Here is a 57,312-nt window from a genome sequence, read left to right as displayed (position 1 = left end):
GCGGTCACCCTGTGGCCAGAACATGCCGAAGGGTCACCGCCTCCGCCCTTCCCGCCGCCCGATCGTCCGGTCGCCCCACCAGCGCGCATGGACGTCCGGCTAGGCCATCCCGCCCCGTAAGGCTAGGTTCCGTTTCGGTCAACTCCGTTCCGCCGCCCGGCACTTCACCGATGTGATCAACAAATCCGTGTACAGTGCTTCGAAGACGACGACCATCGGCCAATTCCCCCCACCTCACCGATTCCGCAGCCGTCGGCGCGCAGAATGCGCCGATTGAATTCCCCTGCCGCGCGCAGTGCGCGCACGTCTTTCGTCCGGAGCCCTGCGCCCAGGAAGTTGGCTCATGAACTCCTCGTACAGTGCGATGCTTCTCGACCTCGACGGGACACTCGTCGATTCGTATCCCGACGCCGAGCAGTGCTGGGGCGAATGGGCCGAGTCCGTGGGGGTCGGCGACCGTTTCGACCTCGCCCGCTACTACGGCCAGAAGCGCCACGACATCGTGCGCGACCTGCTGCCCCACCTCAGCGAGGAGGAGATCGCCGCGCACGCCGAGCACGTGCGGCTGGCCGAGCGGGAGTACACCTCCCGCGTCGTCGCCCTGCCCGGGGCGCTGCGCCTGCTGTCGGCGCTGCCGCCCACCCGCTGGGCCATCGTGACCTCCAATGACACCGAGGTGGCGAAGGCCCGCCTGACCAGCGCCGGGCTGCCCGTTCCCGAGGTGCTCGTCAGCGCCGACGACGTCGGGCACCCCAAGCCGCACCCCGAGGGCTTCCTGCTGGCCGCACGGCGGCTCGGCGTCGCCCCGTCCACCGCGCTCGGGGTCGACGACTCACCCATCGGGCTCGCCGCCGCACGAGCCGCCGGCATGACGGCGCTCGCCGTCCGCTTCCGGCACGACGACGCCTCCCTGCGGGACGCCGACGCCATCGCGGACAACGTCGGAGACATCTCGGTGCACCTTGCTGACGACGAAATCGTCGTGGAAATCACCGGAGGAGATCTTGGCCATTCGAATAGCCCCCAGTATTCTCGCCGCTGACTTCACCCGCCTGGCCGAAGAGGCCGACGCGGTCGCCGACGCGGCTGACATGCTGCACGTCGATGTCATGGACAACCACTTCGTCCCGAACCTCACGGTCGGACTTCCGGTGGTCGAGTCCCTGGTCAAGAACGTGCGCTTACCGCTCGACCTCCATCTCGGAATTGCCGCACCGGATCTGCACGCCCCGCGTTATGCGGAAGCCGGCGCGGGCAGCGTGACGATCCACGCCGAGGCGACCATCACCCCGGTGCGGACCCTGCGGGCGATCCGGGCCGCCGGGGCGCAGGCGGGCCTCGCGCTCAACCCGGCGACCCCCCTGGAGCCCTACGCCGAGCTGCTCGGCGAGGTCGACACCCTTTTGATCATGACCGTCGAGCCGGGATTCGGCAGCCAGGAGCTGCTCGACTACGTCCTCGCCAAGGTCCGGCGGGCCCGGGCCGCCGTCGACCGGCACCGCGGTTTCGGCCGGGACGTGCCCCTGTGGCTGCAGGTCGACGGGGGCGTCAACGAGCGCACCATCGCCCGTTGCGCCGAGGCCGGGGCGGACGCCTTCGTGGCCGGTTCCGCCGTGTACGCCGCCGCCGATCCCGGCGAGGCCGTGCGGGCGCTGCGCGCCACGGCCGAGGCCGCCCGCTGCCGGCCGGCCGCGGTCTGACCCGGCGCCGGCGCACCCCGGCCCCCTCTCCGGGCCGCTGCCGGACCTTCACTTTGTCTGCAGCACTCCAGCACCACACGCCGTGCGTACCACCTTTGCCGTACACACTGACGAAAGGGCTGTTCATGGGCCGCGTAGCAGGAAAGGTCGTCTTCATCACGGGGGCCGCCCGCGGGCAGGGCCGCTCCCATGCCGTCCGGCTGGCGGAGGAGGGCGCGCACATCGTGGCCTCCGACATCTGCGAAGAGGTCGGCTCCACCCATTACACGCTGGCGACCTCCGACGACCTCAAGGAGACGGCCAGGCTCGTCGAGGCCCGCGGCGGGCAGATCCTCACCTGCAGTGCCGACGTGCGGGAGCCCGCACAGCTGGACGCCGTCGTCTCCGAGGCCCTCGGCCGGTTCGGGCACATCGACGTGGTCTGCGCCAATGCGGGCATCGGCTCGCTCGGCCGGGCCTGGGAGCTGTCCGACAAGCAGTGGCACGACATGATCGACGTCAATCTGACCGGCGCCTGGAACACGGTGAAGGCCGTGATCCCGCACATGATCGAGGCCGGTCGCGGCGGCTCGATCATCTTCACCAACTCGGTCGCCGGCTTCCTCGGCCGCCCCAACATGGCCCACTACGCCGCCTCCAAGCACGGCCTCGTCGGCCTCATGCGCTCCCTCGCCAACGAGCTGGCCCCCCACTACATCCGCGTCAACAGCATCCACCCCGGCAACGTCGACACCGACATGGTGCAGAACGTCACCGGACGCCGCCTGCTCCTGCCGGACGTGGCCGACCCCACCCGCGAGGAGTTCGCCGCGGCGGCCGCCGAGCTGAGCGTCATACCCGTGCCCTGGGTGGAGTCCGTCGACGTCAGCAACGCCGTGCTGTGGCTGGCGTCCGACGAGGCCCGCTACGTCACGGGCGCGACCCTGCCCGTCGACGCCGGCGCCTCCATCAAGGCATGACCATGACCGGAGCACCGACTTCCGAAGCCCTGCGCCGGCTCTCCGGGCACGGCGTCTCGATCTGGCTGGACGACCTCAGCCGGGCACGCATCACCTCGGGAAACCTGGCCGAGGCGGTGCGCGACCGGTACGTCGTGGGCGTCACCACCAACCCGACCATCTTCCAGAAGGCCATCGCCGCCGGCCTCGACAGCGGCTACGAGGCCCAGCTGCGCGACCTCGCCCTGCGCGGGGTGAGCGCCGAGGAGGCCGTGCGCGCCCTCACCACGGCCGACGTACGGGACGCCGCCGACGTGCTGCGCCCGGTGTACGAGCGGTCCGGCGGGCACGACGGGCGGATCTCCATCGAGGTGGACCCCCGGCTGGCGCACCGCACGGCGGCGACGGTGGCCGAGGCCCGGCAGCTGTGGTGGATGGTGGACCGGCCCAACGTCCTCATCAAGATCCCCGCCACCCGTGCCGGGCTCCCCGCCATCACCCGGGCCGTGGCGGAGGGCATCAGCGTCAACGTCACCCTGATCTTCTCCCTGGACCGCTACCGGGCCGTCATGGACGCCTGGATGACCGGGCTGGAGCAGGCCCGCGACGCCGGCCGGGACCTGTCGGCGATCGAGTCGGTGGCCTCGTTCTTCGTCTCCCGGCTCGACACGGAGACCGACGACCGGCTCACGGCCCTGGGCACCGACCGGGCGGCGGCCCTGCGCGGCCGGGCGGCCCTGGCCAACGCCCGGCTGGCGTACCGGGCGTACGAGGAGGCCGTGGCGGGCCCCCGCTGGCGGGCCCTGGAGGCGGCGGGCGCCAACCCGCAGCGCCCCCTGTGGACGTCCACCAGCACCAAGAACCCCGCCTATCCCGACACCTACTACACGGCCGGTCTCATCACGGCCGGCACGGTGAACACCCTGCCCGAGGACGCGCTCGACGCGTTCGCCGACCACGGCGAGGTCCCCGGCGACACCGTCCGCGGCGGCTACGAGCAGGCCGAGGAGGACTTCAGGGCGCTGGCCAAGGAGGGCATCGACTACGACGACGTCGTGCAGGTGCTGGAGGACCAGGGCGTGGCGAAGTTCGAGGAGTCCTGGCGGATCCTGCTCGACAGCGTCGCCGCGGCGCTGGACCGGCTCGGCAGGTCGGGCGAGGAGCCGCTGCCCGGATGACCTCGCTCGTCCCGACCGCCCGGGCGCAGGGCAGGGCCTCGCGGGGCTTCGTCCTGCGCATCGGGCTGGCCTACCTGGGGCTGTACAGCACCGTGCTGGCGGCCGCGCTGGTCACGCTGGCCCTGCGCATCGGGGAGGTCGACCCCGCGCACAAGGAGGTCGGCCTCGCCGTGGTGTCCAGCCTCGGTGCGCTGGTCGCCCTCTTCGCCAACCCGCTGTTCGGACGGCTGTCCGACCGGACGACCTCCCGGTTCGGGCGGCGGCGGCCGTGGCTGGTCGGCGGCGTGCTGGGCGGGGCCGCCGGGCTGGCGGTGGTGGCCCTCGTGCCCTCGCTGCCCGCCATCGCCGTCGGCTGGTGCTTCGCCCAGCTGTCGTTCAACGCGACCATCGCCGCGCTGGCCGCGACCATCCCCGAGCAGGTGCCGGTCGAGCAGCGCGGCCTGGTCTCGGGCGTGGCCGGCTTCAGCCAGCGCCTGGCGGTACCGGTCGGGTCCGCGGCGGCCGCCCTGCTGGCGGGCAGCGCGGCGGTGTTCCTGCTGCCCGCGGCGGTGGCGGTGGCGGTCGTGGTGCTCTTCGCCGTCACCTTGCAGGACCGCCCGGCGCCTGCCGGGCAGCCGCCGTTCACGGCACGAGAGTTCTGGGGCAGCTTCTGGACCGATCCGCGCAGTCACCCCGACTTCGGCTGGGTGTGGGTGACCCGCTTCCTCACCTACTTCGCGGCCGTGGCCCCCGCCCCGTACCTCGCCTTCTACCTCTCCGACCGGCTCGGCACGAGCAAAGCCGCACTGGCCGCCACCGTGGCCCTGCTGACCACCATGAACTACGGCCTGAGCGCCCTGACCTCGGCGCTGGGCGGCTGGTACTCCGACCGCATCGGCCGTCGCAAGCCCTTCGTCACCGGCGCCGCGCTGCTGCTGACCGCCGGCCTGGGCGTCCTCGCCGCGGCCGACGGCCTGCCCCTGGTCTACGTCGCCCAGGCCCTGCTCGGCATCGGCTCCGGGCTGTACTTCGCCGTCGACATGGCCCTGTCGACGCAGGTGCTGCCCGACTCCACGACGGTCGCCAAGGACCTGGGCGTCATCAACAGCGCCGACGTGCTCCCCCAGGTCGTCGGCCCCGCCCTCGCCCCGCTCCTGCTGGGCGTCGGCGGCGGCTCGAACTACACCGCTCTGTACGTGTTCACCATGGTCTTCGGCGTGGCCGGGGCCATGACGGTCACCCGCGTCAGAGGCGTCCGCTGACGCCCCTCCCCCAGGAGAACGACATGATCTACGAGTACGCCTACCTCGATGTGGCCCCCGGCCGGGAGAAGGAGTTCGAGCAGGCCGTGCTGGCCGGCCGCCCCATCCTGGCCTCGGCCGACGGCTGCACGTCCGTCGATCTGTACCCGGACGTGGAGACGCCCGGCTCCTACCTGCTGCGGATCGGCTGGGAGACGCTGGAGAAGCACCTCGTGGACTTCCCCGCGAGCAAGCAGGCGCCCGAGTGGGCCGCCGCGATCGAGCACTTCATCGTCGGGCAGCCCGTCCTGCGGCACTTCGACGCCACGGCCCTCGCCTAGGAGGGGGCGCCGGAGCTGAAGCGGCGCAGCAGGGGCGAGAGGACCAGCACCGACTTGGTGCGCTCGACGAACGGCTCGCCGGCGATGCGCTCCAGGACGCGCTCGAAGTGGCGCATGTCCGAGGCGAAGATCTGCACGATGGCGTCGGCCTCACCGGTGACGGTGGAGGCCGAGGCCACCTCCGGGTAGCGCGACAGGCCCCGGTGGATGGCCTCGGGCGAGGTGTTGCGGCGGCAGTAGAGCTCGATGAACCCCTCCGTCTCCCAGCCGAGCGCCGCCGGGTCCACGCGGACGGTGAAGCCGGTGATGGCGCCCTCGGCGCGGAGCCTGTCCACACGCCGTTTCACGGCGGGTGCGGACAGGCCGATCTCCGCGCCGATGTCGGCGTAGGAGCGCCTGGCGTCCTCGGCCAGGGCGTGCACGATGCGTTCGTCGAGCTCATTCAATCGCACGGCGGGTGGATCACTTTTCTACGGGTAACCAGCTGCTGCCACCAGCAGTAGATCACGCCACCGGCCGTGTCCCCGACCCGAACGCCCGTGCACCGCCCTCAGCTGCCGAGGGCGGTGCACATGGCGGGGGGCCCGGGAAAGTCCTCGGGGAGCGCGTCCATCAGGACCTCGTCGACGTACTGGCCGAGCCAGTGACCGGACTTGCGGAAGCGTCCGGTGGGCCGGAACCCGGCCTTCTCGAAGGCGGTGATGCCGGCCCGGTTGGGTTCCAGGACCCGCAGCCACACCGCCCGGAGGGCTCCCAGGTGGAAGGCCCAGTCCAGGGTCAGGCGGGTGGCCTCCTCGGCGAAGCGCTTGCCGCGCTGGGCGGGGGCGACGACGATGCCGAACTCGGCCCGGCGCTCGCCGGGGTCGATGTGCAGCGTGGTCAGGGCGATGGACTGCTTGTCCTTGAGGCGGACGACCTCGAACCGCACGTGGTCGCGGTCGTCGAGCTGCCGGTCCCACTCGTCGGCCCGGGCCTCCCACGGCCGGGGAAAGCGACTCCCGGCACCGAGGACGGTGCCGGGGTCGCACTCCCATCTGTGGTACTCGGTCAGCAGCTCGTCCCGGGGCATGCCCAGGGCGAGCCGGTCGCCGGTCAGCAGGAGGTGGGGACTGCTCATCCGATGTGATCCCTTCCCGTCTGCCGGGTCCCCGGACGGCGGACCCGGCAGGCAGGGATCATAGGGGCGGCGGGAAGAAGATCACTTCTTCTCACCGGCGTCGGCGGCCCCGGCGGCCTCCGTCGCGGGCTTCTCCTCCGTGGTGGCAGCGGCCTCGGCGGCGGGCTTCGCCTCCGCCTTCTCCGCCGCCGCGGCGCCGGCCGTCTCCTCGGCCTGCGCACCCGCTCCGGCGTCGGCGGCGGTGGCCGGTGCGGCCTCCGCCGGCGTGGCGGTCACGGACTCCGCGGGGGCGGCGGCCTGGTCCGCATCCTTCTCGGCGGTCTTCCCGGCGGGCTTCTCCGCGGCCTTCTCACCGGCCTGCGCCGTGGGCGCGGCGGCGTCCTTCGCCTCTGCCGGGGCGGCGGACTTCGCGGTGGCCTTCTTGCCGCGTGCCTTCTTCTGCGGCTTCGGCCGGCCCTTGCCGGCGGCCTTCGTACCGGGCGTGACCTCGGCCTCGGCCGCGTTCCCGGCCTTCTCGGCCTTCTCCGCGGGGGTGGCGGCCTTCTTGGCCCCCGCCTTCGCACGGGGCTTGGCGGCGGTCTTCACGCCGGCCTTGGTCCCGGCCTTCGCGCCGGCCTTCGCCGCCGCCTTCGCGCCCGCCGGCTCCGTCACGGCGACGGCCCCGGCCGCGCCCTCGGTGGCCAGACGCGAGCTGCGCATGCCGTAGGCGAAGTAGATCAGCAGGCCCAGGAGCATCCAGCCGCCGAAGACCTCCCAGGTGATGGCGTCCAGGCTGAGCATCATGTAGACGCACATCGCGAAGCCCAGGACCGGGAAGACCAGGCCGAGCGGAACCTGCGCCGAACCGACCCGAATGCGCACACCCGAAAGCGGTACCCGGAAGCTGCGGTGCATGTCGGGACGGGTGAAGCGCAGCACGATGACGGCGATGTTCACCAGGGCGAAGGCGAAGAGCGTGCCGATGCTGGTGGCGTCGGCGAGCTGGCCGAGCGGGACGGCGGCGGCCAGGATGCCGCAGAACAGCGAGACGATCACGGTGTTCGCCATCGGCACGCCCTTGCGGTTGACCTTGGCGAAGGTCTTGGGGACCAGACCGTCGCGGGACATCGCGAAGAGGATGCGGGTCTGGCCGTAGAGGACGGTCAGCACGACGCTGGCGATGGCGATGACGGCGCCGGCGGCGAGGAGCACGGCCCAGAAGCTCTGGCCGGTGACGTCCTTCATGATGCCGGCGAGCGCGGCCTCGGAGCCCTCGAAGTCGCCCCACGGCATGGCGCCGACGGCCACGGCCGCCACCAGCACGTACAGCACCGTGACGATCAGCAGCGACAGCATGATCGCCTTGGGCAGGTCCTTCTTCGGGTTCTTGGCCTCCTCACCGGCGGTGGAGGCGGCGTCGAAGCCGATGTACGAGAAGAACAGCGTGGCGCCCGCGGCGCTGACGCCGCCGAGGCCGAGCGGCATGAACGGGGCGTAGTTGCCGGCACGGATGCCGGTGAAGGCCACGGCGCAGAAGAGCAGCAGGGCCACGATCTTCACGCCGACCATGATCGTGTTGGCGCGGGCGCTCTCCTTGGCGCCGCCGATCAGGAAGGCCATGCACAGCAGCACGACGAGCAGGGCGGGCAGGTTGAAGATGCCGCCGTCGGTGCCCGGCGGGTTGGCCAGGGCGTCCGGGATGGTGACGCCGATGGTGCCGTCGAGCAGTTCGTTGAGGTACTGGCCCCAGCCGACGGCCACGGCCGCGACGGAGACGCCGTACTCCAGGATCAGGCACCAGCCGCAGACCCAGGCGATGATCTCGCCGAGGGTGGCGTAGGCGTACGAGTACGAGGAGCCGGAGACCGGGATGGTGCCGGCGAGCTCGGCGTAGGAGAGGGCCGAGAACAGCGCGGTGACGCCGGCGAGCACGAAGGAGATCACGACGGCCGGGCCGGCGCTGGGGACGGCCTCGCCGAGCACGACGAAGATGCCCGTACCGAGCGTGGCGCCGATGCTGATCATGGTCAGCTGCCACATGCCGAGCGAGCGGCGCAGGCTGCCGCCCTCGCCCTGGCCGCCCTCGGCGACCAGACGCTCGACGGGCTTGCGGCGCATCAGGCGGGCGCCGAAGCCGGTGGCGGGCAGCCGGGAGGGCTGCTTGTCACCGGTGACTGGGGGCGCAGTGCCTTGGTCCAACACGGGGTTGCTCCGTTCATGACTGCCGGTCGGGGGTACCGGTCCGGAGGCGGCGGTCCGCGACGGTACCCGGGGCGCGCCGACATGGCAGAGCAAACCCGTAGCGAGGGGTACCGCCGAGCAAGCGGTACCCGCCACTCCACGTTCTGCGCAGACCCTACGAGGTCAGGGCCCACGCTCGTAATGCACCATTCTTGCGTATGACCGGTGGATCATTGCGTCCGGGGGACCAGAACGGGCGATCGTTGCACGTCGCGTTATGAATCGGTACAGGGGGAGCAAAAAAGGGGCGCGACCCGGCGAACCGGATCGCGCCCCTGGGGGTCGGTGCGGGCTACTGCCAGCTGGCGTGCAGCGGCTTGCCCTCGGCGTAGCCGGCGGCGCTCTGGACGCCGATCACGGCACGCTCGGCGAACTCCTCGAGGGAGCCGGCGCCGGCGTAGGTGCAGGAGGAACGGACGCCCGCGATGATCGAGTCGATCAGGTCCTCGACGCCCGGACGGGACGGGTCGAGGAACATGCGGGAGGTGGAGATGCCCTCCTCGAACAGGCCCTTGCGGGCACGGTCGTAGGCCGACTCCTCGCTGGTGCGGTTGCGCACGGCGCGGGCGGAGGCCATGCCGAAGCTCTCCTTGTACAGACGCCCGTCGGCGGTCTGCTGGAGGTCGCCCGGGGACTCGTAGGTACCGGCGAACCAGGAACCGATCATGACGTTGGACGCGCCGGCCGCCAGGGCCATGGCGACGTCACGGGGGTGACGGACGCCACCGTCGGCCCAGACGTGCTTGCCGTACTTCTTCGCCTCGGCGGCGCACTCCAGCACCGCGGAGAACTGCGGGCGGCCCACGCCGGTCATCATGCGGGTGGTGCACATGGCGCCCGGGCCCACACCGACCTTGATGATGTCCGCGCCGGCCTCGATGAGGTCGCGCACGCCCTCGGCTGCGACGATGTTGCCCGCGACGATCGGGACCTGCGGGTCGAGCGCCCGGACGGCCTTGACCGCGGCGATCATCGACTCCTGGTGGCCGTGCGCGGTGTCCACGACGATGGTGTCCGCACCGGCCGCGAGCAGGGCCTTGGCCTTGCCGGACACGTCGCCGTTGATGCCCACGGCGGCGGCGATGCGCAGCTTGCCGTTCGCGTCGGTGGCGGGGGTGTAGAGCGTCGCGCGCAGGGCGCCCTTGCGGGTCAGGATGCCGGCCAGCTTGCCGTCCTTGTCGACGGCGGGCGCCAGCTTGCGGTGGGCGGCGTCGAGCGTGTTGAACGCCTCGCGCGGGTCGATGTCGGCGTCGAGGAGCAGCAGCTCGGTGGACATGACCTCGGACAGCTGGGTGAAGCGGTCCACGCCGGTCAGGTCGTGCTCGGTGACGACGCCGACGGGGCGGTGCTCGTCGTCGACGACGACGCCGGCGCCGTGGGCCCGCTTGGGCAGCAGGGACAGCGCGTCGGCCACGGTCTGGGTGGGGGCCAGCACGATCGGGGTGTCGAGCACCAGGTGGCGGCTCTTGACCCAGGAGATGACGTCGGTGACGACCTCGATCGGGATGTCCTGCGGGATGACGACGAGGCCACCGCGGCGGGCGACGGTCTCGGCCATGCGGCGGCCGGCGATGGCGGTCATGTTGGCGACCACGAGCGGAACGGTCGTGCCCGTGCCGTCGGGAGCGGAAAGGTCCACTCCCTGGCGGGAGCCGACCGCGGAACGGCTCGGCACCATGAACACATCGTCGTACGTCAGGTCGTACGAGGGCTTCTGGTCGTTAAGGAATCGCATACTGGCTCTCTCACCTGCGGTTTTGCGTACAGAGCGGGTGGGGAGTCAGCACCGAACCAGCGCCGGATCGGGCTGAGGTTCCTGGACCCATCATCCACGATCCGACGCTCGGATGGCGAACCTGATTCATATTCTGTGATTTCGGCCAGCGGCGGGCGGCCCGCCCTTGTGCCATCGCCCAAGACCTTCGTCCCGGGACGCAGGACCTGTGCACGGGTGCGGATACGACGGCGCCGGCCCCCGGGAGAGGGGGCCGGCGCCGTGCGCGCAGGGGGTTACGAGCCGTCCGGGTCCGCCCGGTCCAGGGCCGGGCGGGGGCCGGGGCCGGTCTCCAGCAGCAGGTGGTCGGCGGCGGCGGTGTCCGTGACCAGGCTGGTGACCAGGCCCGAGCGCAGCACCGCGCCGATGGCGGCGGCCTTGCGCTGACCGCCGGCGATGGCGACGACCTCGGGGATGCGGCGCAGCCGGTCGGCCTCCACGGTGATGCAGCGCTCGCCCAGGTCGCGGCCGATGCGGCGGCCCTCGGCGTCGAAGAGGTGCGCGGACATCTCGGCGGCGGCGCCCAGGGAGGCGTAGTGGGCGCGCTCCTCCTCGGTGAGCATGTCGTAGACGGTGGAGATGCCCGGCGCCCAGGAGCCGATGGAGACGGCGGCGACCGTGACCTTGTCGAAGTAGTCGAAGGCCCGGGCGATGCCCGTCTGGCCGCGCAGCGCGGCGGCCGTCGCCGAGTCGGGCAGCAGCATCGGGGCGTAGATCGGGTGGGCCTCGCCGCCGGAGACCTGGGCGGCCCGGCGGACGGCCTCGACCGAGCCGCGCTCAGCGGTGCCCGCGTCGTAGACGCCGGTGAGCTGGACGACCGTGCAGGGCGGCAGCCGGTGCAGGGCCGCGGCCATGTGGATGGTGGACCGGCCCCAGGCGAGGCCGAGCACATCGCCCTCGTGGACCAGCTCGCCGAGCAGGTCAGCTGCCACCTCGCCGAGGTTCTCGGGGTCGGGCGCGTCATCGGCGGCGTCGGCCGGGGACTCCACGACCACCGCGTGGCGCAGGCCGTAGCGGGCGCGCAGCGCGTCCGAGCGCTCCGCGTCCAGCTCGGCCGGCACCCGGATCTCGATCCGCACCAGGTCGCGCTCCAGTGCCGTCTCCAGCACCCGGGCGACCTTGAAGCGGCTCACGCCGAATTCCTCGGCGATCTGGATCTTCGACTTGCCCTCAAGGTAGAAGCGGCGGGCCATCGCCGCCGCCTGCACCAGCTCGGCGGGCCCCATAGGCGTGGCTGAACGGCCCGTCGACACCCTGGTCTCCTCACTATCGTCTTCAAGCTTGTGTGCAAGCTGTGGAGCTGTGGACACGACGTCATCCTGTCAGATGTGCGGGTCCTTGATCAGCCCTTGACCTTCGCCCTCAGCAATTCGGGCGAGCACCACGGGACGCTCAGTGCGCACAGGCCCAGGGCGCACGGGCGGTCGTCGCCTCCGCCTGGGCGCGCAGGGAACGTACGGCGGCCGCGGGGTCGTCCGTACCGTAGACGGCCGATCCGGCGACGAAGACGTCCGCGCCGGCCTCGGCGCAGCGCTCGATGGTCTCGGCCGACACCCCGCCGTCGACCTGCAGCCACAGCGGCAGGTTGTGCCGGGAGATCAGCTCCCGGGTGCGGCGGATCTTGGGCAGCATGATGTCGAGGAACGACTGGCCGCCGAAGCCGGGCTCGACGGTCATGATGAGCAGCATGTCCAGCTCGGGCAGCAGGTCCTCGAAGGGCTCGATGGGCGTGGCCGGCTTGAGGGCCATCGACGCGCGGGCGCCCTTGGCCCGGATCTCCCGGGCCAGCCGCACGGGGGCGTGGGCGGCCTCCGCGTGGAAGGTCACCGAACCGGCGCCCACCTCGGCGTACTGCGGCGCCCAGCGGTCGGGGTCCTCGATCATCAGGTGGCAGTCCAGCGGGGTGTCCGTGGCCTTGATCAGCGACTCGACGATGGGTACGCCGAGCGTGAGGTTGGGGACGAAGTGATTGTCCATCACATCGACGTGGAGCCAGTCGGCGCCCTTCACCGCCTGCGCTTCGTCGGCGAGGCGGGCGAAGTCCGCGGACAGGATGCTGGGGTTGATCTGCACGGCCATACCCCAAGCCTGCCATGCCCCGGGGGCGGCCTTGACACGGAGGGGCCCTTGGCGGGCCCCCCGTCGCCGAGGGGCCCGTGCGTCAGGCGGTGCGGCGCAGCAGGGCCAGGTACATGGCGTCCGTGCCGTGCAGGTGGGGCCAGAGCTGGACGTCGGGGCCGTCGCCCAGGGCGGGGACGCCCTGCATGTGGGGACGGGCGTCGATCCACTCGGCGCTCACGCCCTCGCGCTTGAGCACGTCGTCCACGACGGCCTTGGTCTCCGCGGGGTGCGGCGAGCACGTCGCGTAGCCCACGACGCCGCCGACGCGGACGGCGCGCAGCGCCTCGCGCAGCAGGTCGCGCTGGAGCGGCGCGAAGCCGGGCACGTCCTCGGGGCGGCGGCGCCAGCGGGCCTCGGGGCGGCGGCGCAGGGCGCCCAGGCCGGTGCAGGGCACGTCGACCAGGACCCGGTCGAAGGAGCCCTCGCGCCACGGCGGGCGGGTGCCGTCGGCGGCGATGACCTGGTACGGGCCGGGGTTGCCGGCCAGGGCGCGCTCGACGAGGCGGGCGCGGTGCGGCTGCTTCTCGGAGGCCAGCAGCGCGGCGCCGCGCTCCGCGGCGAGCGCGCCGAGCAGGGCCGCCTTGCCGCCGGGGCCGGCGCAGCCGTCCAGCCAGCGGGTGTCCGGACCGTCCAGCGGGACGTCGGCGAGGGCGAGGGCGACGAGCTGACTGCCCTCGTCCTGCACGCCGGCCCGGCCCTCGCGCACGGCCTCCAGGGCGCCGGGCTCGCCGCCCTCGGCGAGCCGCACGGCGTGCGGCGACCAGCGGCCGGGCAGCGCGGAGTCCTCGCCGAGCACCGCCATCAGCTCGTCGGTGGTGGCCCGGCCGGGGCGGGCGACCAGGGTGACCTCGGGGCGCTCGTTGTCCGCCTCCAGCAGGTCCTCGATGCCGGCCCGGCCGCCGCCGAGGGCGTCCCACAGGGCGGAGACGATCCACCGCGGGTGGGAGTGGACGACGGCGAGGTGTGCCTCGGGGTCGTCCTCGTAGGGCGGTGCGACCTTCTCCAGCCAGCCGTCCAGGTCGTGGGCGGTGATCCGGCGCAGGACGGCGTTGACGAACTTCGCCCGCCCGTCGCCGAGGACGACACGGGCCAGTTCGACGGTGGCCGAGACCGCGGCGTGCGGCGGGATGCGCGTGCCGAGCAGCTGGTGCGCGCCCAGGCTGAGCACGTCGAGCACCGGCGGATCGACCTCGCGCAGCGGCCGGTCGACGCAGGACGCGATGATCGCGTCGTAGGTGCCCTGGCGGCGGAGGGTGCCGTAGACCAGCTCGGTGGCGAGGGCGGCGTCGCGCGGCTCGAAGCCCTCCTTCTCGCGGGCCTTGCGCAGCAGCGGGGGCAGCACGAGGTTCGCGTACGCGTCCCGCTCGTCCACGGCCCGCAGCGCCTCGAAGGCGAGGATCCGTACCGGGTCCTTCTTGGGCCTGCGGTAGGGCTTGGCGGGTCGCTTGCGAGGGGACTGTTCGTTCACGAAAGGTGCTCCGGAGCTGGTGTGATGAAGGGCTCCAGCCTACGCCCGTTACCGGGCGCCCTCCTGCTCGCCCAGTCCCTCGCCTGCGGCGATGCGGACGCCGCGGGCCCAGTCGGCGGCCTGCATCGGCTTCTTGCCCTGCGGCTGGACCCACTGCAGCTGCACGGCGTGGGAGCCGGTGCCGACGTGCACGGAGTTCTTGGCGGCCGCGATGGCGCCGGGGGCGAGGTCGGTGCGGTCGACGGCGGGCAGCACGGACATCACCTTCAGGCGCTCGCCGCGGAAGGTCGTCCAGGCGCCCGGCGCGGGGGCGCAGCCGCGCACGACGCGGTCGACGCGCAGGGCGGGCGCGCTCCAGTCGATGCGGGCGTCCTCGACGTTGATCTTGGGTGCGAGGGAGACGCCGTCGGCGGGCTGGGGCACGGCCTTCAGGGTGCCGTCCTCGATGCCGTCCATCGTCGCGGCCAGCAGCCCGGAGCCGGCGAAGGCGAGCCGGGTGAGGAGGTCGCCGCTGGTGTCGGTGGGGCGGACCTGCTCGGTCAGGACGCCGAAGACCGGCCCGGAGTCCAGGCCCTCCTCGATGAGGAAGGTGGAGGCGCCGGTGACCTCGTCGCCGGCCAGGATCGCGTGCTGCACGGGGGCGGCTCCGCGCCAGGCGGGCAGCAGGGAGAAGTGGAGGTTCACCCACCCGTGGGTGGGAATCTCCAGCGCGGCCTTGGGCAGCAGGGCGCCGTAGGCGACGACCGGGCAGCAGTCGGGGGCGATCTCCCGCAGCCGGGCGAGGAAGTCCTCGTCGCGCGGCCTGGCGGGCTTGAGCACCTCGATGCCGGCTTCCTCGGCGCGCTCGGCGACGGGGCTGGCGACCAGGCGGCGGCCGCGGCCCGCGGGCGCGTCGGGGCGGGTGACGACGGCGACGACCTCGTGGCGGTCCGAGGCGATCAGGGCGTCGAGGGCGGGTACGGCGACCTCGGGGGTACCGGCGAAGACGAGCCTCATGGGTGGCGGACTACCTCTCTCATAGCGTCCCGTGGCGCCGCGGCGGCGGCCCCGTGGGCGCCGGACCGAACGGCGCTCCAGTCTAGAGGCGCCCCTGCCACAGGGGGCGTGCGGGCTGGCGCGCGCCCCATTCCGGCGGATGTACGCCCCCATACCGTGACCCAGCGGCCCGTGGCGCGTTGGGTCAAGAGAGATTGACCGAAACGGACTGCAACCACGGTCCGCTTCCCTTGCGTTGTTTACCGACCAGCCGTCAACTCTCGTCCACATCCACGTCCCTTTAACCGCCGGTCCGAGAGGCTTGTTCATGCCCGACCACGCAACCCACGACGCCCAGGCACGGGCCAGCCTGCATCTTCTGGTCCGGGACATCGAGAGGGTCCGCCGCCAGGTCGACGCCCTGCGCACCCTCACCGCCCAGCTGGGCAACGTCTACCGCCCGCGTCGCACCGGCCCCTCGGCGGGCTTCGTCGTCTACGGGCGCGCCCCCGCTCCGACGGTCCGCCTGGCCCAGGAGCTGCGGGACAGCGTCGAGACGCTGGTCACGGCGGCCGTGGACTTCGACCGTTCGCTGGGCTTCTCGTGGGACGCGGTGGGTTCGGCGCTCGGCGTCACCAAGCAGGCGGTCCACCGCCGCTACGGCGCACGGCGCGCCGGGGCCCAGGGGACGGCCGAGACCGCGGAGTCGGCGGTGCGCACCGCCGAGCCGGCGCCGGCGCCCATGCCGGTCGTCCCCGCGGCCCGCACCGTCCCCGGCCAGCCGGCCCCCCACCGCGAGGAACCCCGCGCCTCCGCCTTCCCCGGCCCCCGCAACGGCTAGCCCGCCCCGGCGGGGCGTGCGGCCCGGGCCGCGCCGGGGCCACTGCTGCGCCGCAGCGGCGATCAGCCCCACCACACGGTGACCGGCGGTGCCAAAGCCGCCCCGAGCGGCGCACCGCCCGCTGCCCGAGCCGCCCCGGCCGGGAGGGCACGGTCACCCGATGTCCGGCGGATCCATCCGCAGCCGTACGGGGTCGCCCTCGCGGCGGGCCAGTCGTACCGCCTGGGCCGATTTGAGCGCGGCGGCCAGCGCCGCGCCGCGGCCCGGGCGGACCCGGACCAGTGCCCGCTCCCAGTGCTCGCCGGGGGGCGGATCCCCTGCCCGGCGCGGACGGCCCGGCAAGGGCGGGGGCAGCAGGACGGGCCCCAGCACCTCCGCCCCCTCCGGCAGCTCGGCCATCGCGAGCAGTTCCGCCACCGCCTCCGGCGGCCCGCTGACGGCCGCCATGCGCGACACCGGCGGGAAGCCCAGCTCGGCGCGGTCCGCGAGCTCCCGCATCGCGTGTCCGGCGGGATCCCACCGGACCAGCGCCTGCACGGGCCGCAGCGTCGGCTCGGCGACGACCACCACCGTGCCGCCCGCCTCCCGCCCCCGCACCAGGGCGGCCGCGCCCAGCCAGCGGCGCAACGCCTCCTCGCCCGCCCGCAGGTCCGGCCGGCCCAGCAGCGCCCAGCCGTCCAGCAGCAGCGCCGCGGCGTAGCCGCCCTCGGCGACCGGCTCGGCGCCGGGCGTGGACACGATGAGGGCCGGCCGGTCGGGGACCGTGTCCAGGACGTGGTCACGCCCCGACGTGCGCACCGGTACCGCCGGAAACGCCCGCCCCAGCTCCTCCGCCGTGCGCCGCGCCCCCACGACCTGGGCGCGCAGCCGGAAGCCCCCGCACTCGCCGCAGTGCCAGTCCCGGGCCTCCTCCCCGCACCAGCCGCAGTGCAGCAGCTCACCGCCACCCGCACCCCGGGCCTCCAGCGGGCCCGCGCAGTGCGTGCAGCGGGCGGGCTCGCGGCACCGCTCACAGGCCAGGCGCGGCACGTAGCCGCGACGCGGGACCTGCACCAGCACCGGCCCGTGCCGCAGCCCCTCGCGGGCGGCCTGCCAGGCGACGGTGGGCAGCCGGGCGGCCCGCGCGGCGGCGTCCCGCGCCTCGTCGCCCTCGCCCACCGTCCGGATCCGCGGCGCCACCGCCCGCAGCCGCTCCCGGTCGGCGGCCAGCGGCAGCGCCCAGCCGGTGTCCAGCAGCTGCGCCGCCTCCACCGTGCAGCCGAAGCCGCCGAGCAGGAAGGCCGCCTTCTCGTGGGCGGCGCGCAGCAGCAGCACCTCGCGGGCGTGCGGCTGCGGCGCGTGCGGCTCGCTGTGGCTGGAGTCGCCGTCGTCCCAGAGGGCGGCGAGGCCCAGGTCCCGCACGGGGGCGAACATCGCGGCGCGCGTGCCGACCACGGCCCGCACGGAGCCGCGGCTGACCGCCAGCCAGCGGCGGTAGCGCTCCTCCGGGCCGGTGTCCGCGGTCAGCAGCACGTGCCGGCCCGGCCCGAGCAGCGTGCCGAGCGCGGCGTCGACCCGGGCCGCGGCCCGGCCGTCCGGCACGACGATCAGCGCACCGCGCCCCGAGGCGAGGGCGGCCGCTGCGGCGCGGGCCAGCTCGTCCGCCCACTGCGGGCCGGGCAGCGCGCTCCACACCGCCCGCGGGGCGTCCCCCCGGGCCACCGCGTCGAGGTAGGCGGGGCCGGTGGGGTAGCGGGCCCAGCCGCCCGGCCCGGGCGGCGGGGGCGGCGGCAGCGGCTCGGGCGACGGCTCGGCCTCGATGCGGGCGTGCCGGGGCGGCACCGCCAGCTGCAGGACGTCGGCGAGGGAGCCGGCGTAGCGGTCGGCCACGGACCGGCACAGCCCCAGCAGGGCCGGGGAGAGCACCGGCTCGGGCGAGAGGACCTGGGCGAGGGCGGCCAGCGGCCCGCGGTAGTCGGACTCTGCGATGCGCTCGACGATGAAGCCGTCGAGCAGCCCGCCCCCCTCGCGCCGCCCGCCCCGGACGTTGCGCGTGCCGGCGCCGAAGCGCACCCGTACACGCGCCCCCGGCCGGGCGTCGGCGTCGAGCTCGGCGGGCACGGCGTAGTCCCACAGCCGGTCCAGGTGGACCGGGCCCTTGTCGACCAGCACCCGGGCGACGGGGAGCTCCTTGGCCAGCGCGGCCCCCCGCCACGTCCGCGGCTTGGCCCGCGGCACCTTGGCCTTGCGCACGCTCTCCCGGATGAGCGCGAGCTGCTCCGCCTCGGGAGCCTCCCGCTCCGACCGCCCGTTCTCGCTGCTCACGGCTCCAGTCCTATCAGAGGGCACTGACAACGAAAGGCGCCCCCGCCACAAGGGCGGGGGCGCCTCACACGGGCCGGAGGTCCGGGCCGGCCGGGGGCTTACAGCCCGGCGGCCTTCTTCAGGGCGTCCACGCGGTCGGTGCGCTCCCACGTGAAGTCGGGCAGCTCACGGCCGAAGTGACCGTAGGCGGCCGTCTGGGAGTAGATCGGGCGCAGCAGGTCGAGGTCGCGGATGATCGCGGCCGGGCGGAGGTCGAAGACCTCGGCGATGGCGGTCTCGATCTTCTCGACGTCGACGGTGTTGGTGCCGAAGGTCTCGACGAAGAGACCGACGGGCTCGGCCTTGCCGATCGCGTAGGCGACCTGGACCTCGCAGCGGGCAGCCAGCCCCGCCGCGACGACGTTCTTGGCGACCCAGCGCATCGCGTACGCGGCCGAGCGGTCGACCTTGGACGGGTCCTTGCCGGAGAAGGCGCCGCCACCGTGGCGGGCCATGCCGCCGTAGGTGTCGATGATGATCTTGCGACCGGTGAGGCCGGCGTCACCCATGGGGCCACCGATCTCGAAGCGGCCGGTGGGGTTCACCAGGAGGCGGTAGCCCTCGGTGTCCAGCTTGATGCCGTCCTCGACGAGCTGCTTGAGGACGTGCTCGACGACGAACTCGCGGACGTCGGGTGCCAGCAGCGAGTCGAGGTCGATGTCGCTCGCGTGCTGCGAGGAGACGACCACCGTGTCGAGGCGGACGGCCTTGTTGCCGTCGTACTCGATGGTGACCTGCGTCTTGCCGTCGGGGCGCAGGTAGGGGATGGTGCCGTTCTTCCGGACCTCGGTCAGGCGGCGGGAGAGCCGGTGCGCGAGCTCGATCGGCAGCGGCATCAGGTTCGGCGTCTCGTCGCAGGCGAAGCCGAACATCAGGCCCTGGTCGCCGGCGCCCTGCTTGTCGAGCTCGTCGTCGTCGCCCTCGACGCGGTTCTCGTAGGCGGTGTCGACGCCCTGGGCGATGTCGGGGGACTGCGCGCCGATGGACACCGAGACGCCGCAGGAGGCGCCGTCGAAGCCCTTCTTGGACGAGTCGTAACCGATTTCGAGGATCTTGTTGCGGACGAGCGACGCGATCGGCGCGTACGCCTTGGTCGTCACCTCGCCGGCGACGTGCACGAGGCCGGTGGTGATCAGGGTCTCGACGGCGACCCGGGAGGTCGGGTCCTCCTTGAGGAGGGCGTCGAGAATGGAATCGCTGATCTGGTCAGCGATCTTGTCGGGGTGACCCTCGGTCACGGACTCCGAGGTGAACAGGCGGCGGGACACATCGCTCCCTGGGGTTGCAGCGGCTGCTGGCTGATCATTGACGGACCCGGTCGAGAGCTGCGCTCGACGCGAGTCCGGTGCCAGTTTATCCGGCCTTCTCGCACTCCGGACATCCCGGTCCCGCACCGTTCTCGCATCCTGGACATCCGGGGCCCTCGCGGCCTGCGGAAACTGCCGTGGCAGCGGCCCCGGGAACCCCGGCAGGCCCCCTGGGCCCTCCCGTCCCGGCGCCTGGCCTCAGGCCAGGCGTCCGGCCACCAGGTCCCAGACGACGTCCGCGAGGGCCTCCTTGGGGCCGTGGGGCACGGGGGTCTCGGTGCCGTCGGGCGCGAGGACGACGGCCTCGTTCTCCTCCGAGCCGAAGGTCCTGCGCTCCCCCACCTCGTTGACGACCAGCAGGTCACAGCCCTTGCGGGCGAGCTTGGCGCGGCCGTTGGCCAGCACGTCGTCGGTCTCCGCGGCGAAGCCCACCACGACCTGGCCGGGGCGGGCGCGGTCGGCGGAGAGCTCGGCGAGGACGTCGGGGTTGCGGACGAGCGCGACCGGCTCCGGCTCCTGGCCGTCCCGCTTCTTGATCTTGCCTTCGGCGTAGTGGGCGGGCCGGAAGTCGGCCACGGCCGCGGCCATCACCACGGCGTCGGCGTCCGCGGCGGCCTTGAGCACGGCCTCCCGCAGCTGTACGGCCGTCCCCACGTGCACCACGTCGGCGCCCGCGGGGTCCGGCAGCTCGCTGTTGGCGGAGACGAGGGTCACACGGGCACCCCGGGCGACGGCGGTGCGGGCCAGCGCGTAGCCCTGCTTGCCGGAGGAGCGGTTTCCGAGGTAGCGCACGGGGTCCAGCGGCTCGCGGGTGCCGCCGGCGCTGATCACGACGTGCCGGCCGGCCAGGTCGGCGCGCGCGTCGCCGCCGCGCGCCAGCACCCGGCGGACGACCTCGAAGACCTCCGCGGGCTCCGGGAAGCGGCCCTTGCCGGTGTCGACGCCGGTCAGCCGGCCGACGGCGGGCTCGATGACGATCGCGCCGCGGCGGCGCAGGGTCGCCACGTTCTCCTGGGTGGCGGCGTGCTCCCACATCTCGGTGTGCATGGCCGGGGCGAAGACGACCGGGCAGCGGGCGGTGAGCAGCGTGTTGGTCAGCAGGTCGTCGGCCAGGCCGTGGGCGGCCTTGGCCAGCATGTCGGCGGTGGCGGGGGCCACGACCACGAGATCGGCCTGCTGGCCGATCCGGACGTGCGGCACCTCGTGGACGCTCTCCCACACCTGGGTCGCGGCCGGGTGGCCGGAGAGCGCGGACCAGGTCGCCTCACCGACGAAGTGCAGGGCCGACGCCGTCGGCACGACGCGCACGTCGTGCCCCGACTCGGTGAGCCTGCGCAGCAGCTCGCACGCCTTGTAGGCGGCGATGCCGCCGCTGACCCCCAGGACGATCTTGGGCTTGTCCATCGTTCGCTTCTCCCCGCGCTCTCGTCCGCACATTCGTTCTCGTCCGTACGTACGGACCGTACAGACCCCATGACACACCAAGGGCCCGGCAGTCGCGCTGCCGGGCCCTCGGTGATGAAGCGTGAAACTGACGCAATCAGCGCTTACTGCGCCGGGGCCTCGACGGCCTCGGAGGTCAGCAGGCCCGCGTTGATCTCACGGAGCGCGATGGAGAGCGGCTTCTCGTGGACGTGGGTGTCCACCAGCGGGCCGACGTACTCCAGCAGGCCCTCGCCGAGCTGCGAGTAGTACGCGTTGATCTGGCGCGCGCGCTTGGCGGCGTAGATCACGAGGCTGTACTTCGAGTCGGTCGCCTCAAGCAGCTCATCAATCGGCGGGTTGATGATGCCCTCGGGCGCGGTGATGGAAGAGGACACTCTCTGCCTTCCGATGGGGGTGAAGAAAGGTGTTCAGCGCAGCAAGGCTAGCAGCTCACGCGCAACGTCCTCGACGGAGGTGTTGACCAGCGTGGTGTCGAACTCCGTCTCGGCCGCCAGCTCGACCTTGGCGGCCTCCAGCCGGCGCTCGATGACCTCGGCCGACTCCGTCCCGCGGCCGGTGAGGCGGCGGACCAGCTCGTCCCAGCTGGGCGGGGCGAGGAAGACCAGCCGGGCGTCCGGCATGGTCTCGCGGACCTGCCGGGCGCCCTGGAGGTCGATCTCCAGCAGGACCGGCTCGCCCGCCTCCAGGCGGTCGAGCACGGCCTGCCGCGGCGTGCCGTAGCGGTTGCCCGCGAATTCGGCCCACTCCAGCAGCTCTCCGTTGGCGATGAGCTTGTCGAACTGCTCGTCGTCGACGAAGAAGTACTGGACGCCCTCCTGCTCGCCGGGTCGCGGCTTGCGGGTGGTGGCGGAGACCGAGAGCCACACCTCGGGGTGGGCCTTGCGCATGTGGGCGACGACCGTGCTCTTACCGACCCCGGAGGGGCCGGAGAGCACGGTCAGCCGCGGTTGTCCGGCCGGAGGGACGGGGGACGTCCCCCGGGAGACTGCAGTACTCATGCAGCGATTATCCCGGTTCCTGGGAGTGCCTGGGAACGCAGGGCCTCGCGGCGGGTGGCCGTCAGGCGGCCTTGCCGCCGAACTCTCGCTCCAGAGAGGCGATCTGGTTGGAGCCGAGGCCGCGCACCCGGCGGCTCTCGGAGATCCCGAGCCGCTCCATGATCTGCTTGGCGCGGACCTTGCCCACACCGGGCAGGCTCTCCAGGAGGGCGCTGACCTTCATCTTGCCGATGACATCGTTCTTCTGGCCCTGCTGGATCACGTCGTGCAGCGAGGCGCCGGAGTGCTTGAGCCGATTCTTGACCTCGGCGCGCTCCCGGCGAGCCGCGGCGGCCTTTTCGAGCGCGGCTGCGCGCTGTTCAGGGGTAAGGGGCGGAAGAGCCACGCCTACGTCACCTCGGATGTCGAACTGTCGGATACGGACCGGTGAGGAACCTAGTCGGCCCACACCTGGGGAGCAACGAGCAACGCGCTTGCTCGTTCGCTCTCGTCGGAGACTAGCGGCCGATGCCGCTCCAGTCAGCGAGAACAGACGAAAAGTCCTGGTCAGCCTCGCTCGACCAGGACTTTTCCGGACATAAAGACCGACAATTTTCTCTGCCGGCTGGCGCTAACCCGACCCTGTGGCGCGGACGCGACGCGCTAGCCGGCCACCGCCGCGCGCACCTCGTCCGAAAAACGCCCGGCACTGGCGCGCAATGCCGTCACGTCCGGGCCGCTGCGCAGCACCCCGCGGCTGACGTTCGGGACGACGTTGCCCACCGCGGCGCCGAAGACCGCGGGCAGGTCGGCGGCGGTGGCGCCCTGGGCGCCGATGCCGGGGGCGAGCAGGGGGCCGTTGATGGCCAGGTCCGCGCCCGCCGCGCCGAGGGACTCCCCCAGCGTCGCGCCCACGACCGCGCCGAACGAGCCCAGGGGGGCCGCTCCGGCGTTCTCGGCACGCAGGTGGCCGAGCATCGTCGCCGCGACGCTCGCGCCGTCGGCGCGCACCGCGTGCTGCACCTCGGCGCCCTCCGGGTTGGACGTCAGGGCCAGCACGAACACGCCCGTGCCGCTCTCGCGGGCCAGGTCCAGGGCCGGGCGCAGGGAGCCGTAGCCGAGGTAGGGGCTGACGGTGACGGCGTCCGAGAAGAGCGGCGAGGACGGGTCGAGGTAGGTCGCGGCGTAGGCGGCCATGGTCGAGCCGATGTCGCCGCGCTTGGCGTCCATGAGCACCAGCGCGCCGGCGGCTCGGGAGTCCGCGACGGCCCGCTCCAGGACGGCGATCCCGCGCGAGCCGAACCGCTCGAAGAACGCGGACTGCGGCTTGAGCACGGCGACCCGGTCGGCCAGCGCCTCCACGACGGTGTGCGTGAAGCGCTCCAGGCCCGCGATGTCGTCGGAGAGGCCCCAGTCGGCCAGCAGCGAGGCGTGCGGGTCGATGCCGACGCACAGCGGCCCGCGCTCGTCCATGGCGCGGCGCAGCCGGGCGCCGAAGGGCTCGGGGGTCTGCTGGGCCTGCTGCGTCTGCTGGGCGGTCATCACTTGGCCTCTCCGGAGGTACGGGCACGGGTGGCGGCGCCGACCGCTTCGGCGAGGGTGGTGTAGGGGCTGGCGGCGAGGCGCTCGGCGAGGCCCTTGTGGATCGCGCGGCACCAGAACGGGCCCTCGTAGATGAAGGCGCTGTAGCCCTGGACCAGCGTGGCGCCCGCCAGGATGCGCTCCCAGGCGTCGTCGGCGGTCTCGATGCCGCCGACGCCGACCAGCGTGATCTCGTCGCCCACGCGGGCGTACAGCCGGCCGAGGACCTCCAGGGAACGCTCCTTGAGGGGCGCTCCGGACAGGCCGCCGGCGCCGATGGCCTCGACGGTCCGCCGGGGGGTGGTGAGGCCCAGGCCGTCGCGGGCGATGGTGGTGTTGGTGGCGATGATGCCGTCCAGGCCCAGCTCGACGGCGAGGTCGGCGACGGCGTCGATGTCCTCGTTGGCCAGGTCGGGGGCGATCTTCACCAGCAGCGGCACGCGGCGCGAGGTGACCGTGCGGTCGGCGGCCTCGCGGACGGCGCTCAGCAGCGGGCGCAGCGCCTCGGTGGCCTGGAGGTTGCGCAGGCCGGGCGTGTTCGGGGAGGAGACGTTGACGACGAGGTAGTCGGCGTGGGCGGCCAGGCGCTCGGTGGAGGTGACGTAGTCGGCGACGGCCTCCTCCTCCGGCACGACCTTGGTCTTGCCGATGTTGACGCCGACGGTGGTGCGGAAGACCGCCTTGCGGGCCGCCAGGCGCTCCGCGACGGCCGCGGAGCCGTCGTTGTTGAAGCCCATGCGGTTGATCAGCGCGCGGTCCGCGACGAGGCGGAAGAGGCGCTTCTTGGGGTTGCCGGGCTGGGGCTGCGCGGTGACGGTGCCGATCTCGACGTGGTCGAAGCCGAGCATGGCCATGCCGTCGATGGCGGCGGCGTTCTTGTCGAAGCCGGCGGCGAGGCCGAAGGGGCCGTGCATGCGCAGGCCCAGGGCCTCGGTGCGCAGCGCGGTGTGGCGGGGGGCGAGGACGGCCGCGACGAAGGTGCGCAGCACGGGGATGCGTGCGGCGGCGCGGATCCAGGCGAAGGCCAGGTGGTGGGCCTTCTCGGGGTCCATGCGCTTGAAGATCAGGTCGAAGAAGAGACGGTACATTTCCAGCCTTCTGAGCGAGGGGCGGGCGCGGGGGGCTTCATGAAGAGGGGGACACCTTCCGGTGTCCCCCTCCTGCGCCCTACGCCTCGCGGGCGGCGGTCAGATGTTCCGCGTGCTCCTGCAGCGAGCGCACGCCCACGTCACCGCGGGTGAGCGCGTCGATGCCCTGCACGGCGGCGGCGAGCGCCTGGACCGTGGTCAGGCACGGGACCGCCCGGGCGACGGCGGCGGTGCGGATCTCGTACCCGTCCAGGCGGCCGCCGGTGCCGTACGGGGTGTTGACGATCAGGTCGACCTGGCCGTCGTGGATGAGCTGGACGATCGTCTTCTCGCCGTTCGGCCCCTCGCCCTCGCTCTGCTTGCGCACGACGGTGGCGTTGATGCCGTTGCGGCGCAGGACCTCGGCGGTGCCGGAGGTGGCCAGCAGCTCGAAGCCGTGGGCGACCAGCTCGCGGGCCGGGAAGATCATCGAGCGCTTGTCGCGGTTGGCGACGGAGACGAACGCACGGCCCTTGGTGGGCAGCGCACCGTACGCGCCGGCCTGCGACTTGGCGTAGGCCGTGCCGAAGACCGTGTCGATGCCCATGACCTCGCCGGTGGAGCGCATCTCCGGGCCGAGGACGGTGTCCACGCCGCGGCCGGAGGCGTCGCGGAAGCGGCTCCACGGCATCACGGCCTCCTTGACGGAGATCGGCGCGTCCAGCGGCAGGGTGCCGCCGTCGCCCTCCCGGGGCAGCATGCCCTCGGCGCGCAGCTCGGCGATGGTCGCGCCCAGGGAGATGCGGGCGGCGGCCTTGGCCAGCGGCACGGCGGTCGCCTTGGAGGTGAAGGGAACCGTGCGGGAGGCGCGGGGGTTGGCCTCCAGGACGTAGAGGATGTCCCCGGCCATGGCGAACTGGATGTTGATCAGGCCGCGCACGCCGACGCCCTTGGCGATGGCCTCGGTGGAGGCCCGCAGGCGCTTGATGTCGAAGCCGCCGAGGGTGATCGGGGGCAGCGCGCAGGCGGAGTCGCCGGAGTGGATGCCGGCCTCCTCGATGTGCTCCATGACGCCGCCGAGGTAGAGCTCGTGGCCGTCGTAGAGCGCGTCGACGTCGATCTCGATGGCGTCGTCGAGGAAGCGGTCGATGAGGACCGGGTGCTCGGAGATCAGACCGGCGTGCCGCTCCAGGTAGCCGGCCAGGGAGGGCTCGTCGTAGACGATCTCCATGCCGCGGCCGCCCAGCACGTAGGAGGGGCGGACCATCACGGGGTAGCCGATGCCGGCGGCGATGCCCTTGGCCTCGTCGAAGGAGTAGGCGGTGCCGTACTTGGGCGCGGGCAGTCCGGCCTCGGTCAGGACGCGGCCGAAGGCGCCGCGCTCCTCGGCGAGGTCGATCGCCTCGGGCGAGGTGCCGACGATCGGCACGCCGTTGTCCTTGAGCGCCTGGGCCAGGCCCAGCGGGGTCTGGCCGCCGAGCTGGACGACGACGCCCGCGACGGGGCCGGCCTGCTGCTCGGCGTGGACGATCTCCAGGACGTCCTCCAGGGTGAGCGGCTCGAAGTAGAGCCGGTCGGAGGTGTCGTAGTCCGTGGAGACGGTCTCGGGGTTGCAGTTGACCATCACGGTCTCGTAGCCGGCCTCGCTGAGCGCGAAGGAGGCGTGGACGCAGGAGTAGTCGAACTCGATGCCCTGGCCGATGCGGTTCGGGCCCGAGCCGAGGATGATCACTGCGGGCTTCTCGCGCGGCGCGACCTCGGTCTCCTCGTCGTAGGAGGAGTAGAAGTACGGCGTCTTGGCGGCGAACTCGGCGGCGCAGGTGTCGACCGTCTTGTAGACGGGGCGGACGCCGAGGGCCTGGCGGACCTCGCGGACGACGTCCTCGCGCAGGCCGCGGATGGCCGCGATCTGGGCGTCGGAGAAGCCGTGCCGCTTGGCCTCGGCGAGCAGCTCGGGGACGAGCTTCTCGGCGCCGCGCAGCTCCTCGGCCACCTCGTGGATGAGGAAGAGCTGGTCGACGAACCACGGGTCGATGCGGGTGGCGTCGAAGACCTCGTCGGGAGTGGCGCCGGCGCGGATGGCGGCCATGACGGTGTTGATCCGGCCGTCGGTCGGGACCTTGGCCTTCTCCAGCAGGGCGCTCTTGTCGCCGGGCTCGGCGACGAAGTCGAACTGCGAGCCCTTCTTCTCCAGCGAGCGCAGGGCCTTCTGCAGCGCCTCGGTGAAGTTGCGGCCGATGGCCATGGCCTCGCCGACCGACTTCATGGTCGTGGTGAGGGTGGCGTCGGCGGCCGGGAACTTCTCGAAGGCGAAGCGGGGCGCCTTGACCACGACGTAGTCGAGCGTGGGCTCGAAGGACGCCGGGGTCTTCTCGGTGATGTCGTTGGGGATCTCGTCCAGCGTGTAGCCGACGGCGAGGCGGGCCGCGATCTTGGCGATCGGGAAGCCGGTGGCCTTGGACGCCAGCGCGGAGGAGCGCGAGACGCGGGGGTTCATCTCGATGACGATGACCCGGCCGTCGTCGGGGTTGACGGCGAACTGGATGTTGCAGCCGCCGGTGTCCACGCCGACCTCGCGGATGATGGCGATGCCGACGTCGCGCAGGATCTGGTACTCGCGGTCGGTCAGCGTCATCGCCGGGGCGACGGTGATGGAGTCACCGGTGTGCACGCCCATGGGGTCGAAGTTCTCGATGGAGCAGACGACCACGACGTTGTCGTTGCGGTCGCGCATCAGCTCCAGCTCGTACTCCTTCCAGCCGAGGATGGACTCCTCCAGGAGCACCTCGGTGGTCGGGGAGAGCGTGAGGCCCTGGCCGGCGATGCGGCGCAGCTCCTCCTCGTCGTGGGCGAAGCCGGAGCCGGCCCCGCCCATGGTGAAGGAGGGGCGGACGACGACGGGGTAGCCGCCGAGCGTGTCGACGCCCGCGAGGACCTCGTCCATGGTGTGGCAGATGACCGAGCGGGCGGACTCGCCGTGGCCGATCTTGGCGTGGACGGCCTCGACGACGCCCTTGAACAGGTCGCGGTCCTCGCCCTTGTGGATGGCCTCGACGTTGGCGCCGATGAGCTCCACGCCGTACTTCTCCAGCACGCCGTTCTCGTGCATGGAGATGGCGGTGTTCAGCGCGGTCTGGCCGCCGAGGGTGGGCAGGAGGGCGTCGGGGCGCTCCTTGGCGATGATCTTCTCGACGAACTCGGGGGTGATCGGCTCGACGTACGTGGCGTCGGCGATCTCCGGGTCGGTCATGATCGTGGCCGGGTTGGAGTTGACGAGGATGACCCGCAGGCCCTCGGACTTCAGCACGCGGCACGCCTGGGTGCCGGAGTAGTCGAACTCCGCGGCCTGGCCGATGACGATCGGGCCGGAGCCGATGACCAGAACGGACTGGATGTCGGTGCGCTTAGGCACGCTGGCCCTCCATCAGGGAGACGAAGCGGTCGAACAGGTACGCGGCGTCGTGCGGACCTGCTGCTGCCTCGGGGTGGTACTGGACGCTGAATGCCGGCTGGTCGAGCAGCTGGAGACCCTCGACCACGTCGTCGTTCAGACACACGTGGGAGACCTCGGCGCGGCCGTAGGGCGTGTCGGTCGCCTTGTCGAGCGGGGCGTCGACGGCGAAGCCGTGGTTGTGCGCGGTGACCTCGACCTTGCCGGTCGTGCGGTCCTGCACGGGCTGGTTGATGCCGCGGTGGCCGTACTTCAGCTTGTAGGTGCCGAAGCCGAGCGCCCGGCCCAGGATCTGGTTGCCGAAGCAGATGCCGAAGAGGGGGGTCTTCCGCTCCAGGACGCCGCGCATGACGGAGACCGGGTGGTCGGCCGTGGACGGGTCGCCCGGGCCGTTGGAGAAGAACACGCCGTCGGGGGCGACCGCGTAGACGTCCTCGATGGTCGCCGTGGCGGGCAGGACGTGCACCTCGATGCCGCGCTCGGCCATGCGGTGCGGGGTCATGCCCTTGATGCCCAGGTCGATCGCGGCGACGGTGAAGCGCTTCTCGCCGATCGCGGGGACGACGTACGCCTCCTTGGTGGCGACCTCGGCGGAGAGGTCGGCGCCCTTCATCTCGGGGGCGCGGCGCACCTCGGCGAGCATGGCCGCGTCGTCGGGCAGCGTCGCACCGGAGAAGATGCCGACCCGCATCGCACCGCGCTCGCGCAGGTGGCGGGTGAGGGCGCGGGTGTCGATGCCGCTGATGCCGACGACGCCCTGGCGCTCCAGCTCCTCGTCCAGCGAGCGACGGGAGCGCCAGTTGGAGGGGAGGCGGGCGGGGTCGCGCACGACGTAGCCGGCGACCCAGATGCGGCCGGACTCGGGGTCCTCGTCGTTGACGCCGGTGTTGCCGACGTGCGGGGCCGTCATGACGACGACCTGGCGGTGGTACGAGGGGTCGGTCAGGGTCTCCTGGTAGCCGGTCATGCCGGTGGAGAACACGGCCTCGCCGAAGGTCGTCCCGACGGCCCCGTAGGCGCGGCCGCGGAACGTACGACCGTCCTCCAGGACGAGTACGGCGGGGACCTTGCTTCCCCTGCTGGAGGTCGTCATCGTGCGCCTTCCGTAGTGCTGTTCATGGTGCTGACCGCCTGGACCCAGGCGGAGTGCTCGGCCGCCCGGTCGGAGCGGAAGCCCGAGTCGATGGTCTTGTCGCCGTGCTGCCAGGTGATCACGAGCAGGCCCTCGGGGAGGACCTTGCCCGCGATGCCGGACTCCAGGCGGGCGCCGCGCAGGGCGGCGGCGGGGATGAAGAAGTCCCGGGCGCCGGGCCGTACCACGGCCACGCCCTGCTCCGTCAGGGTGAGCTCCGCCTTGCTGCGGGTGCCCAGGCCGTGCGCGACGATGCGGTCGAGCCACTGCCCGGACGTGGTGGAGCCGTGGTAGCGGCCGGTGAGCGTGAGCGTGGGCTCGCCCCGCCCGTCGGGGACGGCGGGCAGCTCGGGCAGGTCGCCCTGCAGCGTGCCGCGCCACTTCCAGCCCTCGCGCATCAGCCAGTAGAGCAGTGCGACGAAGAGCAGCAGCCCCACGACCCAGCCGGCGCGCGCGGCCCAGTGGGTGACGTCGGCAGACTTCTGCTCGGCCGCCAGAGTGATGATGTGTGCAGATGTCACGCGAGATTCCCGTCCACGACCGTCGCCCGGCCCCGCAGGAAGGTGTGGGTGACGCGACCCGGCAGCTCGCGGCCCTCGTAGGGGGTGTTGCGGCTGCGGGAGGCGAAGCCCGCGGGGTCCACGACACCACGGTAAGCGGAATCGACCAGGGTGAGGTTGGCGGGCTCCCCGGCGGCGATGGGGCGGCCGTGACCGGCGAGGCTGCCGATGCGGGCGGGCTTGAACGACATGCGCTCGGCGACGCCCGCCCAGTCCAGCATCCCGGTCTCGACCATGGTGTGCTGGACGACGGACAGCGCCGTCTCCAGGCCCACCATGCCCATGGCCGCCGCGGCCCACTCGCAGTCCTTGTCCTCGTGCGGGTGCGGGGCGTGGTCGGTGGCGACGATGTCGATCGTGCCGTCGGCCAGGGCCTCGCGCAGCGCCATCACGTCGCGCTCGGTGCGCAGCGGCGGGTTCACCTTGTAGACCGGGTTGTACGAACGCACGAGCTCGTCGGTCAGGAGCAGGTGGTGCGGGGTGACCTCGGCGGTGACGTCGATGCCGCGGGACTTGGCCCAGCGGACGATCTCGACGGAGCCGGCGGTGGACAGGTGGCAGATGTGCACCCGGGAGCCGACGTGCTCGGCGAGGAGGACGTCGCGGGCGATCACCGACTCCTCGGCGACGGCCGGCCAGCCGCCCAGGCCCAGCTCGGCGGAGACGACGCCCTCGTTCATCTGGGCGCCCTCGGTGAGCCGGGGCTCCTGCGCGTGCTGCGCGATGACGCCGCCGAACGCCTTCACGTACTCCAGGGCGCGGCGCATGATCACGGCGTCGTCGACGCACTTGCCGTCGTCGGAGAAGACGGTGACGCCGGCGGCGGAGTCGTGCATGGCGCCGAGCTCGGAGAGCTGCTTGCCCTCCAGGCCGACGGTGACGGCGCCGATGGGCTGCACGTCGCAGTAGCCGGACTCCTTGCCCAGGCGCCAGACCTGCTCGACGACGCCGGCGGTGTCGGCGACGGGGAAGGTGTTGGCCATGGCGAAGACGGCGGTGTAGCCGCCGCTCGCGGCGGCGCGGGTGCCGGTCAGGACGGTCTCGGAGTCCTCGCGGCCGGGCTCGCGCAGGTGGGTGTGCAGGTCGACCAGGCCGGGCAGCAGGATCTTGCCGTCGGCCTCGACGACGGTCGCGCCCTCGGCGCTCAGGCCCGTCCCCACCTCGGCGATGGTCTCGCCGTCGATCAGCACGTCCTGCGGCTCGCCGCCGAGGACCTTCGCACCACGGATCAGGATCTTGGACATTACTTGTTCTCCTCGGTGCGGGCGTTGTGGGTGACGGCCGGCTCGGAGCCGCCGAGCAGCAGGTAGAGGGCCGCCATGCGGATCGACACGCCGTTGGCCACCTGCTCGACGGCCGTGCAGCGGGCGGAGTCGGCAACCTCGGCGGTGATCTCCATGCCGCGGTTCATCGGGCCGGGGTGCATCACGATGGCGTGCTCGGGCATCTTCGCCATCCGGTCGCCGTCCAGCCCGTAGCGACGCGCGTACTCGCGCTCGGTCGGGAAGAACGCGGCGCTCATCCGCTCGCGCTGCACGCGCAGCATCATCACCGCGTCGGACTTGGGCAGCACCCGGTCGAGGTCGTAGGAGACCTCGCAGGGCCAGGTCTCGACGCCGACCGGCACCAGGGTGGGCGGGGCGACGAGCGTGACCTCGGCACCGAGGGTGGTCAGCAGGTGGACGTTGGAGCGGGCGACCCGGCTGTGCAGGACGTCCCCGACGATCGTGATGCGGCGGCCGGCCAGGTCGCGCCCGAGGCCGGCGTCGGGGCCGACCAGTCGGCGGCGCATGGTGAAGGCGTCCAGCAGGGCCTGGGTGGGGTGCTCGTGGGTGCCGTCGCCGGCGTTGACCACGGCTCCGTCGATCCAGCCGGAGTTCGCCAGCCGGTAGGGGGCGCCGGAGGCGTGGTGGCGGATGACGACGGCGTCGGCGCCCATCGCCTCCAGGGTCAGGGCGGTGTCCTTGAGCGACTCGCCCTTGGAGACCGAGGAGCCCTTGGCGGAGAAGTTGATGACGTCCGCGGAGAGCCGCTTGGCGGCGGCCTCGAAGGAGATGCGGGTGCGCGTCGAGTCCTCGAAGAAGAGGTTGACGACGGTGCGGCCGCGCAGGGTGGGCAGCTTCTTGATCGGCCGGTCCGCGACCCGGGCCATCTCCTCGGCGGTGTCGAGGATCAGGACGGCGTCGTCGCGCGAGAGGTCGGCGGCCGAGATGAGGTGGCGCTTCATCCGGTTGCTCCGTGGGGGTAAGGAGGTGTGCGGGGGTGTGGCCGGGCATGCGGCGGCACGGGCCCGGGATCACCGGGTCCGTACGGGGGTGCTACTGCCCGTCGGCCGGGGCGGTCGCGCCCGCGCCGAGGAGCACGCTGTCGCGGCCGTCCTCCTCGGTGAGCTGGACCTTGACCGTCTCCCGCAGCGACGTGGGGAGGTTCTTGCCGACGTAGTCGGCGCGGATCGGGAGTTCGCGGTGGCCGCGGTCGACGAGGACCGCGAGCTGGACGGCGCGGGGGCGCCCGATGTCGTTCAGGGCGTCGAGCGCGGCACGGATGGTGCGGCCGGAGAAGAGCACGTCGTCGACGAGGACCACCAGGCGGCCGTCGATGCCCTCACCGGGGATCTCGGTGCGGGCCAGGGCGCGCGCCGGGCGCAGCCGCAGGTCGTCGCGGTACATGGTGATGTCGAGGGAGCCGACCGGCATCTTGGTGCCGGTGATGTCCTCAAGCTTGGCGGCCAGCCGGCGGGCGAGGAAGACGCCGCGGGTGGGAATGCCGAGGAGTACGACGTCGTCGGCGCCCTTGGCGCGTTCGACGATCTCGTGCGCGATACGGGTCAGAACCCGGGCGATGTCCGGTGCTTCCAGCACGGGACGCGCAGCAGGAATTGCGTCCATACGAAACGGACCCCCTTCTCCGCCTCACGGGACGGACTTTAAAGGACGTCGGATTTACATGTTTCACCGTACCAGGACCGCCGGTGAACTCTTACACCCCACCCCTGACGGCCCAGGGTATGGCCCATTCGGCTTGACGAACCGAGATTACGCTGCGTAACCTCACAGTGAGTTACCAGACACGCGGCAGTCGAGAAGACGCCGTCGCACGTCGATACAGCGTCCGGGGAGCTTTATGTCCAGCGAATACGCCAAACAGCTCGGGGCCAAGCTCCGCGCCATCCGCACCCAGCAGGGCCTCTCCCTCCATGGCGTCGAGGAGAAGTCCCAGGGGCGCTGGAAGGCCGTGGTAGTGGGTTCGTACGAGCGCGGCGACCGTGCCGTGACCGTGCAGCGCCTGGCCGAGCTGGCCGACTTCTACGGTGTGCCCGTGCAGGAGCTGCTGCCCGGCACCACGCCCGGCGGCGCCGCCGAGCCCCCGCCGAAGCTGGTCCTGGACCTGGAGCGCCTCGCCCACGTCCCGGCCGAGAAGGCGGGCCCCCTCCAGCGTTACGCCGCCACCATCCAGAGCCAGCGCGGCGACTACAACGGCAAGGTGCTCTCGATCCGCCAGGACGACCTGCGCACCCTCGCCGTGATCTACGACCAGTCGCCCTCGGTGCTCACCGAGCAGCTGATCAGCTGGGGCGTGCTCGACGCGGACGCGCGCCGCGCCGTGCAGCACGAAGACGCCTGACGGCCGGTCGCGAGCACGCTTTCACCGTCATGAAAACCGCCGGGGGGCGGGGAAACCATTCGGTTTCCCCGCCCCCCGGCGGTTTGTCGTCTAACCGGCTCCCGGCCTTAGCGGCCCTCGCGCCGCAGGCTCGGCTTGAGCTCCTTGAAGCGGCCGAGCAGGCCGTTGACGAAGGCGGGCGAGTCGTCGGTGGAGAACTCCTTGGCGAGCTGCACCGCCTCGTCGATCGCCACGGCGTCCGGGGTCTCGTCCTCCCAGATCAGCTCGTACGCGCCGAGCCGGACGATGCTGCGGTCCGCGGCCGGCATCCGGTCGAGGTCCCAGTCGATCGCATAGGTGGCGATCAGCTCGTCGATCCGGGCCGCGCGCTCCGCGTAGCCCTCGACCAGCTGCATCGTGTACGGGTTGACCGGCGGCTGGCGCTCGTCCGTCCGGGCGTGCCGGATCCAGTCCGCGAGGACGTTCTGCACGGAGCTGCCGCGCTGGTCGGCCTCGAAGAGGATCTGAAAGGCGCGCTTACGGGCCTTGCTACGGGCGGACACGGTTAGCTGTTCACCCGGCCGAGGTAACCACCGTCGCGAGTGTCGACCTTGATCTTCTCACCCGTCGTGATGAAGAGCGGGACCTGGATCTCGTAGCCCGTCTCCAGCTTCGCGGGCTTGGAGCCACCGGTGGAACGGTCGCCCTGGACACCCGGCTCGGTGTGCTCGATGGTCAGCTCGACGGCGGCGGGCAGCTCGACGTAGAGGACGGAGCCCTCGTGCTGCGCGACCGTGGCCTCGAAGCCCTCGATCAGGAAGTTGGCGGCGTCGCCGACGGACTTGCGGTCGACGTGGATCTGGTCGTACGTGTCCATGTCCATGAACACGAAGTACTCGCCGTCCATGTACGAGAACTGCATCGTCCGCTTGTCGACGGTGGCCGTCTCGACCTTCACGCCGGCGTTGAAGGTCTTGTCGACCACCTTGCCGGAGAGCACGTTCTTCAGCTTCGTACGGACGAAGGCGGGGCCCTTGCCGGGCTTGACGTGCTGGAACTCGACGACGGACCAGAGCTGGCCGCCTTCGAGCTTGAGCACCATGCCGTTCTTGAGGTCGTTCGTGGATGCCACGGTTGCGGTATCTCCTGGACTGCGACTTGGTGGAACCAAAAGGCGGTGCGCCGGCTACAGCGCGAGCAGCTCTTTGGTCGTAATGGTGAGTAGCTCGGGTCCGCCGTCCGCCTCGGGGCGGACGACGAGCGTGTCATCGATCCGGACGCCGCCCCGCCCCGGGAGGTGGACTCCCGGATCTACGGTGACCGGCACGCAAGCGTCCAGTTTACCCATGGCCGAGGGCGCAAGCCTCGGGTCCTCGTCGTTTTCGAGTCCGACGCCGTGTCCGATGCGTGGTCCGACCCGTTCGCCGTGCCCCGCGGCCTCCAGCACGAGCCGTGCCGCCCGGTCGACGTCACGGTACGCCGCGCCGGGCTGCAGGGCCTCACGACCCGCCCGTTGAGCGGCGAAGACCTGCTCGTACAGCTCGATCTGCCAGTCCGCGGGCGAGGAGCCGATGACGAAGGTCCGGGCGATCTCGCTGCGGTAGCCGCGGTAGTCGGCGCCCAGGCAGACGCTGAGGAAATCGCCCTCCTCGACCCGCCGGTCGGTCGGCACGTGGCCGGCCAGTCCCGAGTTCGGCCCGGCGCCCACGGAGGTGGGGAAGGCCGCCCCCTCCGCCCCGTGGTCGATCAGGCGGCGCTCCAGTTCGAGGGCGAGGTGCCGCTCGGTCCGGCCGACGAGTATCGACTCCAGCAGCTCGCCGAGGGCCTGGTCGGCGATCTCCGCGGCGATCCGCAGGGACGAGATCTCCTCGTCGTCCTTGACGATCCGCTGCTGCTCCACGGCCGTGCCGAGGTCGCTCAGCCGCACCCGGGGCACGACGGAGCCCACGGCGCGGTGCCGGGCCACGGTCAGGTGGTGCTCCTCGACGGCCAGCGAGTGCGCCCCCGCCTCGGCGGCGCGCTCGGCGGCCGCGACGGCCGGATCGCCCTCCGGCGGCAGGACGAGCACACCGAGGTCGTCGGCGGGGCGGCTGGCGCCCGTGGCGTCCGCGAAGGGATCCGTGGTGCACACCAGCACGTCCCGGTCGGGCCCGAGGAGCAGCACGGCCCCGGCGGGGGCGCCGCCCGACAGGTAGCGCACGTTGGCCGCGCCGGAGACCAGCGCTGCGTCGCTGCCGCCCGCCTCGCACCGCTCGCGCAGCCGCGAGCGTCGTGCCGCGTACACCTCGGACATGCCTCCGAGCGTACGTTCGGCGGCGCGTTCCGGCCTTTCCAACGCCTCCGACCGGGCGGTTACCGCCCGGTCAGCGAGCGGGCGACGACGTCGTCCAGCAGCCGGGCTGTGGTGGCGACGTCCTGCTGGGAGTTGTCGATGATCGGCAGGCCGGAGCCGTACCAGCCGGCCATGCGGCCGTGGATCCGGGCGACCTCCTCGTCGCTGAGGCGGCGGTTGCCGGTGCGCTCGGCGTTGCGCTCCAGGACGACCTCCAGGCCCGGCAGGAGGACGACGGGCAGCAGGCCCGGGCCCACGTGCCGCTTCCAGCCGCCGAGGCCGACGACGGGCCGGTCGGGGAAGACGGCGTCGTCGAGGATGCAGGAGATGCCGTTGGCGAGGAAGTTGCGCGCGGCGAAGCCGCAGGTGCGGCGGGCCAGGCGGTACTGCGCCTCGGAGTGGTCGTTCCACCCGGACTGCGGGTCGGCGAAGCCGGACCGCACCCACTCACGGACGTCGTCGAGGCTGACGTGGGCGGTGGGCACGCGGCGGGTGTCCGCCCAGTGCCGGGCGACGGTGGTCTTGCCGGCCCCGGCCGGGCCGATCAGCAGCACCGCGACGGCCGCGGTCGCCGCGGCCTCGGCCACGGCGTGGGCCGCTCCCGGCGACGGGAAGTGCCCGGTGGCCTCCGGGCCCGGCGGGGGCACGGCCGGCATCGGGGGGTGGGCTGGTGGCAGCGGCGGTCCCACAGGGTGCTGCATCCGGTGGCACTCCGTCTCGTACGGGCGGCTGGCGGGGGCTCTTCCCCTGACCCGCCCCTTCCCGGAGCGGGTCAGGGGAAAGATTAAGCTCTCCGGTCCCCACCGGGGGAAACGGCCCCGTCAGCCCCCGAGTTCCTCCGCCAGCGCCCGCAGCGCCAGCCGGTACGAACCGATGCCGAAGCCCGCCACCGTCCCGCTCGCCACCGCCGCGATGACGGAGGTGTGGCGGAACTCCTCCCGCGCGTACGGGTTGGAGATGTGCACCTCGATCAGCGGGGCCGTCCGCTGGGCGGCCGCGTCCCGCATGGCGTACGAGTAGTGCGTGAACGCCCCGGGGTTGATGACGACGGGCAGCGAGGCGTCGGCCGCCTCGTGCAGCCAGCGGACCAGCTCCCCCTCGTCGTTGGTCTCCCGGACCTCGACGTCGAAGCCGAGCTCCGCGCCCAGCGTCGTGCACGCCTCGACCAGGCCCTTGTAGGAGGTCGAGCCGTAGACGTCGGGCTCGCGGGAGCCGAGCCGGCCCAGGTTGGGGCCGTTCAGCACCAGGACCCGGCGCGCGCCGGCGCCCACGCCGCCCACGCCGCTCATGCCGCGATCTCGGCGTGTGCGGCCAGCAGCATCGCCGGGTCCGGGCCCTCCAGGACCGTCGGCTTGGCGAGGCCGTCGAGGACGATGAAGCGCAGCCGGTCACCGCGGGTCTTCTTGTCGACCTTCATCGTCTCCAGCAGCTTGGGCCACTGGTCACCGCGGTAGGTGACGGGCAGGCCGACGGAGGTGAGGACGGCGCGGTGCCGGTCGGCGGTGGCGTCGTCCAGACGGCCGGCGATCCGGCCGAGCTCCGCGGCGAAGACCATGCCGACGGAGACGGCGGCGCCGTGCCGCCAGTTGTAGCGCTCGTTCTTCTCGATGGCGTGGGCGAGCGTGTGGCCGTAGTTGAGGATCTCGCGCAGGCCCGACTCCTTGAGGTCGGAGGAGACGACCTCGGCCTTGACGCGGATGGCACGCTCGATCAGCTCGGCGGTGTGCGGGCCCCGGGGGCCGCGGGCCGCCTCGGGGTCGGCCTCGATCAGCTCCAGGATGGCGGGGTCGGCGATGAAACCGGCCTTGATGATCTCGGCGAGGCCGCTGACGTAGTCGTGGACCGGCAGCGACTCCAGCGCGGCGAGGTCGCACAGCACGCCGGCCGGCGGGTGGAAGGCGCCGACGAGGTTCTTGCCCTCGGCGGTGTTGATGCCGGTCTTGCCGCCGACGGCCGCGTCGACCATGCCGAGCACGGTGGTGGGCACGGCGATCCAGCGCACCCCGCGCAGCCAGGTGGCGGCCACGAAGCCGGCCACGTCGGTGGTGGCGCCGCCGCCGACGCCGACGATGACGTCGGTGCGGGTGAAGTTGGTCTGGCCCAGCGCCTTCCAGCAGTAGGCGGCGACCTCGACGGTCTTGGACTCCTCGGCGTTCGGGAGCTGGATCGCGATGGCCTCGTAGCCCTGGGCGGCGAGGTCCTGGCGCAGCACCTCGCCGGTCTCGGCGAGGGCCTCGGGGTGCAGGACGGCCACGCGCTTGGCCTGGGGGCCGATGAGGCCGGGCAGCTCGCCCAGCAGCTGGCGCCCGACCAGGACCTCGTACGGCGCGGTGCCCGCGCTGCCGGCGACCTGGATGCGGGTGGGGGCGTCGGTCATGCGTTCCTCACTGCGTGGTGTCCGGTGTGTGGGCCGCGGGCAGCCCGAGGGCCTCCATGACGGCGTCGGCGACCTGGGCCGGGGTGCGGCCGCCGGTGCCGACGACGGCACGGGCGACCTCGGTGTAGAGCGGACGGCGCGCTTCCATCAGCTCGCGCCAGCGCTTGCGGGGGTTGACGGCGAGGAGCGGGCGCGGGGCGTCCAGGCCGACGCGGTGGACGGCGTCGGCGAGCTCGACGTCGAGGAAGACCACGGGCAGGCCGGTGATCAGCGCGCGGGTGCCGGCGTCCATGACGGCGCCGCCGCCGAGGGCGAGCACACCGGGGTGCTCGGCCACGGCGGCGCGCACGGCCGCGCGCTCCAGCTCGCGGAAGTGCGGCTCGCCCTCGTCCAGGAAGATCTCCGGGATGGGCTTGCCGGCCGTCCGCTCGATGTCGGCGTCGGTGTCCCGGTAGCCGGTGCCCAGCCGCTCGGCGAGCAGGGCACCGATGGTGGACTTGCCCGCTCCGGGCGGGCCCACCAGGACGGCTACGGGGGGTGTCACTTGATGGCCAGGTTGTCGAGGTAGCCCTGGACGTTGCGGCGGGTCTCGGGGACGCTGTCGCCGCCGAACTTCTCCACGACCGCGTCCGCGAGGACCAGCGCCACCATCGCCTCGGCGACGATGCCGGCGGCCGGCACCGCGCACACGTCGGAGCGCTGGTGGTGGGCCTGGGCGGCCTCGCCGGTGGTCACGTCGACCGTCGCCAGTGCGCGCGGCACGGTCGCGATCGGCTTCATGGCGGCCCGCACGCGCAGCAGCTCGCCGGTGGTCAGGCCGCCCTCGGTGCCGCCGGAGCGGCCCGAGGTGCGGCGGATGCCGTCCTCGGTCGCCACGATCTCGTCGTGCGCCTGGGAGCCGGGGACGCGGGCGAGGTCGAAGCCGTCGCCGAGCTCGACGCCCTTGATGGCCTGGATGCCCATCAGGGCGGCGGCCAGGCGGGCGTCCAGGCGGCGGTCCCAGTGGACGTGCGAGCCCAGGCCGACCGGCACGCCGTAGGCGAGGACCTCGACGACGCCGCCGAGGGTGTCGCCGTCCTTGTGGGCCTGGTCGATCTCGGCGACCATCGCCGCGCTGGCGTCGGCGTCCAGGCAGCGCACCGGGTCGGCGTCGAGCCTGTCGACGTCGGAGGGCTTGGGCAGGACGCCGTAGGGGGCCTTGGCCGAGGCCAGCTCCACCACGTGCGAGACGATCTCGATGCCGGCCGCTTCCTTCAGGAAGGAGCGGGCCACGGCGCCGAGGGCGACCCGCGCGGCGGTCTCGCGGGCGGAGGCGCGCTCCAGGATGGGCCGGGCCTCGTCGAAACCGTACTTCTGCATGCCCGCCAGGTCCGCGTGGCCGGGGCGGGGACGGGTCAGCGGGGCGTTGCGGGCCAGCGAGGCGAGCTCGTCGGGGTCGACCGGATCGGCCGCCATGACCTGCTCCCACTTGGGCCACTCGGTGTTGCCCACCATGACCGCGACCGGGGAGCCGAGCGTCAGACCGTGCCGGACGCCGCCGAGGAAGGTGACCTCGTCGCGCTCGAACTTCATGCGCGCGCCGCGTCCATAGCCGAGGCGCCGCCGGGCCAGGTGGTCGGCCACCATGTCCGTGGTGACCGGCACGCCGGCGGGAAGACCCTCCAGCGTCGCCACCAGGGCAGGACCATGGGACTCTCCGGCCGTCAGCCAGCGCAACCTGCTCAACGGGACTCCTCTGCTCGCGCGCTCACGATCATGCAGCGGCGTGGCCGGGTGCGCGGCCCTGGCCCGCCACCCCCGATCCTCCCATGTCCCGTGGGCTTTTCCGGCCGCCGGTCCAGCCTGTGGACCGACCACCTCACGTTGCGGACAGCGCGTCAGTGCGTGCGCGCCGCCAGCGCCGCCTCGCCGGCGGCGCGCATGGCGGCCAGTGGGGCGGGGGCGCGGCCGGTCATCTGCTCGACCTGGAGCACCGCTTGGTGCACCAGGAGGTCCAGTCCGCCCAGGACCGTGCCGCCGCGGCGCGCCCAGGCGGCGGCCAGCGGCGTCGGCCACGGTTCGTAGAGGACGTCGAACAGGGTGCCGGGGTGCTCGGGGACGGCGTCCGCCAGGGCGTCCGTGGCGCCGGCCGGGGTGGTGGCGATGGCCAGCGGCGCGGCAAGGGCCTCGGCGGCCCGCGACCAGTCGGCGGTGCGGACGGCCACGCCGAGCCGTTCGCCCCACTGGCGCATCTCGGCGGCGCGCTCGGCACTGCGCACGTAGGCGGTGACCTCGCCGGTGCAGATCCGGGCGAGGGCGGCGAGCGCGGAGGAGGCGGTGGCCCCGGCCCCGAGGACGGCGGCGGAGTCCACGGTTTCGACGCCGCGCTCGCGCAGCGCGGCCTCGATGCCCGGGATGTCGGTGTTGTCGCCGAGGCGGCGTCCGTCGTCGGTGAGGACGACGGTGTTGACGGCCTCGACGGACCGCGCGGTGGCGCTGACGGAGTCCAGCAGCGGGATCACGGCGCGCTTGAGCGGCATGGTGAGGGACAGCCCGGCCCAGGAGGCGTCCAGGCCGTCCAGGAAGGCGGGCAGGGCCGCCTCGTCCACCTCGAAGCGGTCGTACGTCCACTCCCCCAGGCCCAGCTCCGCGTAGGCGGCGCGGTGCAGGACCGGGGAGAGCGAGTGGGCGATCGGGGAACCGAGCACGGCCGCGCGGCGGCGCTCCACCGGCTCGCTCATGACGTCTTCCGGCTCTTGTTGAACTCGTCCACGAGCTTCTGGTGCTCCTGCAGGTTCTTGGTGAAGGTCGTCTTCTCGTTGATGGAGACGAAGTAGTACCAGTCGCCCTGCTCGGGATCCATCGCCGCCTTGAGCGCCTGCTCGCCGGGGTTGCCGATGGGACCGGGGGGCAGCCCCTTGTAGAAGTAGGTGTTGTACGGGTCGTCGAAGGCCCGGATCTGCTTGGGGCTGAGGTCCAGCTTGCTCTGGTTCTTCAGGTAGTTGTACGTCGAGTCGAACTCCAGCTTGCCGTTCGTCTCGGTGTTGGTGGGCTTGAGGCGGTTGTAGACGACCCGCGCCATCTTGCGGAAGTCGTCGTGCGTCATGCCCTCGGCGTTGACCAGGCTCGCCACGGTGATCAGCTGCAGCGGGGACTTCAGGCCGAGCTCGCGGGCCTTGCCCTCAAGGTCCTGCTTGGCGTAGTTCTCCTTGGCCCGGGCGACCATCTGCTTGAGGATGGCCTCGGGCTTGGTGCCCTTGCCCGCGCTGTACTGCGAGGGGTAGAGGAAGCCCTCCAGCGGGTTCTTGATCTTGGGGTCGGTGTTCGCCCACTCGGGGAGCCCGAGCTCCTTGACCTGCTTCTCGGCGACGTCCTTGGTCGTGCCCGCCGCCAGGCCGAGCTTCTCGTCGATGGCGGCGTAGATCTGGGCGGCCCGCCGACCCTCGGCGATGGTCAGGAAGTTGGCGGTGTTGGTCATCATCTCGACCGCCGCCGCGCCCGACATCTCCTTGCGGAGGGTGTAGGTGCCGGCCTGGATGGACTTGCCCTTGGGGCTCTTGCCCGCGGCCTCGGTGAAGGCGCCGACGCTCTTGACCACGCCGGCCTTCTGCAGGACCTCGCCCATCTTGGTGAGGCTGGAGTTCTTGGGGATCTCGACCTGGACCTCGCCGGAGCCCTGGCCCTCGTAGTCGGGCGCGGCGCCGTAGTGGGTCTGCCAGTAGTCGTAGGCGAGGTAGCCGCCACCGCCCACGACGCCGACGAGCAGGGTGGCGACCACCAGGCAGGCGGTGCCGCTGCGGCGCTTGTTCTTCTTCTCGCGACCCTTGCCCTTGCCGCGCCGTTCCCGGCGGCTGCCGCCCTCCTCGCGGGGGGCCGGTTCGTCGTCGTCGGCGGCGGGGGCCGCGGGCGGGGCGTCCGCGGGGTCGAGGTCGTCGAAGAGGGAGATCTTCTCCTCGGCGGGGTTCGCCGGCGCCGGCGCCGGACGGACCTGCTCGTGCTGTCCCGTGGGCTGGTCACCCACGTACGGGGCCTGCTGCTGCGGGTAGCCGGTGGTGCCGGTGTCGTACTCGTAGTACTCCGACGGGCCGCCGCCCGCGTACGTGCCGGAGGGCTGGCCGGTGTAGCCGGCGCCCTGGTCGGCCGCGCCGTACGGGGCGGGACCCCCCGCGTTCTGCGAGGGATCCCAGCCGTACTGCTGCTGCCCGGGCTGGCCGGGATAGGGCTGCTGCTGGCCGTAGGGGGGCTGCGACTGCTGCTGCGGCTGGTGCTGCGGCGCGTACTGCTGCCCGCTGTATCCCTGGTCCCCGTACAGAGGGTCCTCGGGATGCCACGGTTGGGAGCCGGAACCCCGGCCGTACTCAGTCATCTATCCCCTAGCGCCGCACAGCGGCAGCCGTTGGGCGCCCGGTGAGGCGCACACGTCCGATGTCTGGTCCTGCCCGGAGCACATTCGAACAGCTGCCATGTCGCGCGGAACGTTACCGTATTGCGATCAGATGACCACTTCGACGGCCTCACCCGGTGGGCGACCGGAGATCTTCTCGATCTCCAGGGCATTCTGCAGGATCACCACGGCGGCGGCCTGGTCGACCACCGACCGGCCCTTCTTCGAGCTGACGCCGGAGGCGCGCAGCCCCTGGGCCGCCGTGACGGTCGTCATGCGCTCGTCGACGAGCCGGACCGGCACCGGGGCGATGCGCCGGGCCATTTCCCTGGCGAACGTGCGGACCTTGGCCGCGGCCGGCCCCTCTCCCCCCTTGAGGGAGCGGGGCAGGCCGACGACGACCTCGACCGGCTCGTACTCCGCGACGATCGCCGCGAGCCGCTTGTGGGCCTGCGGGATGTCGCGTCCGGGCACGGTCTCGACCGGGGTGGCGAGGATCCCGTCGGGGTCGCACGTGGCGACCCCGATCCGGGCGTCCCCGACGTCCACGGCGATGCGCCTGCCTCGTCGCACGGTCAGGCCGCTTCCGCCACGAGGCGCTCGACGGCGGCCATGGCCTCGTCGACGGCCTCGGGGTTCTGGCCACCGCCCTGGGCGACGTCCGGCTTGCCGCCGCCACCGCCGCCGAGGGTCTTGGCGGCCGTACGGACCAGCTCGCCGGCCTTGAGACCGCGCTCACGGGCGGCCTCGTTGGTGGCGATGACGGTCAGCGGGCGGCCGTTGGCGACGGTGAACAGGGCCACGACGGCCGCACGGCCGCCCTGGATGCGGCCCCGGACGTCCAGGACGAGCTTGCGCAGGTCGTCGGCGCCGGTGCCGTCCGGCACCCGGCCGATGGCCAGGGCCACGCCGTGCACGTCCTTGGCGCCCTCGGCCAGGCCCGCGGCGGCCTGCAGGACCTTCTCGGCGCGGAAGCGCTCGATCTCCTTCTCGGCGTCCTTGAGCTTGGCGAGCATGCCGGAGATCTTCTCCGGGAGCTCCTCCGGACGGCCCTTGACCAGCTCGGTGAGCTGGGCGACGACCGTGTGCTCCTTGGCCAGGAAGTTGTAGGCGTCGGCGCCGACGAGGGCCTCGACGCGGCGCACTCCGGAGCCGATCGAGGACTCGCCGAGCAGCTTCACCAGGCCCAGCTGGGCGGTGTTGGCGACGTGCGTGCCGCCGCACAGCTCCTTGGAGAAGTCGCCGATGGTCACGACGCGCACGCGCTCGCCGTACTTCTCGCCGAACTCGGCGATGGCACCGGCCTTCTTGGCCTCGTCCAGGCTCATGACCTCGGCGTGGACGTCGAGCTCGTGCGAGAGGACCTCGTTGATGCGCTGCTCGACGTCGGTGAGGACCGAGCCCGGCACGGCGGCCGGCGAGCCGAAGTCGAAGCGGAAGCGGCCCGGGGAGTTCTCCGAGCCGGCCTGGGCGGCCGTCGGGCCCAGGGCGTCGCGCAGCGCCTGGTGGGTGAGGTGCGTGGCGCTGTGGGCGCGGGCGATGGCCCGGCGGCGCTTGACGTCGATCACGGCATAGGCGGAGGCGCCCACGGTGACCTCGCCGACCTGGACGACGCCCTTGTGGACGTTGACGCCCGGGACGGGCTTCTGGACGTCGCGGACCTCGATCACGGCGCCGTTGTCGAGCTTGATGCGGCCCTGGTCGGCGAGCTGGCCGCCGCCCTCGGCGTAGAACGGGGTGCGGTCCAGGACGACCTCGACCTCGTCGCCCTCGGAGGCGGCGGGCGAGGGCACGCCGTCGACGAGCAGGCCGACGACGGTGGACTCGTTCTCGGTGAGGGTGTAGCCGGTGAACTCGGTCTCGCCGACGGTGTCGGCCACCTCGCGGTAGGCGGACAGGTCGGCGTGGCCGGTCTTCTTGGCCTTGGCGTCGGCCTTGGCGCGGTCCCGCTGCTCCTTCATCAGGCGGCGGAAGCCGTCCTCGTCCACGGACAGGCCCTGCTCGGCGGCCATCTCCAGGGTGAGGTCGATGGGGAAGCCCCAGGTGTCGTGGAGCAGGAACGCCTTGTCGCCGGAGAGGACCGTGCCGCCGGCGGCCTTGGTCTCGGTGACGGCGGTGTCGAGGATGTTGGTGCCGCCCTTGAGGGCCTTGAGGAAGGCGGCCTCCTCGGCGAGGGCGACCGTCTCGATGCGCTTGCGGTCGGTCAGCAGCTCCGGGTACTGCTGGCCCATCGTGCGGATCACGACGTCGAGCAGCTCGGCGACGACCGGGCCGGTGGCGCCCAGCAGGCGCATGTTGCGGACGGCGCGGCGCATGATGCGGCGCAGCACGTAGCCGCGGCCCTCGTTGCCGGGGGTGACGCCGTCGCCGATGAGCATGGTGGACGTGCGCATGTGGTCGGCGACCACGCGCAGCGCGACGTCGGTGTTCTGGGAGGCGCCGTAGCGGACGCCGGTGAGCTCGGTGGCCTTGTCGATCACGACGCGCAGGGTGTCGGTCTCGTACATGTTCTGCACGCCCTGCAGGATCATCGCCAGGCGTTCCAGGCCGAGGCCGGTGTCGATGTTCTTGCTGGGCAGGTCGCCGAGGATCGGGAAGTCCTCCTTGCCCTCGCCGGCGCCGCGCTCGTACTGCATGAAGACCAGGTTCCAGATCTCCACGTAGCGCTCGTCGTTGACGGCGGGGCCACCCTCGATGCCGAACTCGGGGCCGCGGTCGTAGTTGATCTCGGAGCACGGTCCGCACGGGCCGGGGACGCCCATGGACCAGTAGTTCTCCTTCTTGCCCAGGCGCTGGATGCGCTGGGCCGGCACGCCGATCACGTCGCGCCAGATGCGCTCGGCCTCGTCGTCGTCGAGGTAGACGGTGATCCAGAGCTTCTCCGGCTCCAGGCCGTAGCCGCCGTCCGCCACGGGAGTCGTCAGCAGCTCCCAGGCGTACTTGATGGCGCCTTCCTTGAAGTAATCGCCGAAGGAGAAGTTGCCGCACATCTGGAAGAACGTGCCGTGGCGGGTGGTCTTGCCGACCTCCTCGATGTCCGGGGTGCGGACGCACTTCTGCACGCTCGTGGCGCGCGGGAAGGGCGGCTTGACCTCGCCGAGGAAGTAGGGCTTGAACGGGACCATGCCCGCGGGGACCAGCAGCAGCGTCGGGTCGTCCGCGATGAGCGACGCCGACGGCACGACGGTGTGCCCACGCTCCTCGAAGAAGCGCAGCCAGCGCCTGCGGATTTCAGCCGACTCCATCAGTGGTCCTCTTTCCGGGTGAGCGAGTTGTAGGTGTGCTGCTGTTCGAGAGCGATGAGCCGGCGCTGCTCGGGAAGCGCACGGTGGTCGGGCTCGGGCGGCGCGGCGTTCAGGCCGAGCGCGTCCTTGAGCGCCGCCTCGCGGTGCGCCATGCCCTCGCGCACGTCGAGCGCGAAGAGCTTGACCTTGCGGCCGGCGATGACGGCGCGGTCGGCCGCCTGCAGGGCCAGGCTCTCGGGGGTGAGCTTGGCGAGCTTGCGGTTGACCTTGGTGGTGGCCCAGACACCGGCTGCTACACCAGTGGTGAACCAGAACGTGCGGCGGAACATTTCTGGGGTCAACCCTTCTTGCGGGTGCGGCGGCTGCCTCGCCGGGCGGACGGCAGGTCCTGGCCGGCGGCCCTGCCGACGAAGACGGTGCCGCTGCCGCGCGCGGGCTCGGCCTTGCGGCCCATGGCACGCCGCACGCCGTAGCCGAACGCGGCCACCTTGACCAGCGGGCCGCCGAAGGCGGTCGAGACGGTGGAGGACAGCGCTGAGGCGTTCGCGGTGACCTCCTGGACGTCGGCGGCGATCGAGTCGACGCGGGCCAGCTGGGTGTTGGCCGAGCGGACGGTCGCGGACGCCTCGGCCAGCAGGGGCACGGCCTGCTCGGAGACCTCGGCGACCAGCCGGGTGGCCGCCTTCAGGGTCTGCGCCAGGCGCACCAGCACGAGGGCGATGAAGGACACGAGGATCGCCCAGAAGACGGCCACGAGGATCCCGGCCACCTCTCCACCGGACACGCTGCACCGCTCCCTAGCTGTAGCCATTTCTCTGAACGTCGGGTACTGACCTTATCGCGCCGGGCCTCGGCGCCCGTACCGCATTACCGGTCCGTACGTGCACGAATGTACGGAGATTCACCCGGCCCCGGGAACGCGCAAGCCCGCCGGCTCGCCGGCCGCGAAGGCCGGGAGACGACGGGCTGTGCAGAAGGAGAGCGGTACTGCTCGTCCGGCTGTCGGGAGGTCCCGGATCAGCGGGCGTAGTACTCGACGACGAGCTGCTCGTCGCAGATGACCGGGATCTCCTTGCGGTTCGGGTCACGGTCCAGGCGGAACGCCAGCGCGGCCAGGTTGACCTGGAGGTAGCGCGGGGTCTCGCCCTCGGCGGCGAAGCCACCGGCGCGGGCCGTCTCGAAGAGGGCCTTGCTGCGGCTGCGCTCGCGGACCATCACGACGTCGTTCGGGCGAACGCGGAAGGACGGCTTGTCGACCTTGCCACCGTTGACCTCGATGTGGCCGTGGACGACCATCTGACGGGCCTGGTAGATGGTGCGGGCGATGCCCGAACGCAGGACCAGGGCGTCGAGGCGACGCTCAAGCTCGATGACCAGGGCCTCGCCGGTCTTGCCCTCGGCCTTCTTGGCGCGGTCGTAGGCGCGGGCCATCTGGCGCTCGCTGATGTCGTACTGGGCGCGCAGACGCTGCTTCTCCAGCAGACGGACCTTGTAGTCCGAGTTCTGCTTGCGGCCACGGCCGTGCTCGCCCGGCGGGTAGGGGCGGGCCTCGAAGTACTTGACGGCCTTCGGCGTCAGCGCAATGCCGAGCGCACGGGACTTCTTGACCTTGGGACGCGACTGGTTAGGCACGTTCTCCAGACCTCCGTTGTAAGTTAGGTTAGGCTTACCTTACTCAAGGAGATCGCATGTCTCGTCCGGGGAACACCAGTCACATCACGGACAGCACGAAGGAGGCCGACGCTACTGATGGCGTCGACGCGACGGAGGTCCGATCAGATCGTGGTCAGCCGCGTCCCAGCGGACTTGAAATCGCACGGATGCCGTCAGCAGCCGAGCGCACACGAACTCTCGTACAGAGTACATGCTCGGCGGTGCTGCTGATCCCGGGGCTGTCCGGCACCTACCCGGACCAGCTCATGCCCGACGCCCGGACCGTCGGTCCGGACGGCGAGGTCTTCCTCGTGCTGCCCGCCGATTCCCCGGCCGTACGGGCCGCCACCCACGCCCAGGACGACGAGCTGGCCGCCGTGCTGGAGCTCACGGACGTGGCACCGGTCTCCGTGCCCAACCGTATCCGCGGCCGCGCCTGGCTGCACGGCTGGCTCACCTGCGTCCCCGGGGTGGCCGAGGCGGGCAGGATGCTGCTGCGGCTGGAGCTGGGCGAGGCGGGCATCGACGACCTGTGGGGCGCGGACGGCGTCGAGCCGGAGCAGTTCGCCAAGGCCCTCGCCGACCCGCTGGTCACCCACGAGGCCGAGCTGCTCCAGCACCTGCACTCCGGCCACGGCGACCAGGTGCGCGGCCTGTGCACGCTGCTGGGCGAGCGCGAGGAAGCGGCCTGGGACGCCTACGCGGCGGCGGTGCCGGTGGCGCTGGACCGCTTCGGGCTGCGCGTGCGCTTCACCCGCCGGCACGGCGGGGGCACGGCGGCGGACCGCTCCTTCGACGCACGCTTCGAGTTCCCCCAGCCGGTGCGCGACGTGATGGAGCTGCGCACCGAGATGCACCGCCTCTTCGAGGCCGCGGGGTTCTGAAGCGGGATTCCGAAGCGGTGTCCCCGATCTCTCCCGGCCCTCGCCGGGAGGGGTCACTCGCCCCGCAGCCGGGCGCGGACGCGCTCCACGACGTCGGCGTACCGCGCTTCGGCCCCGTGCCGGGTGGGCTCGTAGTACGTCTTCCCGTGCACGGAATCCGGGGCGTACTGCTGCGCGGCGATGCCGCCCGGCACGTCGTGGGGGTAGACGTACCCCTGCCCGTGCCCCAGCTTCTGCGCGCCCTTGTAGTGGCTGTCCCGCAGGTGCGCCGGCACCGGCCCGGCCAGGCCCGCCCGCACGTCGGCCAGCGCCGCGTCGATCGCGAGGTAGGCGGCGTTGGACTTCGGCGCCAGCGCCAGCGCCACGGCCACCTGGCTCAGCGTGATCCGCGCCTCGGGAAAGCCGATCAACGCCACGGCCTGGGCCCCGGCGACCGCCGTCTGCAGGGCCGTGGGGTCGGCCAGTCCGATGTCCTCGCTGGCCGAGATCATCAGCCGGCGCGCGATGAACCGCGGGTCCTCCCCCGCCTCGATCATCCGGGCCAGGTAGTGCAGCGTCGCGTCCACGTCCGAGCCGCGGATGGACTTGATGAGGGCGCTGGCGACGTCGTAGTGCTGGTCGCCGTCGCGGTCGTACTTCACCGCGGCCCGGTCGACGGCGCCCTCCAGCGTCTGCAGGGTGATCTCGTCCTCGCCCTGGGCGATGGCCGAGCCCGCCCCCGCCTCCAGGGCCGTCAGCGCGCGCCGGGCGTCGCCACCCGCGATGCGCAGCAGATGGGCCTCGGCCTCCTCGGGGAGGGTGACGGCCCCGCCGAGCCCGCGCTCGTCGGTGAGGGCGCGCCGGATCAGGCCGCGCAGGTCGTCGTCGGTGAGCGCCTGCAGGGTCAGCAGCAGCGAGCGCGAGAGCAGCGGGGAGATGATCGAGAAGTACGGGTTCTCCGTGGTGGCCGCGATGAGGGTGACCCAGCGGTTCTCCACGGCGGGCAGCAGGGAGTCCTGCTGGGCCTTGCTGAAGCGGTGGATCTCGTCCAGGAAGAGGACGGTCTCCTTGCCGTACCCCCCGGAGGCCCGGCGGGCGCCGTCGATGACGGCCCGCACCTCCTTGACGCCCGCCGTGATCGCGGACAGCTCGACGAAGCGCTTGTTGGTGGCCTGGCTGACCACGTAGGCCAGCGTCGTCTTGCCGATGCCGGGCGGGCCCCAGAGGATCACCGAGGACGGGCCGGCGGGACCGCCGCTGCCCTCCCCCACCAGCCGGCGCAAGGGGCTGCCGGGCCCCAGGAGGTGCCCCTGCCCGACGACTTCGTCGAGGGTGCGGGGGCGCATGCGGACGGCCAGCGGACTGCTCGCCGGGTCCTTCTCCTGGCGGTCCTCTGCGGCTGCGGTGAACAGGTCGGGCTCCACGCTGGAAACCCTATGCCACGGCACTGACAACGCCGCCGGACCGAGGGGTCCGGCGGCGTTGACCGAGCCAGGTGCGTGCGGCGGGGCTCAGGCCGTGCCGCCCGTCCAGAACCACCACCACTTGGTGAGGATCAGCATGCCGATGACGCCGATCCACAGCACCGGCACCACCCAGTGGAACTCCAGGATTCCCCGCTTGAGCCCCTCGGGGGCCGGGATGAAGCCGTGGCGGAGGTTCTGCACGGTGACGTACCAGAACATCACGATGGTGGCGACCCAGGCCAGGCAGCACCACAGGCACAGCGAGCCGATGACGTACAGCGACTGGTACTGCAGCCACGTGACGAAACCGACGCCGAATAGGCAGCCGGCCTCCATGCCGAGCCAGTACCAGCGGCGGTAGCGGGCGCCGGCGAGCAGGCCCATGCCGACGGCGATGATCACACCGTAGGCGACCAGCCCGAGCATCGGGTTGGGGAAGCCGAACGCCTTGGCCTGCTCGCTCGACATGATGTTGCCGCACGAGACGATGGGGTTCAGGCTGCAGCCCGGCACGAAGTTCGGGTCTTCGAGCAGCTTGAACTTGTCGAGCGTGATGACCCAGGACGCCAGCAGTCCCATCGCCCCGGTGATCACCAGCAGCAGGGCGAACCCGCGACCGGCGCCCACCGCACCCGTGGACGGACCGTCCCGCTCCACGCCGTCGGTGTCGGAGCGGTCAAGAGCCGAAGTCGTCATAGCGCCGTCGATCCCATCAGTAGGTCGGTGTCGCCCATTCTGCACCAGAAGCCTGTGAATCAGCCTTGGGCCGAAAGGACTTCACTCACCACGGTGTCGAACGGAACGGCCTTCTGCTCTCCGCTCTCCAGGTCCTTGAGCTGCACCACGCCCTCGGCCAGGTCCCGCTCGCCCGCGACGAGCGCGTAGCGGGCGCCCGAGCGGTTGGCCGACTTCATGGCGTTCTTCAGGCCCTTTCCGCCAAAGGCGAAGTCCGTCGCGACGCCGGCCCGGCGCAGCTCGGTCACCAGGCCGAACAGCACCCGGCGGGCCTCCTCGCCCAGCGGCACGGCGAACACCTGGGTGGGGGCGGGCAGTTCGAGCTCGACGCCCTCCGCCTCCAGCGCCAGCACGGTGCGGTCCACGCCGAGCGCCCAGCCGACGGACGGCAGCGCGGGGCCGCCGATCATCTCGGACAGGCCGTCGTAGCGGCCGCCGCCGCCGACCGCGGACTGCGAGCCGAGGCCGTCGTGGACGAACTCGAAGGTGGTGCGGGTGTAGTAGTCCAGGCCGCGCACCAGCTTCTCGTCGTCCTCGAAGGCGACGCCGGCAGCGGTCAGCAGCTCGCGCACCTGCTCGTGGTACTCCTTGCACGCCTCGCACAGGTGGTCGCGGAGCATGGGGGCGCCGACGAGCTGCTTCTGGACGTCCGCGCGCTTGTCGTCGAGGACCCGCAGGGGGTTGATCTCGACGCGTCGGCGGGTGTCCTCGTCGAGGTCCAGGCCGCGCAGGAAGTCCTGCAGGGCAGCCCGGTAGGCGGGGCGGCACTCCTTGTCGCCCAGCGAGTTCAGCAGCAGGCGGAAGTTCTTCAGGCCGAGCGACCTGTAGGCGTCGACGGCCAGGATGATCAGCTCGGCGTCCAGCGCCGGGTCCTCGGCGCCGATGGCCTCGGCACCGACCTGCGAGAAGTGGCGGTAGCGGCCCTTCTGCGGGCGCTCGTAGCGGTAGTACGAGCCGGAGTACCAGAGCTTGACGGGGAGGTTGCCGGCCTTGTGGAGGTTGGCCTCCAGGGCGGCGCGCAGCACGGAGGCGGTGCCCTCGGGGCGCAGGGCGAGGCGCTCACTGCCCTCGCTGCGCTGGGTGAGGGTGTACATCTCCTTGGTCACGATGTCGGTGGACTCGCCGACGCCGCGGGAGAACAGCTCGACCTGCTCGAAGCCGGGGGTCTCGACGTAGCCGTAGCCGGACCGCCTGAGCGGCGCGGAGATGGCCTCGCGGACGGCGAGGTAGACCGCCGAGACCGGCGGGATCAGGTCGTAGGTGCCCCGGGGGGCCTTGAAGGTGCTCACGGAAACTCTCGTCACATTCCTCGTCGCGGAGCCGGATGTGCGGCTCCAAGGCCGGCGGCCACGTCCCGCAGGAACGGGTTGGTGGCGCGCTCGTGGCCGATGGTCGTCTGGGGGCCGTGGCCGGACAGCACCACGGTCGAGTCGTCCAGGGGCAGGCACACGCGGGCCAGCGACTGGAGCATCTCGGCGTGGTCACCGCCGGGCAGGTCGGTGCGTCCGATGGAGCCGGCGAACAACAGGTCGCCCGAGAAGAACACCGACGGGACGTCGGACGTCTCGGGCATCCGGAAGGTCACCGACCCCTTGGTATGGCCGGGCGCGTGCGCGACGGAGAACTCCAGCCCGGCGAGGTCCAGCCGGCTGCCGTCGGTCAGCTCCTTGACGTCGTCCGGTTCGCCGACGGTCAGCTCGCCCATGAGCGGCTGCCCGATGGAGCGGCCGAGGGCCTTCTCGGGGTCGCTCATCATGTAGCGGTCGGCGGGGTGGATCCAGGCCGGGACGTCGTGGGCGCCGCACACGGGGACGACCGAGGCGACGTGGTCGATGTGGCCGTGGGTGAGGACGACGGCGACGGGCTTGAGCCGATGCTTCTTCAGTGCTTCCTCGACGCCCTGGGCCGCCTCGTGGCCCGGGTCGATGATCACGCACTCCTCACCTGCGGCCGGGGCGACCAGGTAACAGTTGGTCCCCCAGGCCCCGGCGGGGAACCCGGCAATGAGCACGTTCGTCCTTAATGATCGGTAATGATCGGTCGGCATTCCGGTCGTGGGAGCCCTGACGGGATCCCCCGGCGTGGCACCCGACCGCCTCAGAGCCTACCGGCGGCACTCCTGCCGCCGCGAACCCGTATACGGTACGGGCACACGCGCGATATACGGCTCATGACATGCAAGGCGACGGTACGAGGAGAGAACCCGGTGGTCAGTAACGAGCAGCGGCGGCGGCAGCTCGCCCGGGAGAAGTTCGAGCGGCAGCAGCAGCGCCGCGAGGCCGCGCAGCGCAAGGCCCGCCGCCGCAACGCGGTGATCGCCGCCGGTCTCGCCGTGGTGCTGGCCGCGGGCGCGACCGCGTACGCCACGGGTGCCCTGTCCGGAGACGACGAGGACACCTCCGACACCGCCGCGGACAGCGCGCCGAGCCCCAAGAAGGTCGTGGACCCCTGCGGCAAGCCGGCGCCCGGCTCGCCCTCCGGCAAGACGTGGAAGTCGGAGCCGGAGATGAGCGTCGACACGTCGGCGTCGTACGCGATGGACCTCAGGACGACGTGCGGCTCGATCGACGTCAAGCTCGACGCCGCGAACGCGCCGCACACGGTCAACTCCTTCGAGTTCCTGGCGAAGGAAGGGTTCTTCGACCACAGCACGTGCCACCGGCTCACCACCGGCGGGATCTACGTCCTGCAGTGCGGTGACCCCAAGGGCACCGGTCAGGGCGGTCCCGGCTACACGCTGCCGGACGAGAACCTCAAGGACGAGAAGCTCAAGGGCAACGTCTACCCGGCGGGCACCATCGCGATGGCCAACACCGGCCAGCCGCACACCGGGGGCAGCCAGTTCTTCCTCGTCTACCAGGACAGCCAGCTGCCGCCGCAGTACACCCCCTTCGGCACGATCGGCGCCGAGGGCATGAAGGTGCTCAAGAAGATCGCCGACGCCGGTGAGCGATCGGGGGCCGGCGACGGCGCCCCGAACGCGACCGTGGTGATCGACAAGGCGGCGGTGACCAAAAACTGACGCCCGGACGGCGAAATTTCGGTCGCGCGGGATACGGACAGCCGGGCCGCCGTTCGCCTATGTTGGCGTTGTGTAGGGTGCCTGCTCCGACGGCTCTACGCACCCGGATGATCAAGCCGTCGGACCGGCCAGGGCGCGGCCCTGCCCGGCAACAACTGTGGACGATGCGCGCGGGCCGCCCACCGGCCCCGGCATCATGTGGAGGAGGCGCTGTGAGCAGCGACCCGTGGGGCCGCGTCGATGAGACGGGGACCGTGTACGTGCGTACCGCCGACGGCGAGCAGGTCGTCGGCTCGTGGCAGGCCGGGTCTCCCGAGGAGGCCCTGGCTTACTTCGAGCGCAAGTACGAGGGACTGGTCGTGGAGATCGGCCTCCTCGAACGACGGGTCAGGACCACCGACCTGTCCGCCAAGGACGCGATGACCGCGATCGACCACCTGCGTACGCAGGTCGACGAGCACCATGCCGTGGGTGACCTGGCCGCGCTGCGGGAGCGGCTGGACCAGCTGGTCTCCACCGTCGAGTCGCGCCGTGAGGAGCGCAAGGCGGCCAAGGCCAAGCAGTCCGAGGAGGCCCGTACGGCCAAGGAGGCGCTGGTCGCCGAGGCCGAGGAGCTCGCGGCCAGCGAGCAGTGGCGGTCGGCCGGCGAGCGGCTGCGCGCCCTGGTCGACACCTGGAAGGGCCTGCCCCGGCTCGACCGCAAGACCGACGACGAGCTGTGGCACCGCTTCTCGCACGCCCGCTCGGCGTTCTCCAAGCGGCGCAAGGCGCACTTCGCGTCGCTGGACGCGCAGCGCGAGGAGGCCCGCAAGGCCAAGGAGAAGCTGGTCGCCGAAGCCGAGGCGCTCTCCGGGTCCACGGACTGGGGCCCGACGGCCGCGCGCTACCGCGACCTGATGACGGAGTGGAAGGCCGCCGGCCGCGCCCAGCGCGAGGCGGAGGACGAGCTGTGGACCCGCTTCCGGGGTGCGCAGGACGTCTTCTTCCAGGCGCGCAGCGAGGTGTTCGCCGAGCGCGACGCCGAGCAGCAGGGCAACCTCACCCTCAAGGAGGAGCTGGTCGTCGAGGCCGAGAAGCTGCTCCCCGTCTCCGACCTGAAGTCGGCGCGGGCCGCCTTCCGGTCGATCAACGAGCGGTGGGAGGCCATCGGTCACGTGCCGCGCGACGCCCGGCCGAAGATCGAGGGCCGGATGCACGCGGTCGAGCGCGCCATCCAGGAGGCCGAGGAGGCCGAGTGGCGGCGCACGAACCCGGAGGCGCGGGCCCGTGCGGCCGGTCTGACGGGCCAGCTGCAGTCGGCGGTCGACAAGCTCCAGGAGCAGGTCGACAAGGCGCGTGCGGCCGGCAACGACGCCAAGGCCGACAAGCTCGCCAAGGAGCTGGAGGGCCGCAAGGCGCTGCTGGACCAGGCACTGAAGGGCCTGGAGGAGTTCGGCGGCTGAACGCCGGCATGAAGGCATGACGTAAGGGGCTCCGGCCATAGCCGGAGCCCCTTACGCATGTCCTCTTGCGTGTCCCCTTACGGCCTGCGGGCCGAGGTCACGCGGTAGACGTCGTAGACGCCCTCGACGCCCCGGACCGCCTTCAGGACGTGGCCCAGGTGCTTGGGGTCGCCCATCTCGAACGTGAAGCGCGAGGTGGCCACGCGGTCGCGCGAGGTCTGCACGGCGGCCGAGAGGATGTTGACGTGCTGGTCCGACAGGACCCGGGTGACGTCCGACAGAAGCCGGGAGCGGTCCAGCGCCTCGACCTGGATGGCGACGAGGAAGACCGACGACTGGGTGGGTGCCCACTCGACGTCGAGGATCCGCTCGGGCTGCTGGGAGAGCGAGTCGACGTTGACGCAGTCGGCGCGGTGCACCGAGATGCCGTTGCCGCGCGTGACGAACCCGATGATCGGGTCGCCGGGCACGGGGGTGCAGCAGCGGGCCAGTTTGACCCACACGTCGTCGACGCCCTTGACGACCACGCCCGGGTCGGCGCTGGAGCGCCGCTTGGAGCGGCCGCGGATCGGTGCGGTCTCCTCGATGTCCTCGGTGGCCGCGTCCTCGCCGCCGAGCGCCTGGACGAGCTTCTGCACCACGCCCTGTGCCGCGACGTGGCCCTCACCGATGGCGGCGTACAGGGAGGAGATGTCGGGGTAGCGCATCTCGTGCGCGAGGGTGACCAGCGAGTCGCCGGTGAGGATGCGCTGGATCGGCAGGTTCTGCTTGCGCATGGCACGCGCGATGGCGTCCTTGCCCTGCTCGATGGCCTCGTCGCGGCGCTCCTTGGAGAACCAGGCGCGGATCTTGTTCCGGGCGCGCGGGGACTTCACGAAGCCCAGCCAGTCCCGGGAGGGACCGGCGCCGGGGGCCTTGGAGGTGAAGACCTCGACGAGGTCGCCGTTGTCGAGGGTCGACTCCAGCGGCACGAGCCGCCCGTTGACCCGGGCGCCTATGGTGCGGTGGCCGACCTCGGTGTGCACGGCGTAGGCGAAGTCGACGGGGGTGGCGCCGGCCGGGAGCGCTATGACGTCACCCTTGGGCGTGAAGACGAAGACCTCGTTGCGGGAAAGGTCGAAGCGCAGGGACTCCAGGAACTCGCCCGGGTCCTCGGTCTCCTTCTGCCAGTCCAGCAGCTGCCGGAGCCAGGCCATGTCGTTGACGGTGTCCTGGTTCTTGCCGGCGTTCTTCGGCACGTCCGTGCGGATCTTGGAGGCTCCGGCGACGGCCTCCTGCTTGTACTTCCAGTGCGCGGCGATGCCGTACTCGGCGCGGCGGTGCATGTCGAACGTGCGGATCTGCAGCTCGACGGGCTTGCCGCTGGGCCCTATGACCGTCGTGTGCAACGACTGGTACATGTTGAACTTGGGCATCGCGATGTAGTCCTTGAACCGCCCCGGGACCGGGTTCCACCGGGCGTGGACGGTGCCGAGCGCCGCGTAGCAGTCGCGGACGGTGTCGACGAGGACGCGGATGCCCACCAGGTCGTAGATCTCGGCGAAGTCGCGGCCCCGCACGATCATCTTCTGGTAGACGCTGTAGTAGTGCTTCGGCCGTCCGGTGACGGTGGCCTTGATGCGGGCGGCCCGCAGGTCGGCCTGGACCTCGTCGGTGACGATGGCCAGGTACTCGTCCCGCTTGGGGGCGCGCTCGGCGACGAGGCGGACGATCTCGTCGTACATCTTGGGGTAGAGGATCGCGAAGGCGAGGTCCTCCAGCTCCCACTTGATGGTGTTCATGCCCAGCCGGTGGGCCAGCGGGGCGTAGATCTCCAGGGTCTCGCGGGCCTTCTTCTCCTGCTTCTCCCGCTTGAGGTAGCGCATGGTGCGCATGTTGTGCAGGCGGTCGGCGAGCTTGATGACCAGGACGCGCGGGTCCTTGGCCATGGCGACGACCATCTTGCGCACGGTCTCGGCCTGGGCGGCCTCGCCGAACTGCACGCGGTCGAGCTTGGTGACGCCGTCGACGAGCAGGGCGACCTGGTCGCCGAAGTCCCGGCGCAGGTCGTCCAGGCCGTACTCGGTGTCCTCGACGGTGTCGTGCAGCAGGCCGGCCATCAGGGTGGCCGGATCCATGCCCAGCTCGGCGAGGATCGTGGTGACGGCGAGCGGGTGGGTGATGTACGGGTCGCCGCTCTTGCGCTTCTGGCCGCGGTGCCAGCGTTCGGCGACCTGGTAGGCCCGCTCGATCTGGCGCAGCGTCGAGGTGTCGGCCTTCGGGTCGTTCCCCCGCACGATGCGCAGCAGGGGCTCCAGCACGGGGTTGTACGGGCTGGAGCGCTGGACGCCCAGACGGGCGAGGCGGGCGCGGACGCGGCTGGAGGAGCCGGGGCGGGGCGCGGCGCCGGGCGGGGGCGTGGGCCGGGCGGGCGCCGGGGAGGGCTGCGGGCGGGCCGCAGGCTGGGCCTGGGTG

52 protein-coding genes and 1 pseudogene are annotated in these 57,312 nt (G+C 72.1%); 11 read left to right on the top strand and 42 right to left on the bottom strand.

Annotated features, from left to right (window positions below; all coding sequences use genetic code 11):
• The first annotated feature begins 343 nt into the window (after positions 1–343).
• The 6 genes from LE181_RS13300 to LE181_RS13275 all read left to right on the top strand — a co-directional run bounded on the left by LE181_RS13300 (position 344) and on the right by LE181_RS13275 (position 5,377).
• Entirely contained in the window at positions 344–1,042 is a 699-nt protein-coding gene (locus tag LE181_RS13300) for an HAD-IA family hydrolase (RefSeq protein ID WP_225661461.1), read from the top strand.
• The gene (gene rpe, locus LE181_RS13295; protein WP_225661460.1) at positions 1,005–1,700 is read left to right on the top strand and encodes a ribulose-phosphate 3-epimerase; all 696 of its coding nucleotides are present in this window, start codon (positions 1,005–1,007) and stop codon (positions 1,698–1,700) included. The genes LE181_RS13300 and rpe (LE181_RS13295) overlap by 38 nt, the downstream gene beginning before the upstream one ends.
• A gap of 125 nt (positions 1,701–1,825) precedes the next feature.
• The gene (locus LE181_RS13290) at positions 1,826–2,659 is read left to right on the top strand and encodes a mycofactocin-coupled SDR family oxidoreductase (RefSeq protein WP_225661459.1); all 834 of its coding nucleotides are present in this window, start codon (positions 1,826–1,828) and stop codon (positions 2,657–2,659) included.
• Between the two features lie 2 nt (positions 2,660–2,661).
• Entirely contained in the window at positions 2,662–3,816 is a 1,155-nt protein-coding gene (tal, locus tag LE181_RS13285; protein ID WP_372458336.1) for a transaldolase, read from the top strand.
• Positions 3,813–5,057 (top strand): MFS transporter, encoded by a 1,245-nt coding sequence (locus LE181_RS13280; protein WP_225661457.1) that lies wholly within the window; start codon positions 3,813–3,815, stop codon positions 5,055–5,057. The genes tal and LE181_RS13280 overlap by 4 nt, the downstream gene beginning before the upstream one ends.
• Before the next feature lie 23 nt (positions 5,058–5,080).
• Positions 5,081–5,377 (top strand): antibiotic biosynthesis monooxygenase family protein, encoded by a 297-nt coding sequence (locus tag LE181_RS13275; RefSeq protein WP_225661456.1) that lies wholly within the window; start codon positions 5,081–5,083, stop codon positions 5,375–5,377.
• Here the strand turns inward: LE181_RS13275 and LE181_RS13270 are convergent.
• The 8 genes and pseudogenes from LE181_RS13270 to fmt all read right to left on the bottom strand — a co-directional run bounded on the left by LE181_RS13270 (position 5,374) and on the right by fmt (position 15,073).
• Positions 5,374–5,829 carry an Lrp/AsnC family transcriptional regulator gene (locus tag LE181_RS13270; protein WP_126913291.1) on the bottom strand — a complete coding sequence of 152 codons (456 nt, stop codon included), beginning with the start codon at positions 5,827–5,829 and terminating at the stop codon, positions 5,374–5,376. The genes LE181_RS13275 and LE181_RS13270 overlap by 4 nt on opposite strands.
• A 98-nt stretch (positions 5,830–5,927) precedes the next feature.
• Complete coding sequence (locus tag LE181_RS13265) at positions 5,928–6,494, bottom strand: GNAT family N-acetyltransferase (protein WP_190109044.1); 567 nt, start codon at positions 6,492–6,494, stop codon at positions 5,928–5,930.
• Between the two features lie 666 nt (positions 6,495–7,160).
• Positions 7,161–8,675 (bottom strand): annotated as a pseudogene (locus LE181_RS13260) (amino acid permease); the annotation flags it as partial.
• A gap of 331 nt (positions 8,676–9,006) precedes the next feature.
• Positions 9,007–10,449, bottom strand: coding sequence for a GuaB1 family IMP dehydrogenase-related protein (locus LE181_RS13255; protein WP_225661455.1), 1,443 nt, complete (start codon positions 10,447–10,449; stop codon positions 9,007–9,009).
• Positions 10,450–10,724: 275 nt separating this feature from the next.
• Positions 10,725–11,714 (bottom strand): sugar-binding transcriptional regulator, encoded by a 990-nt coding sequence (locus LE181_RS13250; RefSeq protein WP_225661454.1) that lies wholly within the window; start codon positions 11,712–11,714, stop codon positions 10,725–10,727.
• A 166-nt stretch (positions 11,715–11,880) separates the two neighbouring features.
• On the bottom strand, positions 11,881–12,567 hold the full coding sequence (gene rpe, locus LE181_RS13245; RefSeq protein ID WP_190109041.1) for a ribulose-phosphate 3-epimerase: 687 nt from the start codon (positions 12,565–12,567) through the stop codon (positions 11,881–11,883).
• Between the two features lie 82 nt (positions 12,568–12,649).
• A complete protein-coding gene (locus tag LE181_RS13240; protein ID WP_225661453.1) occupies positions 12,650–14,077 on the bottom strand; it encodes an RsmB/NOP family class I SAM-dependent RNA methyltransferase in 1,428 nt (475 codons plus the stop codon).
• Between the two features lie 48 nt (positions 14,078–14,125).
• On the bottom strand, positions 14,126–15,073 hold the full coding sequence (gene fmt / locus LE181_RS13235) for a methionyl-tRNA formyltransferase (protein WP_225661452.1): 948 nt from the start codon (positions 15,071–15,073) through the stop codon (positions 14,126–14,128).
• Between the two features lie 307 nt (positions 15,074–15,380).
• Here fmt and LE181_RS13230 point away from each other — a divergent pair, with 307 nt between their 5' ends.
• Entirely contained in the window at positions 15,381–15,893 is a 513-nt protein-coding gene (locus LE181_RS13230) for a hypothetical protein (RefSeq protein WP_225661451.1), read from the top strand.
• Between the two features lie 153 nt (positions 15,894–16,046).
• On the opposite strand, the gene LE181_RS13225 is transcribed toward LE181_RS13230, so the two are convergent.
• From LE181_RS13225 to pyrR, 14 genes are all read right to left on the bottom strand, one after another.
• Complete coding sequence (locus LE181_RS13225) at positions 16,047–18,197, bottom strand: primosomal protein N' (protein WP_225661450.1); 2,151 nt, start codon at positions 18,195–18,197, stop codon at positions 16,047–16,049.
• A gap of 98 nt (positions 18,198–18,295) precedes the next feature.
• A complete protein-coding gene (gene metK / locus LE181_RS13220) occupies positions 18,296–19,504 on the bottom strand; it encodes a methionine adenosyltransferase (protein ID WP_225661449.1) in 1,209 nt (402 codons plus the stop codon).
• Positions 19,505–19,741: 237 nt separating this feature from the next.
• Positions 19,742–20,947: a bifunctional phosphopantothenoylcysteine decarboxylase/phosphopantothenate--cysteine ligase CoaBC gene (gene coaBC, locus LE181_RS13215; RefSeq protein ID WP_225661448.1), complete on the bottom strand. Its 1,206-nt coding sequence runs from the start codon at positions 20,945–20,947 to the stop codon at positions 19,742–19,744.
• Between the two features lie 143 nt (positions 20,948–21,090).
• Positions 21,091–21,363, bottom strand: coding sequence for a DNA-directed RNA polymerase subunit omega (gene rpoZ / locus LE181_RS13210; RefSeq protein ID WP_030360466.1), 273 nt, complete (start codon positions 21,361–21,363; stop codon positions 21,091–21,093).
• A 33-nt stretch (positions 21,364–21,396) separates the two neighbouring features.
• On the bottom strand, positions 21,397–21,987 hold the full coding sequence (gene gmk, locus LE181_RS13205; protein WP_225661447.1) for a guanylate kinase: 591 nt from the start codon (positions 21,985–21,987) through the stop codon (positions 21,397–21,399).
• Positions 21,988–22,048: 61 nt separating this feature from the next.
• Positions 22,049–22,372 (bottom strand): integration host factor, encoded by a 324-nt coding sequence (locus LE181_RS13200; RefSeq protein ID WP_190109033.1) that lies wholly within the window; start codon positions 22,370–22,372, stop codon positions 22,049–22,051.
• 257 nt (positions 22,373–22,629) lie between these two features.
• A complete protein-coding gene (gene pyrF / locus LE181_RS13195) occupies positions 22,630–23,508 on the bottom strand; it encodes an orotidine-5'-phosphate decarboxylase (protein WP_225661446.1) in 879 nt (292 codons plus the stop codon).
• The gene (locus tag LE181_RS13190) at positions 23,508–24,635 is read right to left on the bottom strand and encodes a quinone-dependent dihydroorotate dehydrogenase (protein WP_225661445.1); all 1,128 of its coding nucleotides are present in this window, start codon (positions 24,633–24,635) and stop codon (positions 23,508–23,510) included. Before LE181_RS13190 ends, pyrF begins: the two co-directional genes overlap by 1 nt.
• A 79-nt stretch (positions 24,636–24,714) precedes the next feature.
• Positions 24,715–28,026 carry a carbamoyl-phosphate synthase large subunit gene (gene carB / locus LE181_RS13185; protein ID WP_225661444.1) on the bottom strand — a complete coding sequence of 1,104 codons (3,312 nt, stop codon included), beginning with the start codon at positions 28,024–28,026 and terminating at the stop codon, positions 24,715–24,717.
• Positions 28,019–29,158, bottom strand: coding sequence for a glutamine-hydrolyzing carbamoyl-phosphate synthase small subunit (gene carA / locus LE181_RS13180; protein ID WP_225661443.1), 1,140 nt, complete (start codon positions 29,156–29,158; stop codon positions 28,019–28,021). Before carA ends, carB begins: the two co-directional genes overlap by 8 nt.
• Positions 29,155–29,718 (bottom strand): PH-like domain-containing protein, encoded by a 564-nt coding sequence (locus tag LE181_RS13175; protein ID WP_225661442.1) that lies wholly within the window; start codon positions 29,716–29,718, stop codon positions 29,155–29,157. Before LE181_RS13175 ends, carA begins: the two co-directional genes overlap by 4 nt.
• Entirely contained in the window at positions 29,715–31,001 is a 1,287-nt protein-coding gene (locus LE181_RS13170; RefSeq protein WP_225661441.1) for a dihydroorotase, read from the bottom strand. The genes LE181_RS13175 and LE181_RS13170 overlap by 4 nt, the downstream gene beginning before the upstream one ends.
• Complete coding sequence (locus LE181_RS13165) at positions 31,001–31,984, bottom strand: aspartate carbamoyltransferase catalytic subunit (RefSeq protein WP_225661440.1); 984 nt, start codon at positions 31,982–31,984, stop codon at positions 31,001–31,003. The genes LE181_RS13170 and LE181_RS13165 overlap by 1 nt, the downstream gene beginning before the upstream one ends.
• Positions 31,985–32,075: 91 nt before the next feature.
• On the bottom strand, positions 32,076–32,645 hold the full coding sequence (pyrR, locus tag LE181_RS13160) for a bifunctional pyr operon transcriptional regulator/uracil phosphoribosyltransferase PyrR (protein ID WP_225661439.1): 570 nt from the start codon (positions 32,643–32,645) through the stop codon (positions 32,076–32,078).
• 235 nt (positions 32,646–32,880) lie between these two features.
• Between pyrR and bldD the strand changes: the two genes are divergently transcribed.
• Complete coding sequence (bldD, locus tag LE181_RS13155; RefSeq protein ID WP_004948690.1) at positions 32,881–33,381, top strand: transcriptional regulator BldD; 501 nt, start codon at positions 32,881–32,883, stop codon at positions 33,379–33,381.
• A 107-nt stretch (positions 33,382–33,488) separates the two neighbouring features.
• Here bldD and nusB read toward each other — a convergent pair whose 3' ends face one another.
• The 15 genes from nusB to rpsD form a co-directional block, all read right to left on the bottom strand.
• Positions 33,489–33,923, bottom strand: a complete 435-nt coding sequence (gene nusB / locus LE181_RS13150) for a transcription antitermination factor NusB (RefSeq protein ID WP_190109024.1) — start codon at positions 33,921–33,923, stop codon at positions 33,489–33,491.
• Between the two features lie 2 nt (positions 33,924–33,925).
• Complete coding sequence (efp, locus tag LE181_RS13145; protein WP_225661438.1) at positions 33,926–34,492, bottom strand: elongation factor P; 567 nt, start codon at positions 34,490–34,492, stop codon at positions 33,926–33,928.
• 54 nt (positions 34,493–34,546) lie between these two features.
• Positions 34,547–35,653, bottom strand: a complete 1,107-nt coding sequence (locus LE181_RS13140; RefSeq protein ID WP_225661437.1) for an aminopeptidase P family protein — start codon at positions 35,651–35,653, stop codon at positions 34,547–34,549.
• Positions 35,654–35,712: 59 nt separating this feature from the next.
• Complete coding sequence (locus LE181_RS13135) at positions 35,713–36,393, bottom strand: AAA family ATPase (RefSeq protein WP_225661436.1); 681 nt, start codon at positions 36,391–36,393, stop codon at positions 35,713–35,715.
• Between the two features lie 120 nt (positions 36,394–36,513).
• Positions 36,514–36,981: a type II 3-dehydroquinate dehydratase gene (aroQ, locus tag LE181_RS13130; RefSeq protein WP_225661435.1), complete on the bottom strand. Its 468-nt coding sequence runs from the start codon at positions 36,979–36,981 to the stop codon at positions 36,514–36,516.
• Positions 36,978–38,069 carry a 3-dehydroquinate synthase gene (gene aroB / locus LE181_RS13125; protein ID WP_225661434.1) on the bottom strand — a complete coding sequence of 364 codons (1,092 nt, stop codon included), beginning with the start codon at positions 38,067–38,069 and terminating at the stop codon, positions 36,978–36,980. Before aroB ends, aroQ begins: the two co-directional genes overlap by 4 nt.
• A gap of 7 nt (positions 38,070–38,076) precedes the next feature.
• Complete coding sequence (locus tag LE181_RS13120; protein ID WP_225661433.1) at positions 38,077–38,613, bottom strand: shikimate kinase; 537 nt, start codon at positions 38,611–38,613, stop codon at positions 38,077–38,079.
• Positions 38,610–39,794: a chorismate synthase gene (aroC, locus tag LE181_RS13115; protein ID WP_225661432.1), complete on the bottom strand. Its 1,185-nt coding sequence runs from the start codon at positions 39,792–39,794 to the stop codon at positions 38,610–38,612. The genes LE181_RS13120 and aroC overlap by 4 nt, the downstream gene beginning before the upstream one ends.
• A gap of 152 nt (positions 39,795–39,946) precedes the next feature.
• On the bottom strand, positions 39,947–40,789 hold the full coding sequence (locus LE181_RS13110; RefSeq protein ID WP_225661431.1) for a shikimate dehydrogenase: 843 nt from the start codon (positions 40,787–40,789) through the stop codon (positions 39,947–39,949).
• Positions 40,786–42,414: an endolytic transglycosylase MltG gene (mltG, locus tag LE181_RS13105; protein WP_225661430.1), complete on the bottom strand. Its 1,629-nt coding sequence runs from the start codon at positions 42,412–42,414 to the stop codon at positions 40,786–40,788. The genes LE181_RS13110 and mltG overlap by 4 nt, the downstream gene beginning before the upstream one ends.
• 126 nt (positions 42,415–42,540) lie before the next feature.
• Positions 42,541–43,005, bottom strand: a complete 465-nt coding sequence (ruvX, locus tag LE181_RS13100) for a Holliday junction resolvase RuvX (protein ID WP_225661429.1) — start codon at positions 43,003–43,005, stop codon at positions 42,541–42,543.
• A 2-nt stretch (positions 43,006–43,007) separates the two neighbouring features.
• Positions 43,008–45,677: an alanine--tRNA ligase gene (gene alaS, locus LE181_RS13095; protein WP_225661428.1), complete on the bottom strand. Its 2,670-nt coding sequence runs from the start codon at positions 45,675–45,677 to the stop codon at positions 43,008–43,010.
• Positions 45,677–46,006 carry a hypothetical protein gene (locus LE181_RS13090; protein ID WP_190109014.1) on the bottom strand — a complete coding sequence of 110 codons (330 nt, stop codon included), beginning with the start codon at positions 46,004–46,006 and terminating at the stop codon, positions 45,677–45,679. The genes alaS and LE181_RS13090 overlap by 1 nt, the downstream gene beginning before the upstream one ends.
• A gap of 8 nt (positions 46,007–46,014) precedes the next feature.
• A complete protein-coding gene (locus tag LE181_RS13085) occupies positions 46,015–46,461 on the bottom strand; it encodes a DUF948 domain-containing protein (protein WP_190109013.1) in 447 nt (148 codons plus the stop codon).
• A 233-nt stretch (positions 46,462–46,694) separates the two neighbouring features.
• Entirely contained in the window at positions 46,695–47,309 is a 615-nt protein-coding gene (gene rpsD / locus LE181_RS13080; protein ID WP_190109012.1) for a 30S ribosomal protein S4, read from the bottom strand.
• Between the two features lie 188 nt (positions 47,310–47,497).
• On the opposite strand from rpsD, the gene LE181_RS13075 reads away from it, so the two are divergent.
• On the top strand, positions 47,498–48,214 hold the full coding sequence (locus LE181_RS13075; RefSeq protein WP_225661427.1) for a DUF2470 domain-containing protein: 717 nt from the start codon (positions 47,498–47,500) through the stop codon (positions 48,212–48,214).
• A 53-nt stretch (positions 48,215–48,267) separates the two neighbouring features.
• Here LE181_RS13075 and LE181_RS13070 read toward each other — a convergent pair whose 3' ends face one another.
• The 4 genes from LE181_RS13070 to LE181_RS13055 all read right to left on the bottom strand — a co-directional run bounded on the left by LE181_RS13070 (position 48,268) and on the right by LE181_RS13055 (position 52,405).
• The gene (locus LE181_RS13070) at positions 48,268–49,617 is read right to left on the bottom strand and encodes a replication-associated recombination protein A (protein ID WP_225661426.1); all 1,350 of its coding nucleotides are present in this window, start codon (positions 49,615–49,617) and stop codon (positions 48,268–48,270) included.
• A gap of 87 nt (positions 49,618–49,704) precedes the next feature.
• Positions 49,705–50,355 (bottom strand): vitamin K epoxide reductase family protein, encoded by a 651-nt coding sequence (locus LE181_RS13065; protein ID WP_190109009.1) that lies wholly within the window; start codon positions 50,353–50,355, stop codon positions 49,705–49,707.
• A gap of 59 nt (positions 50,356–50,414) precedes the next feature.
• Positions 50,415–51,683: a histidine--tRNA ligase gene (hisS, locus tag LE181_RS13060; RefSeq protein ID WP_225661425.1), complete on the bottom strand. Its 1,269-nt coding sequence runs from the start codon at positions 51,681–51,683 to the stop codon at positions 50,415–50,417.
• An 11-nt stretch (positions 51,684–51,694) separates the two neighbouring features.
• Positions 51,695–52,405, bottom strand: a complete 711-nt coding sequence (locus LE181_RS13055) for an MBL fold metallo-hydrolase (RefSeq protein ID WP_225661424.1) — start codon at positions 52,403–52,405, stop codon at positions 51,695–51,697.
• Positions 52,406–52,600: 195 nt separating this feature from the next.
• Here LE181_RS13055 and LE181_RS13050 point away from each other — a divergent pair, with 195 nt between their 5' ends.
• Positions 52,601–53,416 carry a peptidylprolyl isomerase gene (locus LE181_RS13050; protein ID WP_225661423.1) on the top strand — a complete coding sequence of 272 codons (816 nt, stop codon included), beginning with the start codon at positions 52,601–52,603 and terminating at the stop codon, positions 53,414–53,416.
• Between the two features lie 212 nt (positions 53,417–53,628).
• Positions 53,629–54,858, top strand: a complete 1,230-nt coding sequence (locus LE181_RS13045; RefSeq protein WP_225661422.1) for a DUF349 domain-containing protein — start codon at positions 53,629–53,631, stop codon at positions 54,856–54,858.
• A gap of 77 nt (positions 54,859–54,935) precedes the next feature.
• Here LE181_RS13045 and LE181_RS13040 read toward each other — a convergent pair.
• Positions 54,936–57,312, bottom strand: a 2,377-nt coding sequence (locus tag LE181_RS13040) for a RelA/SpoT family protein (RefSeq protein ID WP_225661421.1), incomplete at its 5' end; no start/stop codon positions are given.

The sequence above is a fragment of the Streptomyces sichuanensis genome, assembly GCF_020328095.1.
Taxonomy (GTDB): Bacteria; Actinomycetota; Actinomycetes; order Streptomycetales; family Streptomycetaceae; genus Streptomyces; species Streptomyces cinnamoneus.
The sequence above is the reverse complement of the archived record's forward strand: the minus strand, read 5'-3'. Positions and strand labels throughout refer to the sequence as shown.

Bases quoted from the DNA above. Each gene is read 5' to 3' on its own strand.
- LE181_RS13300 (WP_225661461.1), top strand. From the start codon at position 344: ATGAACTCCTCGTACAGTGCGATGCTTCTCGACCTCGACGGGACACTC.
- LE181_RS13290 (WP_225661459.1), top strand. From the start codon at position 1,826: ATGGGCCGCGTAGCAGGAAAGGTCGTCTTCATCACGGGGGCCGCCCGC.
- tal (WP_372458336.1), top strand. From the start codon at position 2,662: ATGACCGGAGCACCGACTTCCGAAGCCCTGCGCCGGCTCTCCGGGCAC.
- LE181_RS13280 (WP_225661457.1), top strand. From the start codon at position 3,813: ATGACCTCGCTCGTCCCGACCGCCCGGGCGCAGGGCAGGGCCTCGCGG.
- LE181_RS13275 (WP_225661456.1), top strand. From the start codon at position 5,081: ATGATCTACGAGTACGCCTACCTCGATGTGGCCCCCGGCCGGGAGAAG.
- LE181_RS13265 (WP_190109044.1), bottom strand. From the start codon at position 6,494: ATGAGCAGTCCCCACCTCCTGCTGACCGGCGACCGGCTCGCCCTGGGC.
- LE181_RS13255 (WP_225661455.1), bottom strand. From the start codon at position 10,449: ATGCGATTCCTTAACGACCAGAAGCCCTCGTACGACCTGACGTACGAC.
- LE181_RS13250 (WP_225661454.1), bottom strand. From the start codon at position 11,714: ATGGGGCCCGCCGAGCTGGTGCAGGCGGCGGCGATGGCCCGCCGCTTC.
- rpe (WP_190109041.1), bottom strand. From the start codon at position 12,567: ATGGCCGTGCAGATCAACCCCAGCATCCTGTCCGCGGACTTCGCCCGC.
- fmt (WP_225661452.1), bottom strand. From the start codon at position 15,073: ATGAGGCTCGTCTTCGCCGGTACCCCCGAGGTCGCCGTACCCGCCCTC.
- LE181_RS13230 (WP_225661451.1), top strand. From the start codon at position 15,381: ATGCCCGACCACGCAACCCACGACGCCCAGGCACGGGCCAGCCTGCAT.
- coaBC (WP_225661448.1), bottom strand. From the start codon at position 20,947: ATGGACAAGCCCAAGATCGTCCTGGGGGTCAGCGGCGGCATCGCCGCC.
- gmk (WP_225661447.1), bottom strand. From the start codon at position 21,987: ATGAGTACTGCAGTCTCCCGGGGGACGTCCCCCGTCCCTCCGGCCGGA.
- pyrF (WP_225661446.1), bottom strand. From the start codon at position 23,508: ATGACCGCCCAGCAGACGCAGCAGGCCCAGCAGACCCCCGAGCCCTTC.
- LE181_RS13190 (WP_225661445.1), bottom strand. From the start codon at position 24,635: ATGTACCGTCTCTTCTTCGACCTGATCTTCAAGCGCATGGACCCCGAG.
- carA (WP_225661443.1), bottom strand. From the start codon at position 29,158: ATGACGACCTCCAGCAGGGGAAGCAAGGTCCCCGCCGTACTCGTCCTG.
- LE181_RS13170 (WP_225661441.1), bottom strand. From the start codon at position 31,001: ATGTCCAAGATCCTGATCCGTGGTGCGAAGGTCCTCGGCGGCGAGCCG.
- LE181_RS13165 (WP_225661440.1), bottom strand. From the start codon at position 31,984: ATGAAGCGCCACCTCATCTCGGCCGCCGACCTCTCGCGCGACGACGCC.
- pyrR (WP_225661439.1), bottom strand. From the start codon at position 32,645: ATGGACGCAATTCCTGCTGCGCGTCCCGTGCTGGAAGCACCGGACATC.
- bldD (WP_004948690.1), top strand. From the start codon at position 32,881: ATGTCCAGCGAATACGCCAAACAGCTCGGGGCCAAGCTCCGCGCCATC.
- LE181_RS13140 (WP_225661437.1), bottom strand. From the start codon at position 35,653: ATGTCCGAGGTGTACGCGGCACGACGCTCGCGGCTGCGCGAGCGGTGC.
- LE181_RS13135 (WP_225661436.1), bottom strand. From the start codon at position 36,393: ATGCAGCACCCTGTGGGACCGCCGCTGCCACCAGCCCACCCCCCGATG.
- aroQ (WP_225661435.1), bottom strand. From the start codon at position 36,981: ATGAGCGGCGTGGGCGGCGTGGGCGCCGGCGCGCGCCGGGTCCTGGTG.
- aroB (WP_225661434.1), bottom strand. From the start codon at position 38,069: ATGACCGACGCCCCCACCCGCATCCAGGTCGCCGGCAGCGCGGGCACC.
- LE181_RS13110 (WP_225661431.1), bottom strand. From the start codon at position 40,789: ATGAGCGAGCCGGTGGAGCGCCGCCGCGCGGCCGTGCTCGGTTCCCCG.
- mltG (WP_225661430.1), bottom strand. From the start codon at position 42,414: ATGACTGAGTACGGCCGGGGTTCCGGCTCCCAACCGTGGCATCCCGAG.
- alaS (WP_225661428.1), bottom strand. From the start codon at position 45,677: ATGGAGTCGGCTGAAATCCGCAGGCGCTGGCTGCGCTTCTTCGAGGAG.
- LE181_RS13090 (WP_190109014.1), bottom strand. From the start codon at position 46,006: ATGTTCCGCCGCACGTTCTGGTTCACCACTGGTGTAGCAGCCGGTGTC.
- LE181_RS13075 (WP_225661427.1), top strand. From the start codon at position 47,498: ATGCCGTCAGCAGCCGAGCGCACACGAACTCTCGTACAGAGTACATGC.
- LE181_RS13065 (WP_190109009.1), bottom strand. From the start codon at position 50,355: ATGACGACTTCGGCTCTTGACCGCTCCGACACCGACGGCGTGGAGCGG.